The following is a 57,671-nucleotide window of genomic DNA, read 5'->3' as shown; positions in this document are numbered from 1 at the left end:
AGGCGTCGACAGCTTATGCGTCGGCGCTCACCTACCTCACTGCCGGCTCGGAACTCCTCACGGGCGATCGCTGGGCGCAAAGGCATGAGCTGATTTTCGCGCTGGAGTTGAACCGGTCCGAATGCGAGTTTCTCACCGGGCGCTTGTCGGACGCGCAAGAGCGGCTGGCCATGCTGTCAAGCCACGCGAAGACCACCTTCGAACAGGCGCAGGTCACGTGTCTGCGAATGGATGTCTACCTGACGCTCGATCGGAGTGATCGCGCAGTCGAGGCCTGTCTCGGCCACCTCCGGCAAGTCGGTATCGACTGGGTAGCCCACCCGCACGAAGACGACGTACATCGGGAGTACCAAAACATCCGGTCACTGCTCGCGGGCAGGAGTATTGAAGCACTCATCGATGTGCCATTGATGACGGACCGCGAGTCCCTTGCAGTCGCCGATGTGCTGAGCAAGCTCCTGAGGCCGGCCTGGTTTTTTGATGCGAATCTGGCATCCCTGGCCATATGCAAAGTGATCAGCCTTAGCCTGGAGCATGGCAACTGCGACGCGGCGTGTTTTGCGTATGCCATGTTCCCCCGGATTGCAGGACCACGCTTTGGCGATTACCACGCCGGAATCCAGTTCGGCCGGCTTGGCATTGATCTGGTCGAGCGCCGCGGACTCAAACGCTTCGAGGCTGTGACGCATCTCTGCTTTGCGCTGTACGTCGTGCGCTGGACGAAACACGTGCGCGAGAGCAGCAAGGTGCTGCGACACGCGTTCGAAACAGCGAACCGGATCGGGGACGTGCCGTCCGGCGCCTATACACGCTGCCATATCGTGTCGGACCTGCTTTTCGCCGGTGAACCGTTGATCGAACTCGAGCGCGAAGCCGAACAGGGCCTCGCGTTTTCCAGCAAGGCGCGTTTTGGCCTTGTAGTCGATAACATCACTACGCAACTCGCGTTGATCCGGATGCTCCGCGGCTCGACGCTGAAATTCGGTCGCTTCGATTACGATGAGTTCGACGAACTACGTACGGAGCGGCATTTGTCCAGCAACCCCGCGCTCGCGACGGCCGCGTGCTGGTACTGGATCCGGAAACTGCAGGGACGATTCCTTTCAGGCGACCACGTGGCCGCCATTCACGCGGCATCGATGGCGCAGCAGCTACTGTGGAGTTCCTCATCGCACCTGGAGGAAAGCGAATACCACTTCTACGGTGCACTGGCACGGTCCGCACACTGCGACCGCGCACCGGCCGGGGAGCGACAGCAGCATCACGACGCCATCGCTGCACACCAGCGGCAACTGGAGATCTGGGCGAAGAACTGTCCGGAGAATTTCGCAGACCGTGTGGCACTGGTGAGCGCCGAGATGGCTCGCCTGAATGGCCGCGATGTCGACGCGATGCGTCTCTATGATGAGGCCATCCGCTCGGCGCGCGCAAACGGCTTCGCACACAACGAAGCGCTTGCCAATGAACTCGCGTCAGGCTTCTACGCGGCGCGCGGTTTCGACAGGATCGCCCGTGCCTATCTGCGGGACGCCCGCCGGGGCTATCGGCGTTGGGGCGCCGAAGGCAAGGTGCGCCAACTCGAGGAACTGTACCCGCACATCAGGGACGAAGAACGAACGCACGGGCCAGGCAGCACGATCGGGGCACCTGTCGAACACCTCGATCTTGCCACCGTCATCAAGGTGTCGCAGGCGGTCTCCGGAGAGATCGACCTGGACAAGCTGATCGATATCGTCATGCGGACCGCAATCGAACAGGCGGGCGCCGAGCGAGGCTTGCTGGTTCTTCCGGACGCGAGAGGACAACGGATAGCCGCGGAAGCAAGGACGGAGGGTGACACGCTTTGCGTGCGGCTGCGCGATAGACCTGTGAGCGTCACCGCGATGCCCGAGTCGGTCCTCTATCATGTGCTGCGAACGGGGCAGAGCGTCATTCTGGACGATGCCGCAGGCTCGCCCACCTTCGCCGCGGATGCCTACATCAGGCAGCACCGGACCCGCTCAATTCTCTGTCTGCCCCTAACGAATCAGGCCAAGCTCATCGGCGCCCTGTACCTCGAAAACAATCTGCTCACCCGCGCGTTCTCGCCCGCCCGGATTGCCGTGCTGCGGCTGCTCGCGTCGCAGGCGGCGACCTCGATCGAGAATACCCGCCTGTACCGTGACCTGAAGGAACGGGAGGCCAGGATCCGGCGACTCGTCGACGCCAATATCATCGGTATTATCGTGTGGAACAACGAGGGTGACATCCTCGAAGCCAATGACGCGTTTTTGTGCATGGTGGGATATGAGCGCCAGGATCTCGCCGCGGCCTGTCTACGATGGCAAGATCTGACGCCGGTGGAATGGCGAGAAAGCGCCGAACAGGCCCTGGTACAGATCGGGCAGGACGGACGCATTCCACCCGCGGAGAAAGAGTACGTCCGGAAGGACGGCAGTCGTGTGCCCGTCATGGTCGGCCGGGCTGCGTTGGACGCCAGCGGGAAGGAAGGCGTCGCCTTCGTGATCGATCTGAGCGCACTCAAGGAGGCGGAGCGCCGGTTGCGCGAGTCCTACGAGATGCTGCGCGAGCTCACGTCACATCGCGAAATGGCTCGTGAGGAAGAGCGCAAGCACATCGCGCGTGAAATGCACGACGAACTTGGACAGCACCTCACCGCGCTTCGCCTGCAGGCGTCGGCCTTACGGATGCAGCTGGGCAACGATCGCCCGGAACTGGTCGGGCAGACCCAGGCGCTGATTGCGCTGGTGGACAAAACCATGCAGGTCGTAAGGGGCGTCATCGCGGCGCTGCGCCCGGCAGCGCTGGACACCGGCATTGCGGCTGGGCTTGAGTGGCTTGCAGCCGGGTTCAACCGCAATGGCCGCACCGTATGTCGCCTCCACTTGCAGGACGAGAATATCGTCGTGAGCGAGGACTGCGCTGTCGTGCTGTTTCGCCTCGTCCAGGAAGCGCTGACCAATGTAGCTCGTCACGCGGCCGCCCACCATGTGGTCATCATGCTCGAACGTGCGTCCGACTGCTGTCTCCTGGAAGTGCGCGACGATGGTCGAGGGTTCGATGTTCAGGCGGCGAGAAAACGATCATTCGGACTCGCAGGTATGGAAGAACGCGTTCTGATGCTGGGCGGTCGCATCGACGTTATCAGTTCGCCGGGAGCCGGTACCACAATTAAGGTGAGACTTCCTGACCAGCCGGCTCCATCGCCATAGCCGGCCTGGCCTGTGCCAGATGGTTCTCAACGAACACCGCTTCGCGAGCGCAGCAGCGCATCAGGGATCAGAATGTCTCCCAGCCTTCGCCAGACGAGCTTGCCACAGTTGCCGGGACGGGCGCGGCAGCCCGAATGCCCGGCTTCGCGACTGGCTTTGGCACCCGGGTTGTCGCCCGAACCGCTGGACTGGCAGCGGGCGGGCGCAGCTTGCTCTGCGGCGCAAGCACGCGCGAAATTGAAGGGCCTGCGTCGGCAAGCCTGAACACCGCAACCGCGGCGGTCAGATTCATTGCCTGCTCTTCGAGCGAATGGGCGGCCGCCGCAGCCTCCTCGACGAGCGCGGCGTTTTGCTGGGTCACGTCATCCATCTGCATGACGGCCTGATTGACCTGCTCGATGCCGCGGCTCTGCTCGCCGGACGCCGCCGCAATTTCGCCCACGACGTCGGACACCTGCTTGATCGCCTGCTTGACCTCGCCCATCGTCGCTCCCACGTCACCCGCCTGCTGCGCACCATGCCTGATCATCTCCACCGACGAACCGATCAGCTCCTTGATCTCCTTTGCTGCCGCCGCGGAACGCTGTGCCAAGCTGCGCACTTCACTGGCGACCACCGCGAAGCCCCGACCCTGCTCACCGGCCCGCGCTGCCTCCACTGCGGCATTGAGCGCGAGGATGTTGGTCTGGAACGCGATGCCCTCGATCACGCCGGTGATCTCCGAAATCTTCGTCGAGCTGCCGCTGATCCTCTCGATCGTGCCGACCATGCCTTGCACGGCCTCGTTGCCCGAATCGGCCATATCGGTGGCCCGGGTCGCCAGCGTGTTGGCCTGGCGGGCGTTGTCGGCGTTCTGCTTAACGGTTTCGGTCAACTCGGTCATGCTCGATGCGGTTTCTTCGAGCGACGCTGCCTGCTCTTCGGTGCGGGCCGACAGGTCCGTGTTGCCGGCTGCGATTTCCCGGGCCGCCACGGTAACCGACTCAGCGCTCGACTTGATGCCCCGCACGGTATGGCTCAACTGCAGGTCCATCTTGTTCAGCGCTTCGAGCAGTTGGCCGAATTCGTCGCGCGTGCGCGCCGTAATCCGGTTTTCCAGCTGCCCGGCGGCGATCTGGTTTGCGATGCCCACCGCTTCGCCAAGCGGCTTCGTAATTGCACGCGACAGATAGAGCATGGCGCCCATGGCACCGACGAGACCCAGGCCAATGAGCGCAACCGAGACCCAGCGAATCGTGCCGAAGGTGGCTTCACTGTCGTCGACAGACTCCTTTGCCTGGCGCCGATTTTCGGCCACGTCGTCGTCGAGCGCCTTGCTGGTCGCATTGGCCACTTCGCTATACTGATCAACGAGCATCGAGACGGCGTCATAGTTGCCCGCTTCCAGCGCCGTTACCTCGACGTCTACACCTGTCTCGAACTTCGGCAACAAATTCTTGATGGTGTCAGCGATTTCGCGCTCCTTGTCACTGGAAACGCGACCAGGGTAGTAGTCGCTCCAGCTTTTGGTGAGGTGGTCTTGAGCCGCGTGAATCCTGTCGATGCTGGCTTTCGTCTGGGCCGCGTCGTGAAGGGACTGCGCGCGGCGAACCTGTAGGCGCATTTCCAGCAGTGCAGCTCGCATGTCGCCGAGATCAAGTACCGGCAGCAGGTTCCCCTCGTAGGAATCGTTGACGTTCGAATTCAGCCTCGAAAGCCCGAACTGCCCAAAGAGGCCATTTGCGGCGATGAGCGCCACACATACGCTGAATGCAAGTACGATCTTTAGTTTGATGCTTTGTGTGAGGCTGTTCATGCTGTCTACCTGATGGTTCGCGTGGCCAGCGCTCACCGGAGTCCAGTATCGCTGTCTTCGTGGCCGACGAATACCATCATGTTTACGGTATCTCCCCACGAGATCTGAATCGGCACCACCCGTCAGACTTTCCTGAATCTAAGGTAGGGAAATTTCGCTTGCCGGCGTAGCGTCATGCGAAGATGTGCCGGTCATCGCATATTCGACCTCTCTTCCCGGCGAGTCAGTCCCGTCACATTGCAAACACTCTGTTACGAGAATACCGGGTAACGATCGGAGGCCGGTGCTATGCTTCGCCGCAAGCTCGCTGAAGAAACCACGGCGAACCCAGGCCTGTATAGCCTGTTAAAACCAGAGCGAGACCACCGAAACTGTCTGAGAACAAGGAACAATACGGGTATGTATATGAAGATTGCCCCTACGATCGTTATCGCGGCGCTGGCCAGCGCGATCGCGCTGCCGGCGGCGGCTAACGATTTGAACAATGCACTTGGCGGCGCGCTCGGCGGTGCGGCTGGCGCGGCGGTTGGCGGTGCCGTCGGAGGCCAGACCGGCTCGGTGATCGGAGGTGCACTCGGTGGTGGCGCAGGTGGCGCTGTGACCGCGAACCGTCAGGAGCGCACCGGCGCAATCATTGGCGGTGCGTTGGGCGGTGGCGCCGGAACGGCGGCGGGCAACGCAATGGGTGGCCGCACCGGCGGCGTTCTCGGTGCCGCAGTCGGCGGCGGCGCAGGCGCAGCGCTGGGCGGAAACCTGCAGCGCAGCTCGTACAATAACAACGACGCCTATGGTCGCGACTATCATCATCCCCGCAAGCACCGCCATCACCGTCACGATGACTGACGGCGCTGGCTTGTGAATCGCAGTATCCGGCACGCTATACGCGTGCCGGATACGTTTACGGGACTCGCAGGTTCCCTGTTCATGCAGCGCAAGCGTCCTTGAAACCCGTTTGAGAAGTCCGGGCAACGATGCAGGGAAGGAACAGGCAATCAGCCACGAATCGTTGCTTCGGGCGAAGGGGCGTAGCATCGGCCCCAGATCAGCATAGGTGCCGGTGCTCACCCATAAAAAAAGAATCTATGGTCACCCCGTTTTTGCAACCTTGATCGTTGACGTTGTGGTTGGCTTGCCTAAATCTATCCGGCGTCGTTGTGGGGATCACTCCCCGCGCCACGATGAGAGTCGCGCCTGATGGTCCTTAAAACCGCCGCGGCTTCGAGAGCCGATTTTTTTAACAGGTTGTCCGTCAGGCCGGTGTGCCGTTCACGTCATCAAAGTTCAGCGGTCGCAAAACCAGGTGGGGGACTGCGGTAAAGCGTGGTTGGGGATCGGGCGCTCAGGCCGGCGCGTTGAGGCCCGGTCGCGCATCGAACGTGCCGTGGCGAGTCGCCAGTGCCCAGGCGGTGCGCGCCAGCTTGTTCGCCAGCGCGCAGGCCACGACGTTCGAGTGTCGGCGCGTGAGCATGGCGCGCACCCACTCGGCGAGTCGGCCACTCTGCCGATGGAGCTGCTGCATGTAGACGCGGGCGCACTGCACCAACAGGCGCCGGATGTTCTTGTCACCCCTCTGATATGACTCCCGGTGTCAATCGGGATTGGTTTTGAACTTCGCATTAACTATCGTTCCCGGTACCTTCGGAATTCCCTGAGGGCGGCGTAGCAGTAACTCTCGACGGTGGATCAGGCTGATATTCGCGGGCTGGGTACCGCATTACAGTGGTCCGTCTCATGAGCCTGCCGCTGACTTGCTTCGCAAGCCGACCTGATGTCGTTGCTAAAAGAGGACGCGGGTTGCTCGAATACCGGGCTGCGCCGCCCTCAGGAAACTCTCATATCGTTACATAAGTTCCATTCTTCGCAGAAGTCAGATTGGATGACCGCACTGCGGGCTTGCCATGGCCATTCCTAGTCGGCCAATGTCCCGGATAAAAGCGGCCAGTTCGCGGGCGACTGCGACGATGGCAACGTGGGCAATCTTTCCTTTGGCCACCAGCTTCCGGTATCGCCGGCAAAGCCGTAGTTGGGCGTCCCAGGCGCGATCGATGATCGCCTTTGAAATGCCTTCATGACGGCGCTGGATATCGATGCTCACGCGTGCCGGATGTCGGTAGCTCCACGCGGATTCGACCAGCAGCTTTCTCGCGTAACTGTTTCCGGTCTTTGTGATGCTGCCCTGTCGCCGTCTGCCTCCTGACGAATGTTCTGACGGCGTCACACCTAGCCACGCCATCAACTGGCGCGGGTGCTCGAAGCGCGACAGATCGCCCAGTTCAGACACGAGGCCCACAGCCGACGTGAAGTTGATTCCCCGCATCGCCTGCAGGGCGAGCACGGCAGGATAGAAACGCCAGTCTGCAACCGCTTCACGCAATGCGGTTTCCAGTCGTTCGCATTGCGCGAGGCGATCCTCGATCGTGCGGCGGTGTTCATTGAACGCCAGTTGTTGCCAGCCGCTGTCGAACGTGAATGTGCTCAACCAGCGTCGGTGTGTCGGCCCCCAGTCCGCACGTCCAATGTAATTCATACCATGCTGGAGCAGGAACGATTTCAGCCGGCATCGCGCCTGTTTAAGATCTTCTCTCGCCGATGACCAGGCACGGGCCAGATCGCGAAACGCTTCGTCTTCCACCGTTGGCACATGCACCGCGGACAGATCGCCGGCTCGCAGCGAGCGCACCAGCTTGATGGCGTCGCGCCGGTCGGTCTTGACGCGCTCGCCGGGCTTGCGCGGGATGAGCGACGGTGCGCATACCATACAGTCGAAGCCCTTCTGCATCAGTTGCCGGTAAAGACCATAGCCGCATGGACCTGCTTCGTAGACGATGCGGATGCGCGTCGCTTTGGACTGCAGTCGTTTGCATAAGCGATCAACTTCGATCTGTGTCGTGCCGATCTTGCCGAGCAGCTCCACGTCGCTCATACCGACCGCATAGGCAACCATGATCGAATCCTTATGAACGTCGAGCCCTACATACAACGTGCTATCGTCTTGCATGCTAGCCTCCGTGCAGGAAACAGACCGTTGAGCGGCGGTTCCGGCCCCACTCAATGCGGCTCTGGCAGCAATGCTAACCCGCGCTTACATCCGCACGGCGGCTAGCCCCCGCCTCACGGGGAGTCATACTGACTTGCTGATGCCCAGCAGGTTCGCCCTGCCGCCCGTGCTGTATTGGCGCGGCACCAGTCCGATCGACGCGGCAAAGTCGCGGCTGCAGCCGTATTGCTTGCCGTCCCCCATTTCGGCGGAGAGCGCGCTCGCCGTGATCGGACCCACGCCGGGGATCGTCAGCAAGCGCTGGCCGAGATCGTCGTCGGCGAGCTGGCGCGCCATCTCCTTGTCGATCTCGGCGATCTCCTCACTGAGGTACTTGAAGTGCGCAAGTGCGCATGCAGGCGCTCGAGGATCTCGATCAGGCGCGGCGGCAGCGTATGCTCGGCCAGCACGGCCGGCAGTCGCTTGATGACGGATTGCCCGACCGGCAGGCTGATGCCGAACTCAAGTAGAAAGCCGTGGATTTGGTTAACGGCCTTCGTGCGGTCACGAATCAACGAATCGCGCACCCGGTGAAGTGCCGAGAGCATTTGCTGCGATTCAGTCTTCGGAGTAACGAACCGCATGGCCGGGCGCGACGCGGCCTCGCAGATCGCTTCGGCGTCCACGAAGTCATTCTTGTTACCCTTGACGAACGGCCGCACGAACTGCGGCGAGATCAGTTTGACCTGATGCCCGAAGCCCGCTAGCTTGCGGGCCAGGTGATGGGCGCCAGCGCACGCCTCCATGACCACCGTGCAGGCGTGAAACGCGGCGAAAAACTCAATCAGCTGCTTGCGCCCCACCTTCTTGCGAAACACGGCCTGGCCGTGCCGGTTTTGGCCGTGAAGGTGAAAGGAGTGCTTGCCCAGATCGATTCCAACCAGCGTCACATCCTACATGATGGCCTCTCCAGAAAAGAAAACACCCTACAGCGTAACCCGCGTGTAGGGTGGGGGTGACCATCTCATTACCGCCTCAAAGTGAGACGGTTCGAAGGTTCTGGACACCCGGGGAAGGTGCCAAAACATGAGAGATTGAATGGCAGTCCTCACGAGCCACATGGCTCCGAAGGCCAATGATTGTCACACGCAGCCCGAACGCGTCGTTTAACGACATGAAACGTATCTGGGCTTCCATGCATCGTCAACTTCCTCTGCGCTTGCGTGCCAACGGACCACACTGGCAATAGCAGGTCGTGCCAGAAAAACCAGTGAGCCGACCGTCGGTCGTCAATCCATCGGCGAATCATTAAGACGTTCGGCCTTTGATGGGTCAAGAAGAAGGGGACCGTATATGAGGCTCATCGCGACGGCATGCTTGTGTCACCAGTTCGTCCACGCGCGCAGTTCCACCACCGCTTGCGACGGTACATCGTCAGTGACGAACGCGTTCATGCGCAAGCCTTCCGTCCCTCGTCCCGTATCTCAAGCTACACATTCATGCGGCCTGCCGTTCGACGCCCATCATGGGGCGCACGCGGTCCGGGGGAAAACATGCCAACCGTGCCCCGCATGATGGAAGAAAAACAGCGTGCAAGGACCGTTCACCCGGCGCCTCGACACACACGCTGAAGATCCGGCCCGACCGGGAGCGACGCACCGCCAGTACCCGAACGGACTGTTTTTGCCCCGCGCCAAGCCACTTGCCGACTGCCATCCGTAACGACTGCTCTTGCGCCATCGCCGCGCTCCCACCACCTGTTGAACCCATCGTAGGCGGCTCTCGCAGTCGCCTCAATCGGGACTGGCCGATACTTCCCTAAGGGATCGCTGGTTGCCATGTCAGGATTTTCTTCATGTCGCGAAGAGCCGGTGAGCTGCGCGTCTCACCCGGTAATCAGGCCCTGGCGGATCGCGTAGCGGATTACCTCGGCATTATTGGAAAGCCCGAGCTTCTGCATCAGCCGCATTTTGTGGGTGCTGATCGTTTTGGCGCTGAGGGCGCACGTCCCGGCGATGTCGTTGATGCTCTTGCCAGACGCGAGCATCTGCAGCACCTGGAATTCACGATTCGAGAGAATCTCGTGCGGCGGCACATCGCCCGTGTGCTTTTCAAACACCATGGCGTCGACGAGCTTCGGGTCAATAAAGCGCCCGCCGTCAGCGAGCTTGCGGATCGCCGCGAGCAGCACTTCGGGATCGCTGTCCTTGGTGACATAGCCCGTGGCGCCAGCACGCAGCGCCCGCGACGCGACTTGCGCCTCGTTGTGGATGCTGAGCACGAGCACAGGTAGCGCAGGCCGGTCCGAGCGCACGCGGCGTATGAGATCGATGCCGCTGAGGCCCGGCATGTTCAAGTCCAGCAGTAGCAGATCGATTTCGCTGGTTCTCAGCTTTTCGATGACCTCCGGGCCCTGCCCGGCCTCTGCCGTCACGACGATGTCGGCCGTCGTCGCGAGAATCTGCCTGAGTCCGCCGCGCACGATGGCATGGTCATCGGCGATAAGTATCCTGATCATAAACTCGAACCACCCTCATACGGAACATGTATCGTCACTGTAGTACCCTTGCCTCGATCGCTGTCAATTTCCAGGGTCCCGCCGATCGATCGCGCGCGCTCCGCCATGCCTAGCAGACCATACGCGCGGTGTGAATATGCTGCCGCCAGATCGAACCCGCAACCGTCGTCGCGAATTCCCAGGTCGAGCACGCCGTTGCCCGTCACGAGCGTGACGTCGACGCGGCGCGCTGCGGCGTGGCGCGCAACGTTCGTCAGCGCAGCTTCCACGATCCTGAACAATACCGTCACCTGCATGTCCGACAATACCGGCTCGCCTCCTTCGATGTGCAGTCCGTGCTGGATCGCGTCGTGCTGGCGCAACCGGGCTAAAAGCCACTCGAGGGCCGACACCAGACCGAAGTCCAGCGCGGCGGGTCGCAGCTGGCTTGCAACGTTGCGGACCATCCAGATCGTGCCCTCGACAAGCTCGCGCATGTCATCTGCCCGCCCGATCGCCTCGGGATCGTCCGTGAGCCGCATCCTCAGCAACGACATGTCCATTTTCAGCGCGGTCAGCAACTGACCCAGATCCTCCTGAATCTCGAGCGCGCTTCGTTTTCGCTCATCTTCGCGCACGCCATCGAGGTACGCCGACAGCTCACGTTGTTGGTCGCGCGAGCGCAGAAGATCCTCCTCGGTACGTTTGCGTCCGGAAATGTCGTGCAGGCCAACATAGATGGCTGACCTCCCTTCATGGATCGCCACGCATGCGCTCGCCATCGCCCAAAACTGCGTCCCGTCCGCGCGACGCATCCTGACCTCGGCATCGCGGAAGCCGCCTTCAGAAGCGAGACAGCGAACCAGTCGTTCGCGCGCCGCCGGGTCCACATAGCAATCAGCCAGGTTGATGGTACCGCACGCCTCGTCGAGATGGAGCAACTCGCGCAGTCGGGCGTTAGCATAGAGCAGATAGCCGTCGGGCATCGAGGTAATGCACATCGGGACAGGGCCAGATTCGACGCTCACGCGAAACTGCGCTTCGCTGGCCTGCAGGCGCGCATCGCTCTCGCACCGCGCATCGATCTGCGCTGCAAGCTCCGATTGCACACGGGCCAGTTCGTCAGCACCCCGCGCGACGCGCTGCTCGAGTTCCGCCTGTACGCGCGAGTGCCCGGCCTGCACAAGACGTTGCCTCCGGGCGTCGTCGACCAACTGATGCTGCTGCAACAAGCACCGCTGGCGAGTCAGGTGCAACTCGATGTGCGTCCATACCCGGACCATCAACTCGTCGATGCGCAGCGGCTTCGGCACGTAGTCGGCCGCACCCGCGCTGATGCACTCCGCGAGTTCGTGTCCGTTGCGCGCCAGGGTCATGACGATCACGGGTATATTGCGCGTGCGTTCGTCCCGCTTCAGGCGGCGGCAGGTTGCGAGGCCGTCAAGGCCAGGCACGTCCAGATCGAGCAGGATCAGGTCGGGCTGCGAGCTACGCGCGGCTGCCAGCACCTCAAGGTTGTCGTGTGCAGCCAGCAGGCGGAACCCCTCCTTTGCAAGATGGTCCGCGAACCCGCTGGTATCGGAGGGCGCGCTATCGGCAACCAGGACCGTGCGGGGAGCGTCTGGCCCAATTACCTCGCCTGGGTAGTCGCTCATGGGAACGTGCCCCCCGTTGCGTGGGGAACTGCGCGCACCCCGACGACGACACCATCACGCGCGCAAAAGCGTGATCTGCGCCATGCCCCAACCCTGCTGGAAGTCAGCATGTCCATGAGTGCTCCCGTTCAGGATTTCTTGTTTTGCACTCTTGCCGAACGCACAGGCATTTTGCAGCCCGTCCAACCAATCAACCGTTGATCCCTCTTGCGCACAGAACCGGCGCAGTATCTGGCCGTCGCGCGCAAAGCGGCATCATTAGACGCTGCCTGCGTTCATCCCCGACCCGCGCGCGACCTGCAATTCTGGCAAGCTGCCAAGCGAACGTCCTCGCTGGCATTGCCGCCCGGTCGACCAGTTCATTGAAGCTGTGAACGAGTGCGCCAGGCGTCGACAAAGTTTGGGAGTCAAATGCGTTCGCATACAAGCAGCGCAACGCTATCGTCGTCTGCCGCGGGCGGCAAGATCGCCCCGTGTGCTTTTTCCCGCAGCGCGTCGGCCAGCCCGGCTGCAACCCCGCGCGATTCACGCCAGTGCATCGACAAGTCCCTGGCAGACGATGTTCAATTCCCTAGCGCGTCCCTTGTCAAGCGATCTGCAATTCATCGCTTGCGGCCGCTTGAGCTCTGATCACTGACTTTCCCATGATGAATCAGCCGTCGCTACCCTGCAGTCATCTTCGGCGGCAAACATGAACGGAAAATCCTGATTTTTACGTCAGGGAATCCTTATCATCCTGTCGCGCGGCGTCCCGAATTCGCTCAATCATGTGCCCGGTCTGGAGTTGAGTAAGGGCACCAAAATCGACGGCACCTGTCGCGCACCGTCCTTCGAAAGCATTGAAATGGGGGTAGCGAATCGGATGCGCGGCCGCCAAAGGCTTGAGGCTCCGGCCTTTCCCGTCTCATCGTCGCGTCAGGGTTCGACTGCAAGGACGGGCAGCGCAAGTGCGCTGTCGACAGGTCGGCGACGTCTCCCACTCCTTGCTCTTGTGGAGCAAGTCCCGCCCGTTACCGCAAGGGCATGTCGCTCACGATGAGCGCTTCCGGCGACACGCCCCCGGGATGTCCGCCCGGAGAAACCCTTTTTTCCCGCCAGCGATCCGGGACCTCCGTGGGCAGAATACGTCGACTGTTAGCCGCCTGTACATGACTTTTGAACTGGGCAGATTTCGCCCGCCCCGCTCGACGACAGTCGGGTCGGCTACTTGGTTGCCGATGACGTCCGGGGCGCTTTCGCCAATCGAATGCGCTTCATTTCGACGATAACCTGAACGCTCACGACCAATATCGCGAAACCGGCAGCGAGGTTGGGCGTCACGAGACCGACCGTCCACCAGTACACTGCAAACAGGAGATGCTGGAGCGGAAACGGAATCTCGCAGATGCGCGACCAGTCCCTGCCAGCAAGGGGGCAAACAAGGTAAGCACTTACGAGCTGCAGCGCATAAGTGCTTACCTTGCCGCTACCCCGTTTGGCTTTCGATCACGTCATCCGTCATGACAGAAACCTGCGGGTCGATGATGACGGCTAACACCACAGTTGCAAAGCCATTAATGACCGAAGAAAGATTCGCGCACGTCACCTGCAAATCTGGCTTCAGATATCCGGCGTAGAGGGACGCGAAAACACTGACAGTCCAGATGGCCATCGCGAAGACGTTGAGAGCGATTACCGTCTAGGAGACACCGGCACCGCTCGCTAGCTGAGATATGTTCTGGCGCGACGGAACTTGCGTGCCGTCCCGCATATAGTTGATGCCGCCACGGCTGAAGACGTGAAGCAAAAGGTGCGGCAACAAACGATTAGCCTGGAAGTGATCGACAGCGCGACTGAAGTAGCGCTGGAACGAAACGCATGCGGGAGAATCGGCGAGTTACGGTTGTCGTTGAGTGATCCAGCTGCGGGCCAAACCTGAGGACGTCGACTGGGACAGCAAGCCTTCGCATCTCAAAACGAAGAGAAGTTCAGCGCTCGGCTGCCGGCGCGGTGTCCGCGGCGGTGCCCCACACACGGGGCGACAGCTACGACAGCTCGGATCCGTTTCAGTATTACGACAAGGAACCACGCCATAGAAGGATCAACAGGCGGAAGTGACGCGTGCATAGCTGAGCGTTTCCGACCGCGCCCGGGGCATGGCTGCGAGCGAGCTAGACGTAGCGAACTGGAGCGAAGTCGTACCGTCTGATCTGCTCGTCATGGGTCAGAAGGACGATACCTTCGGCGATCGCCTGGCCGATGAGCAGTCGGTCAAACGGGTCACGATGCAGCGCAGAGAGCGTGGACACCTCGAATGCGTGCTGCGATTCGATAGAGAGTTCCTCATAGCCGGCATCAAGAAGGTTGCGGCGAAGCACGCGTGCGTCGACCTGAAAGTCGTCGCGGCCAAGGCCGCTCTTGATGACAATCTCCCACATGCTGGCCACACTGAAGTACAGCGTGTTGTCTTCGTCTTCGATGACCGCGCGTGCTTCGTCGGGCAGCGACGGATGGTCCGCCGCAACCCAGATCAGCAAATGCGTGTCGAGTAAGAGCTTCATTCGCCTTTTCCTTCGAACAGATCCGCCACGGCTTCGCCACCCATCGTGTCGAAGTCATCGGGAACCTTGATCAGGCCCTTCATGAAGCCGATGCGCTGTACGGGCTTGGCGGTCTCCGCCTCAAGGCGGACGACTTTGACCAGTGGCTTGCCGGCTTTCGCAATCACGAAGGGCTCCCCACCGTTGACAATCTCTTCGATCAGCCGCGACAGATTCGTCTTGGCGTCGTGGATGTTGTAGATATGCATGATCATCCTATGAACTTAGTTCAATGGACTTAGTTTACTCCGACTATGCCGAGACCGCCAGATCTACGGAATTTGGATGCCTATCGCTTGACGCTCTCGGGCGAGTCGATGCGCAAGCGCCGAAATGGTTTGACCACCGACGGCGAGGACGAGTAGAAGAGCTCACCCCGCGTCGCCGCGTCCGCAGCGCTCGCTTTGCAGTGGAATCGCTGCTCGACTTCGCGTGGAATGCCCGCTCGCCTTGCCGTGGAACGGCTGCTCGATTTGCGCGGAATACGCAGTTTCAGGCAGGCGCTCGTAGTTTCTTGCCAGTCGGCGGAAACGGTTGAGCCAGCCGAAGCTGCGCTCGACCACCCAGCTGCGTGGCAGCAACACGAACCCCTTTTTTGCCTCCGACAGCTTGATTACCTGAAGCTCAATGCCTTCATCGAGTGCCGCCTGCGCGGGCTCCTTTCCGGTATAGCCCTGATCGGCGAACGCCACTTTGATTGTGTGGCCCGTGGCCTGCTGAACCTGACGCGCCAGTTCCCCGACCTGCGCGCGCTCCTGTTCGTTGGCCGGCGTCACGTGCACCGCGAGCAGTTGACCCAGCGTGTCCACGGCCATATGCACCTTGCTGCCTTTTTTGCGCTTGTACCCGTCATAGCCCGCGCGTGGACCACTTTCGCACGTCGACTGCAGCGTACGGCCATCGAGAATGACGGCGCTGGGCTGACCGCGACGCTCCTCCTGCGCAACCCGGATAATCGAACGCAGGTCGCTCACCATGGCCTCGAAACAGCCTGCCTGAATCCAGCGTTGTGTCTGCTGATAGACCAACTCCCACGGTGGAAAGTCATTGGCAACAAACGCCACGGTGCGCCAGCGCGAACGATCCAGCGCAGCGCGTTAACCATGTCGCGCAATTCGTAGCGGCGCTGCGTCCTGGCTCATCAAGCTCAGATACGGAGCAGCGAAATACCACTCTTCATCCGATACATCCGTTGGGTAGGGTCTGCGTTTTGTCATCCCGCCAGGATACCAAGTCTGGCCCGTAGTTCCTAACACGCTAGCAGAAATGCAATCCACTTTCTACTGGATAGTGTGGTTGAAATCACCTACGTCTTCTTGCGGTCATCTTCGTCTATCAGTTGCTCGATACTTGTGCGAACTTCCTCGAGTTTAGCTCTGTATGCGTAGTGCTTCGAATCATCCCGCCACCGCTTCATCACGTCAGCAATGTCCGATGCGGTGCAAAGCCTTTCCGGTCTTCCCGCCGAACTTGTAGATCGGAGCTCCTTGATATCGCTCAGCATCTGATCGAAGTCACGCAACGGCTCCTGTTTGAGATCTGGATTGTGGGAGTAAAAGTCCCTAGCCATTGGTTCCAGAACTGCAAGAATCCGCGCGAGCTGACGACCGTATGAAAACTTCTGGGTAATGGCTATTTCAGTTTGCGGGTTGCCGGCACCTAGTAATTTCATGGTTTGATCTACCGCACCGCTTAAAGGATAGTTGTATTGGGGACACCAAAGCCACGTCAGTGGGTACATGTCGATCTCCTGTCTATCGGTGGCCCACGTCTGGAGACTGCTCAAGCTTCGGCGAGCGAGTGCGAAATCCGGGGAATAGCTCTAGTCCAGGCTTGGGCGGTGGCACGGGTCTGCGGCAAAAGTCTGCCTCTGGGACGCGAACGTTTGCGCGCCTCCTCCTGAGGAAGGAAAAATGAACTTCGTCGCTCATGTGATGGGTTTGATGGTACCCCGTAACGGACGGGTGTGCGGGAAACCCGTCCGCGAAGGCCTTTATGGAGGTGGTACGCTAGAAGTCGACAGATTTTCTATAAGAGACCGTTTCCAAAAGACTGCTCGGCACGTCTGAAGATGTTCCAGCAGACGAGCGAGCAACCAAGTTTAAGGAATGCCTCGTGAATGTCGGCTCGACGCTCAAAGCGAATGCGAAGACGACGAAAATTGTGCAGCCATGCGTGAGTCCGCTCGACCACCCAGCGGAATTTGCCGAGTCCGCTACCGTGTTCCGTACGGCGCCTGGCGATCACCGGTTCGATACCGCGCGCACGAAGCCGCTCACGATGCGGCTCGGAGTCGTAGCCGCGATCTGCGTAGATGACCTTGGGCTTGCGAAGCGGTCGGCCGCGTACGCCGCGAATGGGCGGGATCGCGTCAATGAGCGGCAGCAACTGGGTAACGTCGTTACGATTCGCGCCAGTCAGGATTGCACTGATGGGCACGCCGTTGGCGTCGACGAGGATGTGATGCTTCGAACCTGGTCGCGAGCGATCGGTGGGGTTCGGGCCAGTTTTTCGCCCGCCCCAACGGCTCGCACCGAGGATGAATCGACCGCTGCCCGTGAGAAATCGAGTTCGCCGGCCTCGCGTAACTTGGCGAGCAGCAACTCGTGCAACGCGCTCCACACGCCGGCCTTTTGCCAGTCGCGCAAACGCCTCCAGCAGGTCGGCCCCGATCCGAATCCCAGCTTGGTTGAAAGGTCGCACCAGCGTATTCCGGTCTTGAATACGAACAGGATGCCGTTCAGCGCAGCCCGGTCTGAAATCGGAAGCCGCCCCGGGGTTCTTGCGACGCGGCTTCGGCGGCGGTAGCAAAGGTTCGATCAATGCCCACAGTTCGTCATCAATGATCGGTGCGCCCATCCCCTTGGTTCCAGTTGTTCAGACGACCAAGGTTAACAGCTTGCCGAAAAGGTTAACAGCCCCCTTGGGGTCTTTTTGAAATGGTCTCTAAGAATCTTAAAACGGCCGAAAAATTATCGTTTGACTTATGTCATCCCTTCGTTCCGGGCGTGGGCCGCGCGAAAGTCTGCCTCGCTTTCGCGTTGAACGTCACCCCACGAAAGGAGCACGGTGGGTCAGGAAGAATTCTATTCTCTCGTGATGTAAGCAATCCTCTTCACCTTAGGCGCCTGATCGTCGCATCGTCCTTAACGCGACACAACCTGAAATGCGCCGTCCAGTGGCGCGTACACCCAATGGCCGAGATCGCGCGGCTCACCCATCCTTCGGGCGAAACCATGCACCCGCTCAGCAACTCGAGGAAACTGGCTTGCGAGCGAAGCGGCCCGGCGGTAAGCAGAACGTTGATCCATTCACTCAGGTAAAACTCAGAAACTCAGTGCGTTCCGACAAGGACATGGGCAATCGCAAGAGAACCGAAAACGATTCCCATTGGCCGCCGCGCTGCTTGCGCTAAAACCTCGCGCAAGCAGCGCGGCGGACTCACGATTGCCCTTCTATGTCAAGTTTTTCCGAATTGCGAATCATTTGTCAGGGCCCTTCATCGGGGTGCTGAATGTCTAAACTCGAGTAAGACTAATCGATCTTCATCAAAACACGCGTCGCGTCGATGCCCCATTTCAATACCTAATCGGAGTGTTGTCTATGTACCTGGTACTCGTGTTGCCACATCTTCGAACACGGTTCTCGAGCTTTGTCGTTCTGACCGCGGTCATGCTTACGCCTCAACCGTCGGCAGCCTGTCCGCCAGTTGAGGAAAGGATGGCCAGCTTGTTTAATCCAATACCGGAGCCTACCGTCACAGTGCTCGCGCATCGCGGACTCTGGGGCAAGGAGGCGCCGAACCCGCGCACGCCTGAGAATTCGCTCGCGTCCCTGCAGGCAGCAGATGATGCATGCACTGACGCCGTGGAGTTCGACGTGAAGCTAACGAGCGAAGGCATACCGGTCCTCATGCACGATTTCAACTTGGGGCGTACGACCGACGTCTATAACTCAGTGAGGTAAGCCACCGGCTCTGCCGGTGGACTCACCAAGGTTTGACCTTTACGACGGTCGGCGTGAATTTCCTATCTCCGCCAAGAGAAGGAGGTTCACGATGAAAGAGTATCAGAGCCTGAGCCACACGAGATGGGACTGCAAGTATCACGTAGTGTTCATTCCGAAGCGGCGCAAGAAACGGATTTTCGGGGCGTTGCGTCGGCAGCTGGGACAGATATTTCATGAACTAGCATCCTAAAAGGAGTCGAAAATCGTCGAGGGACACCTGATGGAGGATCACGTTCACATGTGCCTGAGCATTCCGTCGAAATATGCGGTATCGAACGTGGTCGGGTACATCAAGGGCAAGAGCGCAATTCAGATAGCCCGGAAGTACGGCGGCCGACAACGCAATTTTACCGGCGAGCACTTTTGGGCCCGAGGCTACTTCGTTTCCACGGTGGGGTTGGACGAGCACATGGTACGAGCGTACATCCGCAATCAGGAGGAGGAAGATGAGCGGTACGACCAGATGAAGCTGGACATGGAGTAAGAGACGGTTTCAAAAAAGAGTTCATAAGGGCTGTTAACCCGTAACGCAACCTGTTAACCTCGAACGTCGTATCAACAGGATCGAGGAGATGGGCAAACCAATCATCGACAACGAACTGTGGGCACTGATCGAGCCACTGCTACCACCAGCGAAGCCACGGCGCTTCAAGCATCCGGGCCGCAAACCGGTACCGGATCGGGCTGCGCTGACCGGCATCTTGTTCGTGCTGAAGACCGGTATCCGCTGGCGAGATTTGCCAGCGGAGATGGGGTGCGGCTCGGGCGTCAGTTGTTGGCGCAGGCTACGCGATTGGCAGCAAGCCGGTGTATGGGATCGATTGCACCTAGTGCTCCTGGCGAAATTGAGGGCGGTCGACAAGATCGATTTCTCACGCGTGGTCGTCGACTCATCGTCGATTCGCGCAGTTGGGGCGGGCGAAAAACTGGCCCGAATCCCACTGATCGAGCGCGACCAGGATCCAAGCACCACCTCGCCACCGACGCCCACGGAACACCAATCGCGGCAATCCTGACTGGCGCCAATCGTAACGACGTCACCCAACTTGTTCCGCTGATTGAGGCCATCGTACCGATTGGCGGCGTGCGTGGGCGGCCTTTGAGCCGTCCCGGCCGCGTCTACGCTGACCGGGGTTACGACCACGACAAATACCGACGCATTCTTCACGAGCGCAGTATTCCCACCAGCATCGCGCGACGCGGCCACCCCCACGGCAGTGGCCTTGGAAAGATCCGTTGGGTCGTCGAACGTACACATGCCTGGTTGCACAATTTCCGCCGTCTACGTATTCGCTTCGAACGTCGCGCCGACATTCACGAAGCGTTTCTCAAACTCGGCTGTTGCCTGATCTGCTGGAACACCCTTCAGCGAGCTCAACAGTCTTTATGAAACCGTCTCTAAGCCGCCACCGGAGGCTCACGGTTTTATGGGCGCCTTTGAGGCGCTCACAATTTCAAGCCACCGGCTTTGCCGGTGGTATCTGACTTCATCGGCAATAAGACGCAATATGACCGATGCTTAATATGAGCTGCGCAGATCGAATCAGGCTCATGATCGCTGCGGCGCGTTGTCCGGCGCGCAGCGAACCGGCAAACAGCCAGTTCCGCCTGTTATGCTGACGTCAGCATAACCGCCGCAATTATCTGTTCGCAGGCTCCGACGGCGGTGGCGAAAGCGCGGCGGTGATCTATAGGCTGATCGGTACGGCGCGCCTGAACGGCATGGAGCCGGTTGCCTACCTGCGCACGGTGTTTGAACGCATCGCCGATCATCCCATCAACCGCATCGACGAGTTACTGCCGTGGCGCCTGATGCCAGCCGAACACGTCGAGCAGCAAGCCGCGTAATAATTCGATGGCCCAAGCCCGCAAGCCCTCCCTCCGCCTGGTCAAGGCGCCAGTGCCCGATTACGTGCTGCGTGTTGAACTGCAATACATCAAGCCGGCGATCTGGCGACGAATCATCGTTCCCGACTGGATCCGGCTGGGCAAGCTGCATGTCGTGCTGCAACAGGCCATGGGCCGGGAAGGCGGGCACCTGCACGAGTCGGAACTTCAAATCTCGAGGTTATCAATAAGGCGTGTGCTGCCGAGACGCGCTGCTGCTAGCACAACGAGCTTTTGCTCGACGACTTCCGGCTCCGTTGGAGAGCGTAAGTCGGCCTGTTTTCGGACCGAGATGTAATCGGGCTTCCAGCCCCGATCGACGAGCGTTGAGAATGCGCGCCGCTCGATTCGCCGAATATCTTGTCGCCCGCCCAGGATATCCTCGCGCACGCTGTTGAGGAGCCGATGCAGCGTGGGCGCCTCCACCCGTTGCTCGGGCGTCAGAAAGCGATTGCGCGATGACAGCGCCAGTCCATCGATGTCGCGGCTGGTTTCGCCGGCTATGACATCCGTGAGCATGGCGAACTGCTTACACATTTCTCGAACTATCATCAGTTGTTGGTAGTCCTTTTTTCCAAACACCGTCACGCGCGGCTGCGCGCATAACAGCAGCTTCATTACGACCGTGCAAACGCCTTGAAAGAAACCAGGCCGGAATTCACCCTCCAGCATGTCGCCAAGGCCGCCAGGAGGCTGGACACGATACTCTTGCACCTGCGGAAAGAGGTCCCGCTCCGTCGGGGCAAAGACAACGTACACATTCTCCTTCTGAAGTTTCTCCAGGTCCGCCTCGAGGGTTCTCGGATAGCGCTCGAAATCTTCGCCTAGTCCAAACTGCAGCGGATTCACGAAAATGCTGGTGACGACCGGATCGCCATGCTGCCGTGCGAGCCTGATAAGCGAAAGATGCCCTGCATGCAGATTGCCCATGGTCGGCACGAAGGCCGTGCGGTTTTGTCCGCGCAACTGAGCTCTCAACTCCTCGATAGACCGAATCAGTTTCATACTAGAACTTGCCCCTGAGATTCACCTGGCACTGCTCACATGTTCGGATAATTCGGACGCCACCGCCTTCGGGCGTCACCCACACGATGTTCTGCGTCGGGTCCTTGATGTCACAGGTCTTGCAGTGCACGCAGTTCTGCGCGTTGATCTGCAGACGGTCGCTGTCATCGTCGTTCTTCACGAACTCGTACACCGCGGCCGGGCAGAAGCGCGCTTCCGGGCCCGCGTAGGTGCGCAGGTTCACGTTCACGGGTACGCTCGCATCCTTGAGCGTCAAGTGCGCGGGCTGGTTCTCTTCGTGGTTCGTGTTCGAAATGAACACCGACGAGAGCCGGTCGAACGTGAGCTTGCCGTCGGGTTTCGGGTACTCGATCGGCTTGCACTGCGACGCAGGCTTGAGCATTTCATGGTTGCGATGCTGGTGATGCAGCGTCCACGGCACGTTGCCGCCCAGCAGCTTCTGCTCGATGCCCACCATCAGCGTGCCCAGGTACAGGCCCTTGCTCATCCACTGCTTGAAGTTGCGCGCCTTGTACAGCTCCGTGTAGAGCCACGACTGCCTGAACGCTTCCGGTTCAACGTCGAGTGCAGACGAGCATGATTGTAGAAGCTCAGCCAATCAAGCACCTCGTCCATCGCCTCGCGACGCGTCGCAAAGCGCCGGCCGTGAATGCGCGCCTGCTTGAGCGATCCCCACAGGCTCTCGGTCGGCGAAGTGTCCCAGCAATTGGCCTTTCTGCTCATCGAGCAACGCATGCCGTAGCCCTTGAGCAGCGCCTGGAATTCGTCGCTGCAATATTGGGCTCCCACGGTCGCTGTGCAGGATCAGGCCGGCTTCGGGGCGACGGCGGAACCACGCCTGTTACCCATTGCTCAATCCCCCGTCACTGAAGTTTTACACACTCTCAGTAACGGATACGTTTTTCGAGGGCAAGGTCAAACGTGTCCGCACGTTCGCAATGGTCAATGCAGTTTACGTACCAGCTACGAAAAACCCGACACAACATATTAAATCGTTGAGTGACTGTCCTGAATGTGCGGTTTACGACATCGCGTGTTGGCAAACGGACGGGTGCACGCGCATTGCCGAAAGCGAAACACTTCGCCGGGGGGCTGTTCTCAGCATTGACGGGCGTGGTTCAAAAAGCGCGATTTTTGCGTTACACAGACGAGCGGAAGCAGCCTGCGTAAGAAAGCAGGAATAATAAGGAGTGCGGTTCAAATGGAGGTCGGCGACGACCTGCCGATGTCAGGTTCGCTGAGGCTGGAGTGGGCCGAATCCGAGCAGCGTCAGCCAGTGATCGTGAGATTGCCGCTCATCTGTTCCCTTGGGCTCTTTCCAGTTCGCTCAGGGCATCGGCTGCGGGCAAAGCGGCGATGGTTGAAGACAAACTGCAGCAGACCAAGCCAGGCCCGCCCGCCCTTCAGATGACGCCGGTTGGTCAGGTAGACGCGCAGTCGCGAGTTGAGATTTTCGACCAGAGCTGCTGCGTGTGCTATGCAGCGCCCCGGATACGGGCGGCGTAGACGCCGTGAAACGGGCGTCCGATGCGGGCTAGCAGGCGATTCCACCCTTGCCAGAACGCACTCGACGTTTCGGACTTGCGATGCAGCATGCAGACCTCGCGCACGAGATGGCGCGCCACGTTGTGCGTTCGTGCAATGGCGTCGAGTTTTGTGTCGAGCAGGCCCGCGAAAGCGAGCAGGCCGTCGCGCTGGTTCTGCAGGGCACGCCGGTATGCGCCTGTACGTGACAGATCCCGTGCTTCACGTTGCTGCAGTTCGGCAACCACGAAATCGAACAGCCGTTGACGCGTCGCGAGGTCCGGCCCAGCCAGTGACAGGATGTCACGTTCGAGCCACTGAACCAGGGTGCGCAGGTCGGCAGCCAGCTCGTGCGCATGGGCTTCATTGCGCCGAAGCGTTTCCAGCGCGGCTTCGAGGAGGCTATCCTCACCACGTCGACAGGGATTGGCCAGACGCGCTTCGAGCTGCTCGCGCCCGGTGCGAGCGCCACTGGCGACACGATGCCAGAGCGTCGCCAGTGATTTACCCTGCTGGATGATGTGGAACACGTCGCCGTGACACGGCGTATCGGGCTAGGCCATTTTTTGCCCGGCACGCAGACCGGTTCCCGCATCGGCGATCGTGTGCTCAGGATCGAGGCCCTGTGCCTGCAGGTCCAGCAGATGGATGGCCCAGGTGTCGCCGTCGCGATGGGCTTCGGGGGCGAGCAGATAGCAATAGGTCGAGGCGACATCGATACCGGCGACCACGGGTCGGGAACCCTGAAAGAGTTCGTCGTGCAGACCGACCCGGATGGGAGAGAGATCGATACCGGCGTTGACGGCGATGGCCTGCTTTGCGGCCCGCTGAAGAACGGTGTGAATCGTGCCTAGGCTGGTCGAGACGCCGAGCAGGTCGTGCATGAGTTCAAGGGTACTGCGAAACGAAACGTGGCCCACCATCGTGAGCGCCACGATGACCTGATCGAGCCATTGGCGGGTGACCGGCAGCATGAAAAGCACCTGATCTGCGTCGGCTGCCCGCGTGGTATCAAAGGCTTCATCGAGCGCTACACTGGCCGTGCCGATCTGTCGGTAGACCGTCGGGCGGCTCGGGGTCCCCGTGATTTTGATGCCGTTTACCGGGTTAGCGGGCTCCAGACCTGACAAGGCTTTGCGGTCTAGCCCTTTATAAAGTCTCCGTAAAATCAAGAGCTTGCTGTTTGCCTTCCCCGGTGGCCCGCAGTGCCTCGCCCCCAATTGTCAAGGCGATATTGTTGGCATAGCCTGAGCGGTTCCTCTTGCGGCTGCGGAGCGGACGGCGATGGAACACTGGCGGCAGGGCCTATCTCGGGATGCGGTCCATCCCGCACACGCTCAACGAGTTCGAGCTCGCCACGTTCTTCACGTTTTCCGCGAGGGAATGCGCGTTGATCAATGCGCGTCGCCGACACGTCTACCGCTTCGCGCTGGCGCTTCACATCGGTTTCGTGCGCATGACCGGTCGCACGCTCGATGCTTGCCGGTACGTGCCACACAATCTCTGGCAGCACCTGGGGCAACAGCTCCGCATCGAACCGCCCGATCTCGGGACGATGACGTCGCTGTACGACGGCCATACCGACACGCTGGTCGAACATCAGGCCTGCGCATACCAGGCGCTCGGCTTCGGCTCCATGACCGAACACCAACGCCGCTACGTGATGCGCTGGCTCAAAGCCGCGCTCTCGGGCCGGCAGGATCGTAATGGTCTGCTGCACGAACTCAAACGCTGGCTCTACGAACACCGGATCCTGTTGCCGCGCGATCGCACCTTGCGGGAACTGATCGTGCAGGCCATCCGGGACGTCGAAGCCACGCTCACGGGCGAGCTTACGCAGGCCTTTGGCGAAGCCACACTGGATCGTTGGGGCAAGCTGCTGCCGAAGCCCCATGGCGAGGCATCGAGCCTGCAGCAATGGCTGTGGTCGGTGCCGCTGCGCAATTCGACGCGACAGATGAGCGAACTCTTGCGCAAGCTCGACTGTCTGGTCGAGCTCGGCGTACAGGTGCAGTGGCCCGACACATGCAACGAAGCTATCGTCCGGCATTATGCGCGGCGCTGCGCGGACCGCAAACCCTCGGTGAGCCACCGCATCCAGCCGGCCATACGGCGGCTCGAGGCCGCCTGCTTCATGCGCTACGCGTTGTGCTCGGCAACCGACCAGCTCCTGTCGATGCTCGGCGACTGGGTCCGCAAGGCGATCAGGACAGCCAATGATCGGGTGGCCGCCTCGCGCCCGGATCTGAAGGCGCAGCTGCGCGAATTTGCCACGGCAGTCAAGGTGCTCGCAGGCAACAAGGATCTGACACGCGATGCGCTTGCCAGGCAATTGTGCGAACTGGCGGACGCAGTCCTCAAACAGGATGCACCCAGTCGGACCAGCCTGATGCGGGCACAGCTCGTCTCGAAGCGGCGCGTCGCGCGTGCACTGCTTGCAAAGCTGCTGGACCTACCTTTCCAGGCCCAGAGCGCCCATCCGGTCATGGATGCGCTCACCTTGCTGCGCGAGCGCTACTCGAACAAGGCGGTCGATCTGCCAACGGACACGCAGATCCCGCTTGGACGGGCCTGGCAGCGGATGATCGCCAGCGAGAACCGCACCGACGCGCTGATCGCCTTCGAATGGGCGACGCTCTTTGCCTTGCGGGTGGCCCTGCGCAATGGATCGGTCTATGTCGAGCACAGCTTCTCGTTTCGCAGCCTCGGCATGCTGTTGATCCCCGCTGACGACTGGCAACGTCAGCGCAACCATTTCTACGGGCAGTTGGGGTTGCCGCAGGATCCGAGGGTGTTTCTCGAACCCGTCATCAGGCACCTTGACGAAGGCCTCGAGCGTCTGAGCGAAGCGGTCGAACGCGGCGAAGTCCACGTCGACGACGCGGTTCATCTCGATGCCCTGAGGGCCGAGCCGGGACAGAAGGCGGTCGAGGACCTGCGCCGAGCCCTGTTCGCGTCACGCCCGGACGGGCAGCTGCCCGAGATCATCCTGCAGGTGGACAGCGAGGTGCGCTTCAGCTGGATCCTGCTGGGGCGCGAGCCGCGCTCGCGCAGTGAACTGCTGATGCTCTACGCCGCCATCCTCGCGCATGGCACCTCGATGTCCGCCGCCGACATCGCGCGCATGGTACCCGAGCTGTCGGCCGAGGCGATCCGCCAGATGATGCGCCGCATTGCCGATGAACGGCTGCTGCGTCAGGCAGCCGACGCCGTGCTGCAGTTTATGCACAGCCATCCGGTCACCCAGTACTGGGGGCGAGCGGATCTCGCATCATCGGACATGACGTCGCTCGAGACTGCCCGAACGGTCTGGCAGGCCCGCGCCGACCCACGCCGGCGCACGCGCTCGATCGGCATGTACACGCACGTGCACGACCGCTGGGGCGTCTTCTACGATCAGCCCATCCTGCTAAACCAGCGGCAGGCAGGGGCTGCGATCGAGGGCGTCATTCTCCAGGACAGCATTGACGACGTCGCGCAAATTGCGGTGGATACTCACGGCTATACTGATTTCGCGATGGCGCTCGCACGTGGGGCCGGCTTCGATCTGTGCCCCCGGCTGGCGCATCTGCGCGACCGGCGACTGCATGTGCCCGCCGGACACGCGGTGCCCGAACTGCTGAGGGATGTCACCGACGGCGACGTCGCGTCAAGGCCATCGAGGCCATCTGGGATGAGTTCGTGCGCGTGGTCGCTTCTGTCTGCAGCGGGCGCTGCACGGCCGTCCAGGCCCTGTCGCGCTTCGGTTCCGATGCGCGCGGCCAGCCCCTCTATGACGGCGGCATGTATCTCGGCCGGCTGTTTCGCTCGATCTTCCTGATCGACTACTTCACCACCCCGGCGTTTCGGCGCGAACTGCACCATGCGCTCAATCGCGGCGAAGCGGTGCATAGCGTGCAGCGCGCCATCCATCAGGGCAAGATTGCGCTTGAACTCGCGCGGCAGCCGCATTCGCTGGTCGCAGTTTCTTCCGCGCTAACGCTGCTTACCAACGCCGTCATGGCCTGGAACACGATGCACATGCAGCACGCACTCGAAACCATCGAACGGCTTGGCCAGGCCCCTGTCATCGCCGAACACATGCGACGCATTGCGCCCACCGCGCTGGAAGGCATCAACCTGCGCGGCACGTTCGATTTCCCGGTCGCCCAGTACGTCAGTCGCCTCATGCCCAGCACCATCGCCGTTCCGGTATCGGCCCTCGCCGGGGCAAGGTAACATGCGGCTGTCGTGACCATGGTAACCCACCACCATGACCCATCGCCCCGGCCGCAACGATCCCTGTCCCTGCGGCAGCGGCAGCGGCAGGAAGTACAAGCACTGCTGCCTCAATGCCGACCTTCCCCGCGACGAGGATCCGTCCAGCGCCGTTCCCCGTGCGCTGACCTGGCTCGAGAACCGGCACGGACGTGCCGTGCGCGAGGCGATCGACGATGCCTTGTTCGAAGACCTCGACGATGACGATCTCGAGGATTTCGGCGACCTGGATGAAGATATCCGCGAGTTCATCATCGGTCAGACCTACGAGTGGTTGCTGGCCGAAGGCGAGATTCAGGTGCGCGGCGAGCCGCGTCGTGTCGCCGACCTGCTGCTCGGCACGGGTGGCCCGACATTCAGTGACACCCAGCGCGCCTGGCTCACGCAGCTGGCCACAACGCCGCTGCGGCTCTACACCGTGACCGACGTCAAGCCTCAACGATCGATGACCGTGTGCGATGTGCTCGATCCGGACGTCGAGCCCGCTATCGTCTCCGAAAGCGTGGGCAGCAAGGCCGACCTGCTCGGCGCGACCATCGGCTTGCGCGTGATCCGGGAGAACGGGGCATTCGTCCTGTCGGGCACGATGCATGTTTTCGTCCCGATGCAGGCCGCCCATCTGCTTCGGTGGATTCGCGAGACCAGCGAACCCGGACAGGAGCCGACCGCTTCGGAGCTCAGTTTCATGATCCGTCGCGCGTGGCTCGCGCAGTTTTTCGAGGACCTTGAGCCGCCCACGCTGATCGACGCCGCGAGCAACGAGCCGTTGCTGCTCGTGACCGACCGCTATCGCGTGCGCGATTGGGAGAAGGTGGCTGCGGTGCTCGCCGCGCAGCCCGATGTCGAGGGCAATCCCGGGCAGGGCTGGGAACGGCGCATCGACTGCGATAATGGTCAGGTCCGCAGCGCCATCAGCCGCACGCGCGACGGTGAACATCTCATCGTGTTCTGCCGCACGCAGCACGATGCCGATGACAGCCGCAACTGGTTCGACGCGATCATGAGAGACGCCGTCGAATTTCGCATTCGCGACATCCAGGATCCCGTCGGCGCACTCGGCCGCATGGGCGACGATCCATCCCCCACATCCGGGGCCGCCGATCTGCCGCCCGAGCTCGCGACATCGGCCATCCGGCAGGCGCTGATGCGTATCTACGCGGACTGGCCCGATGAACCGATGCCGATCCTGGACGGGCGATCGCCTCGCGAGGCGATAGTCACGCCCGCTGGGCTGGAGCGCGTCAAGGGCCTGCTGCGCACCTACCAGCGGGATGAGAACCGGCAGGCGCAATTGCAGCAGCGCGAGCCCGTGTCGCTTCAGTTTCTCTGGGACGCCCTGGGCCTCGCGCCCGAATGAGGTGCGTCGTGCGACGCGAACGTCCCCTCGACGAACGCGCGCAACTGCGAGAGATCCGTTTTCGCGTACGCAGCGGTTGTCTGCACCGACGCATGGCCGAGCAGCGCCTGCGCCACCGGCAGCGGGACCTGGTGGTCGACGATCATCTGTCGCGCGTAGGCATGCCGCAGCCAGTGCGGCGACGCCTGCCGCAGGCGGGCGGCCCCCTCGGGGTCCGCGTTTGCAAGACGTTCCGCGGCCGCCACGAAGATCGCCTTGACTTCGTCGTACAGGCCCGAACCCTTCAGCGAGCCGCCCTTGAGTCCATGGACCAACGCGGCGTGTTCAAGGAGCGGTGGTTGCGACGGCAGGCCGCGCAACTCACGGTAGGTCCGCAACACGGACACGCAGACCGCCGGCAGGGGAATCGCGCGCGTCCTGCGGCCCTTGCCGAGCACCGTGAGCGTCCAGCTGCCATGCCCGTCGACCTCGACCTTCGGCAACTGCGCCTCGTCGGACCACACGAGTTCGATCAGCCGCACGCCGGCATAGCGGTACAGCGCCCAGATCGCACGGCGCCGCGCGGTGATCAGGGGATCGTCGCCCGCAGCGGCTTCGGTCACCCACGCATCGCATGCGGCGAGCAACGCCGGCGGCAGCATGCGCTGGGGCGCGAAGCTCGCGCGCGAACGGCCGCCGCGCACGACGCCGGCAGCGGGGTTGGCACTCAGATACCCGGTTTCCGTCCAGTAACGGAACAGGCTCGCGATGACGGCGAGCGCCCGGGACTGCAATGCCTCCGACATCCTGCGCGGCGTATCACCCACGGTCTCCGGCGCTGGCTGGCGCAGGGCCTGCCGGTACGCGAGCAGGTCATGGCGCGTCAGGTCGGACAGCGGCCCGAGCTGTCGCGTCTCGCACCAGGTGACGAGGCGGCGCAGCTCGGTGCGGTACGCGCGCAGTGTGTGCGGCGAACGGCTCGCCCGGTCGCGCAGGAACAGCGCCGCCGCCTGGGCGTCGTCACCGACGCCGAGCGTATTCGTTGCGCTCGCCACCGCCGCGAAACGCCCGGCGCGCGCGAGCCACTCGACCAGCGGCCGGGGCAAGGTCATCAGGGCCGTGGCCTCCCGTTTCGGCTCACCGGTCGCAACAAGCTCCCCGCCTTCGGGTACCGGCTTGAAGCGCCGGCGATGCGTATGCAGCACGCGGGCCAGCACGGCGTCGGGAGCGGGCGCCGCGTCGACAGTGACCGTACGCACACGACCGCGGTCCCAGTATTCGACAGCGGCCTCATGATCCAGCAGCACACGCATGACGGCCGGCCGTGCCGCCTTCGCGTCGGCCAGTGAGGCATGACGCTACCTGATCATGCGTCCAGCGCGTATAAACGACGTGACCGAGCACATCGGCCAGATACGCGATGGCATCTCCGGCGCCGGCCGGCAGGCGCTGCGGGGGCAGCGTGCCGTGATCGATCCAGTCCGACGGGTTCATCGGGGCGCTCATGCTTTCTTCGCGCGCGTGGTGGCACTCCCTTTCGCTGCGGTCTTTGTGCGCCGAGCGCTCGCCAGCCCCGCGGAGGCGCCCGGCGGCCGACGCGGCACATTGAGCCCGGACACCACGCGCATCAGTTCGTCGATGCTGCGCATGCTGGCTCGAGTTGACGGCCTTCAGCGCGAGCGCCTCGCCGACCGCCTGCTGGCGTGTCGCCCGCTCACCGGCAAGCTCCGCTTCGAGCCGCTCGCGCTCGCCCTCGAGCGCGGCGATACGACGCTCGGCGAACTTCAGCTGCGAGGCGAACTGCCCGTGTTCCTTCTTCAGCGCCTCGCGCTGGTGCGCCGTTTCCTGGAGCAGCTGTTTCGACAGCGCCTCGTACCGCTGCTGCGCCTGGGCAAGTCCTTGCGCGTGCGCGTGCGCGTGCTCGAGCGTCGCCCGTCCGGTTGTGGGGGCATCGAGCTGGCTCTGCAGCTCAGCCAGCTCCGCGTCGCGGCTGGTGAGGGCCGCGCGCAGTTCGGTCACTTCCTGGCGCAGCAGCTCGACACGCAGCCCGGCGTCGGTACGCGCCGCCTCGGCCGCAGCGACCGCCTGCTGCGCCTCGGCCTTCAGGCGTACGACGTCGTCGAGCTGGACGGTAACGGCGGCCTGCCAGAGCGCGTGCATCTGCTCGGCGATATCCGGCGGAATGCCGGGGATCGCGATTTCGGCCAGCCCGGCGCGCACGACCTCGGCCTCGATCACGTTGAGGGCACGCGCGAGCGTGGCCGGGTCGCCGGCACCGAGCCGTGCGCGCAGTTTGCGCACCGACACGAGCTGCCGGAAGCGCGCCCCGCTCACGGGCGTCGCGTCACCCGCTTCGGCGAGCATCGCCAGCACGGTGGCGCGGATCTGTTCAGGGGTGGCGGCGGCCGGACGGGACATGGCGAGCTCCAAGCGGAAAACGGGTGATTTTTCAGGCCATTGTTCCATACATTTCTAACGTTAGAAAATCAGTTTTACTACGGGAATATATAGCTACCAAGAATAATACTTATCGCCGCCATGCAGGCCCGACTGACCCGCTCGAGAGCCCAACAGGCTGGATAAGCCCCTCCGGCTTGGTTCTTCACGCAATACAAAAAGACCAGACAGCAACCATTTGATTTATTTTGAAATTAATGTAGGGGCAGACCGGAAAACCTTGTCGCCAGCTAACCCGGTAAACGGCACGAAAAGCACGGGGACCCCTGCATGCGCCAGAAGTCGAATGTTTGGCGAAAGGCAAGGCTCGCTCGCCCTACGAATTCGGTGTGAAAGTGTCGATCACGACGACACACAAGGAAGGGCTTGTGGTCGGCGCCCGCTCGATGCCAAGCAACCCATACGACGGTCACACGCTGGCAGAAGCGTTGGAGCAGGCCGCGATCCTGACCGATGTGAAGCCCGAAGTCGCCATCGTGGATCGCGGTTATAAGGGTGTCGCTGTCGAGGGAGTGAAGGTCTACCACCAAGGATTGCGGCGCGGTATCACGAGGGGCCTGCGTGCGATGATCCAAAGGCGAAACGCGATCGAGCCTGCCATTGGTCACATGAAGGCCGACGGCAAACTCGATCGAAACTGGCTCAAAGGCGCGCTCGGTGATGCGATTCACGCTGTGCTTTGTGGCGCCGGCCACAACCTACGCATGATCCTCAGGAAGCTGCGGTTTTTTTGCGCCCTTGTTCTGTTCGCTTTGCTCAACAGCTCGACCACTGTCGTCTTCAAGGCATGAGGGCTAGCGCCGCACAAAACGATTTATTCAGGCCGGACTACTGATTCTTGATCTGGCCGCGACGCCATGGATATGGCGTGCGCAACCAGATGTCCAGGTGGTGTTAGCGAATCTTAAGCCATCAGGCGATCGGCAGCAGCAACCAAGACGGTACGCCGTCAACGCTTACCTCCGACTGCTCTCGACATGGAAGCATCCCCGATAGCGTTTAGATCTGCTAGCGTCCTGATGCTACTTTCTTGCTGCCGCGAAGTGGTGCTCGTCTATTTCATCGTTATTGTGCACAACGCCGAGTTTTGGACTCCCTGACAGGTGCACGCCACTGCGTTGAAGTACATTCAGCGTCGGTACAGGCAGAGAACTCCACTCCTGGTTCTTCCCGCCATTGTACGGCCAGATCAGAACCGGATTTCCGGGGACTGTGATGCCGCCGGAATTGTCGAGAACCATGGTCGGATATTCGACGTTCGAAATGTACGGCGGGCGTCCCACCCAGTTCCACAGTTGGCTGTTTCGTCCCAGCACGAGGTCCGCAACAATTACCTGACCCTTCTGCCCATCGAATCCCTGAATATCAAGACATTTCGTCGGATCGGCGGCCAATGTGATGTAGCCGCTATTGGGATCCATGTTCCACTGGGATAGTTTCCCGCCAATACCGGCCAATTCTTGCAACGTGACGAGCGAGCCGGCAGCCGCGCTGGTTGCACCAATGCACAAGTTGGAATTTTGCAAACTCTGGATTACATATGCTGTCATATTTGCCTCCGGTTTTGAAAAGCCGACACATCCGGTAAAAGCCCGCCTTCTACCTCGGTCGGCAGATCGCACCAACCAGCATCCATATGTGTGCCCGAATTTGGCACTGGCAAATGCATATTGAGCAACACGAATCGAAAAGTCAGAGCAAGGCACACGCTGCTTGGCAAATGAAGTCTACTGAGAAGCGCACTTTTTCATGTTGACCGGAGTCAATGACACTGCTGAGCGCTGCATCGAGCCCTCCTACGTCAGGATCAAGGCTGCGAATTTCGTGAAACTTCCTCGTTGCGAGTATTTTTTGCATCAGTCGGCGGCTTAAGACTCGCTGACACAACTTGGACATCTAGTGTTCCGTTCCGCTGATTCGCGTACATAGTCTTTGTAGCTTGGCGAGGATGGAGTCAGCGGTAGCGGTTCACATGAATGGCTCGCAGTTCTGGTTGTAGTGGGAGACAAATTGATCGATACGTTTAACCAGTTGCTTGACCGAACCAAACGAACCACGGCGGATGGCCTTGCCGGTGATCAGAACGAAGAAGCGTTCGACCTGGTTAAGCCACGAACTGTAAGTCGGGATGAAATGCATATGCCACCGAGGACGTGCTGCCAACCACGCTTTGACCTTCGGATGCTTGTGGGCACTGTAGTTGTCCACGATGCAGTGGACGTCAAGGGCGGCCGGCACCGCCTTGTCGATTTCGCGCAGAAACGACAGGAATTCCTGATGCCGGTGACGCGGTTTGCAGGTGGCGAGCACTGCACCGTTGAGCACGTTCAGCGCCGCGAACAGCGTCGTTGTGCCATGGCGCTTGTAGTCATGAGTGACTCCTTCAACGTAGCCGAATCCCATCGGCAGCATGGGTTGCGTACGCTCGAGCGCCTGACACTGGCTCTTCTCGTCCACGCACAAGACCAGAGCATTCTCCGGCGGACTCAGGTAAAGGCCGACCACGTCGCGCAATTTCTCGATGAAGAACGGTCGAGAGCTTGAAGCTTTCGCTGCGATGCGGTTGCAGACCCAACAGCTTGAAGTAACGGTGCACACTGGTCGGCGAGATCGCTGTTTCGGCAGCAATCGTACGTACGCTCCAGTGCGTGGAGCCATCGGCGGGTTTGGTGTGCAGGGTCTTGTGAATCAGCTGAGCCACCCGCTCATCGTCGATCGTGCGCGGCTTGCCGCGGCGCACTTCGTCATAAAGTCCGTTGATGCGCTGATCCAGAAACCGAAGACGCCACTTCCCCACCGTGGCGCGCGTGAGTTGCAGGCGCTGCGCGATCGCACTGTTGGGCTCTCCGTCCACCGCCGCCAGCACGATGCGCGCCCGCGTGACCAGCGCAGCCGAAATCGAGCGAGAACGTGTGATCGATATCAGTTGCAAGCGCTCGTCTTCGTTCAGCACCAGTTCCGCCTTAGGTCGCCCCATCGACATGCTGATGTCTCCCGTTCCACTGACGTCAACATGCTACGCGAACATAGATTAATTAACAACGGAACGGAACACTAGACCTCCAGTATCTGTCGATCGTCATGGAAGTCGACCGTCTCGGCAGAGTGACGGCCGCTGCCGAACGCCTGAATGTCACGCAGTCCGCGCTGTCACACATGGTCCGGAAGTTCGAGGAGCGGCACGGCGTCAAGCTGTGGACGAAGAACGGCCGCGGATTGCGTTTCAGGCACGCAGGGGAATATTTGCTAAGTCTCGCGGGACGCGTGATCCCGCAGATGGAACACGCCGAACGCACGCTGACCAATTTCGCCGAAGGTCGCCGCGGAGCGTTGCGCGTGGGAATGGAGTGTCATCCGTGCCAGAAGTGGTTGACGCGCCTGACGCCTCATTATCTCGCCGCGTGGCCTGACGTCGATTTCGACGTGCGCACCGCTTTCCGCTTCGAAGGCGTCGTTGCGCTGCTCGGCTACGAGATCGACATGCTGATCACGCCGGACCCCATCGACCTGCCTGACATCGCTTTCGCACCTGTTATAGACTACGAACTGATGCTCGTCGTGCAGGACGCGCATCCGCTTGCCGCGCGCGAGTTTGTGCTGAAGCAGGATCTGATGAACGAGGAGCTCATCACCGTTCCCGTCAGCAAGGAGCGTCTGGACATCTTCACGCGGTTTCTCGTGCCCGCGCATTGCAAGCCGAGGTATCACCGGACGGCGGAGGAGACAGAACTGATGCTGCAACTCGTCGCGGCCGGACGCGGCGTCGCGGTGTTGCCGGACTGGCTTGTAGCGGAAGAGGGCGAAGGGTTGGCTGTACGGGCCATTCGTCTGGGCGAGCCGGGTATCAGCAAATGCATCAATGTAGGTGTGCGGAACGGAGAAGAGGAAATCGCTTACATCGCGGGGTTTCTCGACCTTGCGCGAGAGCTCGGCGCGACGTGTAGTCGTCACGCTTAAAGCGAAGTACGTTGAGGCTTTGGAACCTCGTGGTTCGATCCGATGCACATACTTCTTTACTCAAGCTGCTTGTTGCGGTGTGGGTAACTCGAAGACGTTGTACAGGCCCCTACCACTCGGCCATGGGGAGATCGCTCGCTGCTGTTCGGGATCCGGACGGCAATCTGGTTGACTTCTTCGCGCCGGTCAGCGCGGAGGCACTCGCAAGTACATGAAAGGGATGCGGCAGCGGGTTCCGCTGCCGCATCCCACTCGGTGTCCGACCGCTGTCCCTCCTTCCCCCAAACAGCGCAGTGCGCCTCCGGCCGCACAAGTGAGTCCCTACTCGCCTCTCCCGCAGACGCGGTGACGTCATTACCAGGTTCATCTTGGGGGGCGAACAAGGTAAGCACAATTTCCTATCATAGGCGTTCAAGTTATTATGACTTGGTCAAGTCGCCAAAAATTGGCATATATGCTGGGCCAACTGGGCTCAGAGTTCATCCGAGATTTGCGGAAATGATTCAGCGGGCCAGGGAGGCTAAGACTTGGGTTGCCACAAATATCCCGCTTTTTGCAACCGGGCAAGCCAGGCTCCCCGCTTGCCATGACTCGACATCAATTGCGCCAGACGACGCCGGAATACGGCATCCCGCCTGGCGTTTTCATACGCTTCGGCGAGATCCTGCAACTTCTGGAATGCCTGATCGTAGGCGCTGCCCGTTGTGCGTCGCAGTTGTGCATCGATGCTTGACCACGCCGTGTCTTCCTGCTCGAGAAGTGATGTGAGGTACCGTGTGCGCTCCTCACGACGACGGACCGCGGCCGCCTGGCGTGCTTCCTGCTCCTTTTTTTCACGGATGGCACGATGAGAGGCAACCCTTGATTCGATTTCGGATATTCGACGGCGCCTGGGCAAATTCAATTGCTTTGCATTCCTACCCTTCTCCCATTTGAGAAAAGCGTTTCGAAGGGTTCGCTCCGCTTCACGGCTGCGCCCCTGTAGCAGCATGCGCAGTTTCGCCCGCATTTCCTCAACCGGCAACTTACGTAACCAGGGATCAAAGCGACTGTCTTCGCTCCCACTGGATTCTGGGGCCAATAGTGACGGGCTGGCCTCGGCTGCGGCGGCGAGCCAATCCGCATCCAGCATCAGAAACTCGGCCAGTGCTACCTGTGCGGGCGTCAACGCCTGTAATCCCGCAGGCACCGGCGGTTCGATTTCATCATCGTGTAGCTCATCATTCCCGAGGCGGGCAAGCCACCCAAGATAAAGCGGGCGAGCATCGCCGCCGAGCAGCTCGTCGCGTACAGGCAGCAGGCGCGTCATCCACCCCGCACCATCCATCTCCTCCGAGAAGCGGGCGTGTTCGCCCGAGTCATCGTTGAACGACCAGTCGAGGAGGCACCAGTCATCGACGTCCATGGCCTCGAATGCCTTCTCGAAACGGGAGCGCCTCTTTCGTCCAGTCTTGACGTAATCGCGGATGGTCGCCGCGTCAAACGTCCCGTGCGGCAGGCGAAGAAGCAGGCGGCAGCTCCCCCAGTTGGAGGAGTAGACGTGGGCATCGAAATATTGCTGTACCCACTCGAGCGGGTCGCCCTTGAGGTTTCCCCAGTGATATTCGTTGACGAAGCTTGAGGCGGTGATCGTGGCCCGCGTGGAGAAAGTGCGCAACTCTGCCTGCTGGGTCGCCGTAAGCAGCTGGTCGACGCATGCAAACTCGTAGTATTGGTATTCGCTCATGCCAGATTCCCGTCGCGAAGCGCATGGAAGAGAAGAAGGTGAATGTGCTGGTGCGCAACCCGCCGGAGCCATGAAACTCCGGGCCGACGCGAAAGCCGGAATGCTTCATGGCAAGCGCCGAAAGGCGTGCGCGTTGCCATTCTGACTTCCTTTCGGCACGCGATGCGGCGCTTTCAGCCAGCCGCGTCCGCGCCGCCCAACCGCATCCGGTAGTCCACCAGGAGCTGCTGCTGTGCTTCGAGCTGCGCGGCCAGCTTCGTGAGGTCCGCGCGGAGCGAGTCGCGAGCCTCGCGTACCTGGAGCAGCTCGGCTGCCCGCGCATCGGCTGCCGACTGCGCTGCGTCGCGCTCGGCCTCGGCGCGCGCCCGATCGGTGAGCGCACGATTGAGGGCGGACTGCAGCGCCTCGCCATGTGCCTGCTGATCGCGTGCGAGCCGGGTCGTGGCCGTCGCTTCTGCGACGAGCCGCGCGTTGTCCCGGTTCAGCTGTGTGATCTCGTTCTGCCGGACGATGGCCGTCTGGTTCGCCTGGCGTAGCTCAGCCTGCACCTGCTGGACCTGCTGCTCATGTCGGTGCGCTTCCTGTTCGCGCTGCTCGCGCGCGGCCGTACGGAAGTGCTCAAGGGCATCGCGCGCATGCACGAGCTTGGCCTCAAGCGACAGGCGGAAGCCTTCCTGCTCGGCAAGGCGCTCGGTCTGGTCGCCAACCTGCTGGGTGAGCCGCTCGACGTCCAGGTCGCGCTGATGCAACGCCACGCGAGTCCCGGCGTGCGCCTCCTGCTCCGCGCAAAGGGCGGCGGTCGCGCCAGTGAGTTGCTCCCGCACCGTGGCCAGCTCAGCGCCGAGCCTTGCGATTTCGGACTGCGCCTGCTGCTGTTGCGCGGCCGCAGCGGCGGCCTGCTGGTCGACGAGGGCTTGTGCTTCCTCGTGCAGGCGGGCTGCGAGCCGGGCTACCAGATCCTGGATCGCGTCCGAGAGCGACCCGGCGCGTGTCAGTGACGCGCCCTCATCTTCCTCCAGTTCCTTCAGGTACCGGTGGATCGTGGTTTTCGAGCCCGTGTTGCCGAGCGCGATACGTATCGCGTCGATCGATGTGTGCTGCCCCTGTGCGAGCAACGCGTCGCGGGCGCGCTTAACGTCCATGCGCGTAAGACCGGTGCGGGCCATCTGCTTCCTCGCTCGAATATCGTACTGTATTACGTACCATGTATATACGTATCACTGCACGCGGTCAAGGGCGGCCGGATGTGGGTGTGGCTGGCCTGCGATAAAGGCGGATTATTCAGTGTGATGGTCCGAATCCGGCTTGTTCCGCCGGACAACGGTACGAAATATGGAAATTGATGATCTCCGGGGGATTGCTGGTCGAATCGGGATGTCGCAACCCGGAGCGTGGACCACAAGCGTTTGATGTGTATAATTCAATTGTTTTATACACATTTACGAGGCGCGCCATGCGTACCAATATCGAGATCGACGACCGGTTGATGGCCGAAGCGCTTGCCGCAACGGGCATCCGGACCAAACGTGAAGCGGTCGAGCTCGGCCTGAAAACGATCATTCGGCTCAAGCAGCAGGAGCAGATTCGCCAGTTCCGCGGCAAATTACCGTGGGAAGGCGACCTGGATGCCATGAGGCGCGACCAGTGATACTCGTCGATTCAAGCGTGTGGATCGACTACTTCCGGGGGCTGGCTTCACCCCAAGCCAGCCGACTGGATGCCCTGCTGGGCCGGGAGGTGCTGGTCACCGGCGACCTGATCGTCGCCGAGGTGCTACAGGGATTTGCCGCCGAGTCGGCGTTCAATACTGCCCGGCAGCTGATGACGACGCGATTCGATGTCGTCTCGCTGGTGGGTCCGGATAACGCCATTCAGGCGGCCCGGAATTACCGCATCTTGCGAGCGCAGGGCGTAACGATCCGCAAAACCATCGATACGCTGATCGCGACGTGGTGCATTGAAAACGGTGCGCCGCTGCTCTTCAGCGACCGGGATTTCGATCCGTTCGTCGAGCACCTCGGTCTTCAGTCTGCAATGCGCGACGACTAACGTGCCGGTGACAGCAAACAGCAAGAAACGAAACGGAATACGAATTCACCACCGGTTTCAGGCCAGCTGCAGCTGGAGATCTTCTCCGGGCGTGCGGACCTGATAGCCCATTGCCCGGTAGCCGCGCTGGCGTTTCTCCCACATGCGCTGCAGCACCGGGTGGCCGCCATCCACATAATCGATCACCCGTACGCCGGTCTTGCCCGCATGCTCGCGGTGCAGCCGACCAGCGTATTGCTGCAGCGTGCCCCTCCACGCAACCGGCATAGCCAGTACCAGCGTGTCCAGTGCCGGGTGGTCGAAGCCTTCGCCTACGAGCCTGCCAGTCGCCAGCACCACGCGGGGCGTATCCCCGGCCAGCGCGTCAAGGGCCGCCAACTGGGTGGCGCGCGCTTTTCTGCCGAGCCGTCCGTGAAGCACGAACAGCGACTGCACCGTGTCTTGCAGCATCTGCTGGAGGCTTTCGAGATGGTCCGTCCGCTCGGTGAGTACCAGCACGTTCCGCGCCTGCCCGTACTGTTCACGTACAGCCGCCGCGATCATCTGCGTGCGCGGGGTGTCCTGCGCGAGCTGAGCGAACACCGCCTGGATTGGCGCGTCGGCCGCGACGTCCACTGCGGCGGTGAGCCTGTGCGGGAATACCTCGAGCATCTGGGGCGCGCTGGCCGGGGATTTCGCCGCATGCCGGATCGGCCCGCACAGCATGAACATCACCGGTTGCTGGCTGTCGCGCCGCACGGGCGTGGCAGTCAGACCCAGCACGTAACGGGCATGGACGGCCTTGAGCACCGCCTCGAAGGAATCCGCCGAGACGTGGTGACATTCGTCGACAATGACATGGCCGTAACGCCGCAACAGCTCGCCGCGGGCACCATCGGGCGCCACCGACTGCAGCATCGCGACGTCGATCCGGCCGGTCGCTTTCGACTTGCCGCCGCCAATCGTGCCGATCGCGCGCGCGTCGAGTGCGAGAAACGACTGCAGGCGTTCACGCCACTGGTCAAGCAGCTCCCGGCGGTGCACAAGCACGAGCGTGTTGACGCCACGCTGCGCGATCATCGCGGCCGCCGTCACGGTCTTGCCGAACGCCGTCGGCGCATGCAGGATGCCGGTGTCGTGTCGCAGCAGGTCGGTAACGGCCGCCTGCTGGTCATCGCGCAACGTGCCGGCAAACGGAACTGCAAGCGGCTCGCCGGTGCAGCGCTCGTCGCGGACGTCGCAGGCGATGTCGTTATCGCGCAGTAGCGTCATGACGTCGTCAAGGCATCCGCGCGGCAATGCAATGTGGCGCGGGCAGTTCTCGGCGCGCCCAATGATGCGTGGCTTGTCCCATACGCTGAAGCCGCGCGCCTGGGCCCGGTAGAACTCCGGATTCTGGAAGGCGGCCAGCCGGATGAGCCGGTTGAGCAGTGCCTGCGGAAGCTGCGCCTTTTCAAGATAAAGCTGGTTCGCGAGCGTCAGTGTGAGCGACGCCGGCATCGTTCCGGCCAGCCGCTTCGGCTGCGCGGGCGCTGGCTTCCACGGTTCGGCCTGGTCCTCCTCGGCGATGAACGCGACGTCGAGCGGGTGCGCACCGCCCGTGGCGCGAAAGATCACCCCCTCGATGTCGCGGCTGTCCATGGTTTGCACGGACGCGAGATACGACCACTGATCAGCGTACGGCTGAAAGCCGTCATCGACAAACACGCTCCAACCATGCTCGCGCGGGTGCTTCTGCAGCGGCAGGGCAATGAGGTTACCGAAGCCGCCTTTGGGCAGCACATCCTGGTTCGGGAAGAGCCGGTCATAGGACGTCAGTTCGAGCTGACGGGTCCGGGTACAGGTGTGGCTGATGATGGCTGAGCCCATCCGTCGCGCGTCACGTGCAGCAACGGCCGACGAGAAGAAGATCCACGCGTGAGCGCCGTTGCCTGAACGCGAGATTTCGAGCGATACGGGCACATCCATCTCGAGGCAGGATTGCCGGAATGCCTGTGCATCTTCACGCCAGCCTTCCTCGTCGAAGTCGACAGCGAGCAGGTAGCAGGTGCCGTCCGGCATCAGTGGATAGAGGCCCACTGTGCGATCGCCGGCCAGGTGCGTATAGACGACCTGGTCGTCCAGCGTCAGCAGTACACGATGCCCGCAGTCGGCGCACCGGATGCGGGGCTTTTCGCAGATTCCGGCGCGCCATTCGTTGGCGCACGCCGGCGCGTAGCCGGATTTTCCGGAATTGCGGCTTTCCCAGCGTAGCGGATAGACATCCGTGCGGCCGCGAAACAGCCGCCGGAAGAGCTGTACCTTCTGCTCGGGCGAAAGTACGCGGGCGCCCGTATTTCGCACTGCTGGCGATGGTTCGTTCCGGGCCACCCGCACGGGCTTTGCCTGTGCCTGCAGCGTTGCCGGCAGCAAGGCGGTGAGCCGCGCGATTTCGGCCTGCAGGCGGGTGAGCTCCGCGAGCAGTTCCTCGCGTGTGAAATTTTCCCAGTCTGCCTGTAGCAGCTTGCCTTCGTTCATCGCTTCACCGGCCGAAACCCTGGCTTCCATCGAGCACGCCGGCTGGCGCACACGTTCGTTGTTGCATATCATCGTCTCCGATACAGATCACCTGATTTTACCCACGAGCCATGTCTGCCATCGATCGCTACGTCCAAGCCGCGACGCGCGAAAACACCCGGCGCAGTTACCAGTCGGCGCTCCGGCATTTCGAGGTTGAATGGGGCGGCTTTCTGCCCGCGAGCGCTGACATGATTGCGCGGTACCTTGCCGATCATGCAGAAACCCTGTCGGTCAATACCCTGCGCTCGCGGCTTGCAGCGCTCGCGCAATGGCATCAGACGCAGGGTTTTCCGGATCCGACGAAGGCGCCGCATGTACGCAAGGTCCTCAGAGGCATCGTCGCGCTACATCCCGCAACCGAGAAGCGGGCGAAACCCATGCAGCTCGCGCAGCTCGAAAAGCTCACGGCCTGGCTCGATCAGCAGATCGCCAGGGAAGCCGACGGGCGCGAGCGCCTCGCGTGCATTCGCAACCGGGCGCTGGTGCTGCTGGGTTTCTGGCGCGGCTTTCGCTCGGACGAACTCAGCCGGCTGCGAATCGAGCACATAGCCGTTGAGGCGGGCCGCGGCATGACGTTGTACCTGCCGCGCACGAAAGGCGACCGCGCGCAGCAGGGCACGACCTTCAAGGCCCCGGCGCTTTCACGCCTGTGTCCGGTGACGGCCTGCGAGGCGTGGATTGCGGCGTCCGGCCTGACGGAAGGGCCCGTGTTCAGGAGCATAGACCGCTGGGGAAACATCAGCGACGAGGGACTGCATGCGGGCAGCTTCGTGCCGCTGTTGCGTGCGCTTTTCCATGCAGCACGCCTGGCCGCGCCGGACAGCTACAGCAGCCATTCGCTACGGCGGGGCTTCGCAACGTGGGCCAACTCGAACGGCTGGGATCTGAAGATGCTGATGCAGTACGTTGGCTGGAAAGACGTGCGCTCTGCGATGCGCTACATCGACGCCGCCGATCCGTTCGCGCAACACCGCATCGAATCGGCACTCGCAACACCAGGCATGGCCGTGCAGGAGCTACCGGTCATCGCATTGCCTGCGCCATAACCGCTGGATCGAGGCGTTACTCCACATCCCGTGACGGATGCGTACCGGGGGAGATTCGCTGCACGCTCAATCGCGATCCGGGTCTGCCAGATCTTCATGGCGGAGCGCTTCGAGTGGGCGCAGCACATCACGGATCGATAAAAGTCCGGCGACATAGTGATCGATCTGGTCAAGCACGTCCTCGATCTGCTCGACAATCGACACGTCCCGGGTTGTTGCCGCGAAGTTCGCGCCGTTGACGAGTGCATGCACGATGCCATGCAGGCGCAACAGATCGTCCCGCAGGCCTTCCGGATCGTTAAGGCCTGTGCGCAGTTCGTCGAGCGTATCGACCGCATCGAGCACCCGCGTCGTGTCATAGCGCGACTGCAATCCCTCCAGTGCGGCGGCATCAACTTCACCGTACGGGGTGGTGGTCACCGCGGCTCTCGCACTCATCCAGCGTTACCTCATTTCGTCGTGAGGCCGGGCCGCCCGGCCAAACAGGGCATCGTTGATCCAGCTTTCGGGCGGACGTTCCAGATGCAGCCGGTAGCGCCCGAAGCGGCGAATGTTGTGCGTCGCATATGGGCTCACGAATTCAATGTCCTCGTTGCGGACCTTCTCGCCCTCGGCCACCATGTCGCGCAGGGCCCGCATCATGTCCACCGTGTTCTGCAGGATCACGGCCGATGCGATGAGGTCATTGTAGCGTAGCCGTTTTTGCTGCTCTTCCGGCTCATTCTCGGCGATCACATCGCCGCCGAACGACAGCCATTTCGCAAAGCCGTTGTACGACTCTATCTTGTTGGTGCTCGCAGTCACGTTCTGACGCCGTTGCGATTCGAGCTGGGCGAAGCGTTTCAGTTTGACTGGTCCGAGGAAGGACTGGTTGTCGGCGGCATTTACCGCAAGCTGCAGGTTTCCCACATGAAGCTGTGCGCGTCGCGGGCGTTCTGGCTCGTGGCCTACCCGAGCCAGGGTCACGAGATGCTGTTCGATGCGCATACGCGCTCGTTCACGGCCTTCGGCGGGGTGGCCCGCCGTGGCATCTACGACAATATGAAGACGGCGGTCGACAAGGTCCACAAAGGCAAGGGCCGCACCGTCAATTCGCGCTTTGCGGTGATGTGCGCGCACTACCTGTTTGACGCCGACTTCTGCAACGTGGCCAGCGGCTGGGAGAAAGGCGTCGTCGAGAAGAACGTGCAGGACAGCCGCCGGCGTATCTGGATTGAAGCGCGCGAGCGGCGATTCGGCAGTTTCGCCGATCTGAATGCATGGCTGGCGAGCCGCTGCCGGTCGTTGTGGGAGCAGGTGAAGCATCCGGACTATCGGGAGCTGGGCATTGCCGACGTCTTCGAGCAGGAGCGCGCCCATCTGATGCCGATGCCGACACCGTTTGACGGTTACGTTGAACGCGCGGCCCGGGTGTCGTCGACGTGCCAGGTGGTGGTCGGACGCAACCGCTACTCGGTACCATGCGAATATGCGGGCCAGATGCTCAGCACGCGGCTCTATCCGGGCCGCGTGCGTATTCCACGCCAAACCGAACGCTGATTCCACGGCAAGCCGAGCACGGATTCCACGGCAAGCCGAGCACGGATTCCACAGCAAAGCGAGCGCCGATTCCACGGCAAACCGAGCAGGGATTCCACGACTGCCCGAGCGCGAATTCCACGCGTAACCGAGCAGTAAGCTGGAGGGACGGCGACGCGGGATAACCATGGCACTCTCGACGATTTTGTCGGGCGTGCGAATGTCGAATAAAAGGTTATCCATGCGTCAAATCAAGGAAGTGCTGCGCCTGCGCTTTGTGTGCGAGCGCAGCCAGCGCGAGATCGCGACGACGATTGGCTTGTCGAGCGCAACGGTCTGGGACTACCTGGATCGTGCCCGGCGCGCGCAACTGGACTTCGAGAAGGCGATCGCGTTGGACGAGGCGGCGCTTGAGGCGCTGCTGTTTCCGCCGCCACCGTCGTTAAGCCGTACACGCCCGATGCCCAACTGGCCGTTGGTGCACCGTGAGCTCGGCAGGAAAGGCGTAACGCTCGACCTGCTCTGGAACGAGTACAGGGGCCAGGAACCCGAAGGCTACGGCTATAGCTGGTTCTGCAAGCATTACGAGCGATGGGCGGCAGCCCTGCCGGTCACGCTGCGCCAGACACATACGCCCGGCGAGAAGCTGTTCATCGACTACTCGGGCAACAGACTGGGGATCGTTGATCCGCACACTGGCGAAATCCGCGAGGCGGAGTTGTTCGTCGCGACGCTCGGTGCGTCCAACTACACGTATGCCGAAGCCACCTGGACCCAGCAGCTCGAAGACTGGATCGGCTCGCATGTGCGCGCATTCAACTTCATCGGCGGCTGTGTCGAGATCCTGGTCCCCGACAACCTGAAGTCTGGCGTGCATAAGGCCGACTTCTACGATCCGGTTCTCAACCGCACCTATGGCGAGATGGGCGCCCATTACTCCATGGCGATCATCCCGGCCCGCAAACGTCGGCCCCGCGACAAGGCGAAGGTCGAGCAGTCGGTACTCCTGGCGCAGCGCTGGATTCTGGCGCGGCTGCGCAATCAGCGGCTGTTCAGCCTCGACGAAGCCAATCGCGCTATCGCGGCACTGCTCGTCGACCTGAACAACAGGCCGTTCAAGAAGCTGCCCGGCTGCCGCCGCAGTGCCTTCGAGGAGCTTGATCGCCCGGCACTTCGCCCGCTGCCAGAAAGGCCTTACCAGTACGCGCAGTGGAAGGTTGCCCGCGTCGGCATTGATTACCATGTCGAGCTTGACGAGCACTTTTACTCCGTCTCGTACTGTCACGCCCGCGAACAGGTCGACGTGCGCCATACGAAGACGACTGTCGAGATCTTCCTGCGCGGCCACCGGAGAACGTATACGACGCGTGCGGCGTGGACCTTCGAGGTCGAGTCCGCGTGGTCGCGATTCGCAAAATTCCAGTTGCTCAACCGCCTGAACTGGGCACAACTCGGCGAAGCCCTCGCAATCCGGCCAGCAATCAGCACGAGCGACGGTATTGACCTCCGGGCGGCAGATGCCTTCGATCTCGTCAGGCTGGCCGATACCCTGCAGATTGCCCGGCACGATCTTGAGAATTCATTCTGTACTGCGAATCGCTTCGATGCGCTGCTCGACGCGGCGAGCCGGTCCCTTCGCTTCTGCCAGATCTGCGCTTCGGCAGGCTTTCATGCAACACTCTTCCAGTTCACGGCGTTCAGGTGTTGCCCCATTCACGGATGTCCGCTGCGAGACACCTGCACCGGCTGTGGTCAACCACTCTCGTACCGCCTCCAGACGGGGTTCGTGCGCCGGCCATACGCCTGCCACTCCTGTGGCCTCTCCCTGCTCGCCGCCATGTCGCTTCGTCGCCTGCACGCGAAGACAGGGATCGACACAGCGGGGCTGGATCGCCTTCGTGCATGGCATCATTACTTCATCCGCTATGCGCAACTGCTCAGCCCCGGAAGGCGCTATAGGCGCGACGCCGCAGGGCAGTATCTCCCCAGCGACGAAATCCAGTCGCATTCGAGCATTCCCCATCGCCTCGCGTTTATCGGCGAGCTGCAGCAAGTTCTTTCGCTGCCGCCGCTCATGCCCCGCGTATCTCCCGTGCCTGACACTACCCTGCGAGCCAGGGGCGGCCCGCGCGCGTCGGCGTTTCGGCCGTCACGCTGCGCGTGGGCGGCCAGATGGCCACATGTTGACCGCATATGCATCATGCTGCATACAGGCGGATACGCAGAAGCCGCAGCCGCCGCCTGGCACGTTTCATCCGCCCCGTCCGGCCGGGAATCGCTTCCGCACATCATCTGCCTGACCGCAGGCTGCTGCTATTCGACGGTACAGTGCCGGCACGGTCGATCGCCCTGCTGGGTTGGCGCCTGTCCTGGGAGCAGCGCTTCAGCATCCAGACGCTCATGCGCTGTCAGGCAGAGTATCCGCCTTTCGGGCTGCTTGAGTGGCTGGCGTTCATGCCTGCGCATTTGCCACCACCCAGGGCACGTGACCGGGAGGACTGGCTGCTTCGCCATTTTATTCATGCACTGGATGAAACCTGGCGAGCATGGCGCGCAATCGCATCCGGCATGCAGGAAGGTGGCGGCTACGTCATCTCTCCACTGCTTTTCCCCACGCGCCTGCTCTGGACGGACTACCCCGACGACAGGGATGCCCTGGGCCTCGCGCGTTTGGGCGGGGCATGTCGTCCCGCGTCGCAGGCGTCCGGTGGACCCTGACAGGTCTGGATGAACACTGTTCCTGTGCGCGATCGCACTGGCCCCGCGGTAAGCGGCGTAGCGCTTATCCTGCTGTCGACACCATTGTCACGCCAGTGTCACAATCCGTTCATTGACCGGTGGTGCCGGCTTCGTGAACTCCTGCTGGGTCGAAAAAATGATTGGCAATTTTGAGCTTCTGTCTCGCCTGCTGATGGCTGCGCTGCTCGGCAGCGTGATCGGCTTCGAGCGCGAGCGGCTGAACTGGGCGGCCGGTCTGCGCACACACATGCTCGTCTGCGTCGGGGCCGCACTGATGATGCTGGTCTCGGCGTTCGGTTTTGCCGACGTGCTGGGCGAGAAGAACGTCGTGCTCGATCCGTCCCGGGTCGCCGCCCAGGTGGTTTCCGGTATTGGCTTTCTTGGCGCGGGGTCGATACCTCTGCGTGGTGAGGTAGTGCGCGGTCTGACGACAGCGGCGAGTCTCTGGTCTGTCGCGGGCATCGGGCTGGCAGTGGTTGGTGGCATGTACACGGCCGCGATCGGAGCCACGGCCATCATCATGATCATCCTGGTGGGCGTAAAGCCTCTGGAGCGGTGCTTTATTTCCGTGCGCCAGCAGCGCAGCATACAGTTGCTGGCCGAGCACGGTAGTGTCTCGCTGGATAGCGTTCACCAGGCAGATGACGCCGATCTCGACGATGTGCAGATCGCACTGTCGCGCATGAGCGCGACCGAATATTCGGCGATCTCCGCGCGGCTGGAAGCCATGTCGGGTGTGCGCGAGTGTCGACGCGAGAAATAAGGCGACAAGGCGGGGAGACAGTCGTGACACAAAGCTACGACTACGAAGGCCTCAGGCTCGAAATCGCCGTCAAGCCCGACATCACCAGACCGAGCGGCCTCGAGCCTGCAAGGCCAGGGTACGTCGCCGTCGTCAGGATATTTCAGAAGGCCAACACCGTCGCGGTGTTTTCCCCCTTGCGCTTTGGGGAAGCGGGTGGCCGGCCCTTCGCTACGGAGGCGGATGCGCTCGCGGGCGGATACAGCGCGGCGTGCAGGATCGTCGACGACCTGTTCTGTCATGACCGTCATTGAGCGCGGATGGTCAGGCGAGCGGCTCGCGCGCTGGTCACTCGATGCAGCCTGCGCGTCACCGTGGTGAACCCGCACATGGAAAAAGGCCAGCACGGAGAGCCCGCCATTATCAGCGTCACTCCTGTTCAACTGCAGGTCAACGTCACTGACCGTGTGGTCGGGCACGTGAGCAGGCGTCAGATCCGGGAACGCGGCGCCCACCTGGGCACGCGTCTCGCGCGATCGCTCATGTCGAAGCTCATGACGTTCCCGTTTCCGACATGGGCTCGCCGCCTGTCCTGCATCGATAGCGAAGTTGCCCGCGCGTATCGATCCCGTTATCCACGATCCCGGTCGTCCGGATCAGTTCGTTCTGCGAAGAAGGCAATTCGTCGTTCCCGGATGTCACCTCTTCGCCTTCATGCCCATTGGCACATACAAAGTACCTGCGTTTCATCGCCGTCGCCTCGTGGGTCTTTTCGGTCAAATGTGTGAAGAAAGCCCTCATCCGCCGGCTGCGACCAGTCGCAGGACTTCTTCTACCGGCACAGGCTTGACCAGATGATGGGCGAACCCTGCATGACGTGTGCGCTCCCTCTCCTCCGGCTGGCCGTAACCTGTAAGCGCCACGAGTATGGGGCGTTCGACGGATACCCGTTCCGCAAGCTGCCGCGCAACGTCGTAGCCGCTCATGTCCGGCAACCCGAGATCAAGGAGGATGATCTCCGGGCGGAAACCGGCGGAAACAATCTCAAGTGCCTGCCTGCCGGTGGTAGCGATGCGGACATCGTGACTGTCGAGGACCTGCGCAAGTGAGAGCGCGGCGTCGGAGTTATCGTCGACGATCAGCACGCGTCGAGGCGGCGATGCCGGTTCAACGTCGGCCGGTTCGCTTTTTTCGCACCGGGCGGGCGGCTCATTGCACAAGGGAAGGCTGACCGTAAAGCGACTGCCGCGTCCCGGCCCCTCACTCGTGGCGTCAATCGTTCCGCCGTGCATGACCATCACCGAGCGCGCCACGGACAGCCCGATGCCCAGTCCTGCCTTGGCCGCCGCGCCGCCATCAGGCGCCTGTCCGAACATTTCAAACATCGAGGGAATGAGCGACGGCTCCATGCCGATCCCGTCATCCTCAACGGCGATCGAGACGCGGCCTGCCGTGCTACTTACGCTGACACGGATGTGGCCGCCATCGCCTGCGTACTTCACGGCATTGTCGACCAGGTTTGAAAGCACCTGGGTGATGCGGATCGGGTCGCCCCGCACGAACAGCGGCGCCCCCTGAATGCCGAGGACTTCCAGCTGGTGCCGGTGTGCGGCCGCAGCCGGCGCGTGGATCTCGACCGCACTCTCGATACAGGTTCGAACGTCGAAAGTCTCCTCGCTCAGGCGGAGCTTTCCTGCAGAGATCCGTGACAGGTCAAGCAGGTCGTCGATCAGGTGGGCCATATGCCTTGCGTGCCGCTCGATCACATCCCGAATCCAGCGAAGCTGCCGGGGATCGGTTTCCGGGCGGCTCAGCAGATGCGCGGCATTGAGAATGGGCGCGAGCGGATTCCGGAGTTCATGGGCGAGCGTCGCGAGAAATGTGTCCTTGTGCCTGTCCGCATCTCTGAGTGTCTGCTCGGCGCTGACGCGACCGGTGACGTCGGCCAGCGTCCCGACGAGAACCTGTCTGGACCCCGACGCATCGTTCATGAACCGCGCCGAAATTTCGACCATGCAGTGAGCACCCGTCTGGATTTTCCGGATGCCGACCACGACGTGAAATTCTCCTGACGATTCCTGCGCCGTCTTGAGCATGTCCCGCAGACGCGTAACGTCCTCAACGCGGGTAACGGTTGCAACAAATTCTTCCTTCCCGAGCGGCCCTTTCGCTGCGGGCTGACCGGTGATCTCGTACATTCGCGCGTTTTCCCAGACAGCAGCGTCGGTTACGGGATCCCATTCGAAGATTCCCAGACCTGCTGCCTCGGCGGCGATGCGCAGGCGTGCCTCGCTCCTGCGCTCCGCAGCAAAGGCACGATCCCGTTCGCCCAGCGCCTCGTCAACGCGCCGATCCAGCTGCGCCTGGTACTGCCTGACGGCTCCGCGGATGGTGTCGCTGAAGAACTGCTCGACGGCTTCGTGGAGGGCGGCCTGGCCAGCCCGGGTTGGGGCTTGCGCGAAGTAATCGCGCACGAACGCCTGAACGCACCGCTGCAGCAGATCGAGTTCGAGATAGAGTTCGTCGAGCGCAAAGCCCTGGCGCCAGCGCTCACCAGCGTGGAGGCGCGCCCCGTGAAGGGCACGCATGACAACGTCGTCCGGTGCGGGTTTATGGCTTAGCAGCGCGCACAGCTCATCGAACAGGAGGGGAAGCTGGTTCATCAGGCCGACCACTCCCTCGCGGGTAAGCGGGCGGATATGCATCTGCTGGCTCACCATCCGCAGCCAGCGCCGCGTCAGTTGTGCCCGCCGTTGCATCAGGTAATCGGCTAGCCGTGCGCCGACAGGATGGTTCCCATCAGTCATGGTGCGGTGCTCTCGTGTGGTTATTTGATGTTTTCAGCGTCCAGCGCACATTGCTCCAGGCGGTAAGGCAGCGCCAGTGTTGCCAGTGTAATGGTAGACGCCCGGCCCTGCGGTCGCCCGTAAATTATGTGGAAAGCATGAAGTTCAACGCACGCGCGTTCCGCGCGGGAACGTGCGTGCGCGCAAGACACCATCAAAGGGCACGGGATAATGGATACACCGGAGGACGGCAGCCCTAACTTGTGTGGCACACCGAGCCGTTAGCTGCCGGGTGCAGTGTACTGGTGGAGCAATTCGAGAAGGCGTGCTGCGGGGAACGGCTTGCGCAGGAACGCAGCGACCGGCAGCCTGCCGGGCGCTGCGGCGACCGCCGAGCTCAGCACGACCGGCACGCCGGCAAGTCCCGGATCCCTTGCCAGCGCGCGAATGAGCGTTTCGCCGTCCATCACCGGCATCATGTAGTCGGTCACGACGATGGCCGGCCGCTCTGCGCGGGCACAGCGCAGCGCCTGCGCCCCGTTGAGCGCCTTGATCGCATGAAAGCCGTCGGACTCGACGAGCGCGGCCAATGCGTCCAGCAACCGTGGGTCGTCGTCCACCAGAAGTACGGTCGCCAATCCGTTCCCCCATTAATCTGAGCATAGGCAGCAATGCGCGTACCCAAGCCGTCGCTGAGGGAAACGCGGCGCCGCCAGTGAGCCAGAATGGAGTCCTGGTGTCTGCGCACAGGTCTTTCGTTTCGCTGTTGGCGATGAATGGTTGACGGTTTCTATCCGGCAAAGGGGAGCTTATCGCGCCCGGAAGATAAAATACGTGTGGCGCGAAGGCGCCGTACCGACAGGCTGAATACTTTCTGGAGGCCGCATCGCTGACGACGGAATCGATCAGCGGTCGTTGTGGAGACCAATGCCAAAGAACGAAAAACGCTCACGCTCCCTGCAATTGGCACAACGGCTCTCTCGCTGGCTATCGGTGCCATCCATCGTCATTGCTTCCGGGATGGTAACGGCCCTTTTTATGACTGCCCTGTGCGCCGCATCGCTCTACCAGAGCCGGCTGGACGCCATGGCGCGCACATCGGAAACTTCGCGCAACCTGGCCGTCATGGCTGAGCGTGACATCGAACGCAATTTCGAGCTGTACACCCTGTCACTGCAGGCGGTAATCGACGGTGTGAACGATCCCGAGATCATGCAGTCGGTGCCGCGATTGCGGCACGAAATGCTGTTCGATCGCGCCGCAACGGCCACCTATCTAGGATCGATCCTGGTACTCGATGCTGCGGGTAATATCGCGATCGATTCCGGGAGCGACGTGCCGCGCAAGGCCAACTTCGCCGACCGGCAATACTTCACGGTGCACCGGGACAACCCGAAGGCTGGCCTTTACGTCAGCGATCCCTATATGTCCCGGCTTCGTGGCGGTTCGCCAAGCATCGCGCTCAGTCGCCGGATTTCGCGGCCGGACGGTTCGTTCGCGGGCGTCGCCATGGTCGCGGTCGATCTCGAATATTTCCACCAGTTGTTCGCCGGACTGTCGCTGGGCCCGCACGGGTCCGTCGCGCTGATCGGTCGGGACGGCGCGATGATCATGCGACAGCCCTACGACCGTAAGGTCATTGGCCGGAATATCCGGGATGCCAGTACGTTCCGGCAGTTCATCGCAGCACCGGAAGGCAGCTTCTCCGACACCTCGACGATTGATGGCGAGCAGCGGCTGTATTACTTCAGGAACTTCCCGCATCTCCCGCTCATCATCATGGTGGCCGATGCTCATTCCGACATCTACGCTGCGTGGCGACATCGTGCACTGACCATCGGCTCGCTGATGGCGGCTTGCGCTCTTGGCTTCGTCGGTCTTTCCTGCGCGCTGGGCGCGCAACTGCGCCGCCGGATGCGCGCGGAGTCAGAACTGGCTATGCTGGCCCGCACGGATGGCCTGACCGGACTGAACAACCGCCGCACGCTCGGCGAGATCCTGGACAGGGAATGGCGTCGCGCCAGACGCACGCGCAACATGTTCTCGCTGCTGTTTGTCGATGTGGACCGGTTCAAGGCATACAACGACACCTACGGGCATCAGGCAGGCGACGATACGTTGGCCGCTGTGGCCAGATGCATCGGCGAGAACATTCGCCGGCCAACGGATAGCGCTGCCCGCTATGGCGGCGAAGAATTCGTGGTCGTGCTGCCAGACACCGACCCGGAGGGCGCCGCGTCGATCGGGGAAAAAATCCGCGCGGCGATCAGCGATCTCGCGATCGAACATGCCGGCAGCGAGTATGGTCGTGTCACTGCCAGTATCGGTGCGGCAGCCTGGATGCCAGACAAGGACGAAGACGTGACCGCAGTCATTCGCGCGGCCGACGAAGCACTGTACAACGCGAAGGCGACGGGTCGAAACAAGGTTGCGCTGTCCACTGCACCTGCGGCGTGATCTGCACCAGCAGGGACTTGCGATCTCCGGCAGCCCGACATAAGGCCGTATTGACTGCCGTTGCCCTGGCAAGAGCACAACCGGGTTTCCACCGCTCACAGGAGAACGTATACGACGCGAGCGGCCTGGACCTACGAGGTCGGATCTGCGTGGTCGCGGTTCGCAAGATTTCAGATGCTCAACCGCCTGAACTGGACACAACTCGGCGAGGCCCTGGCAATCCTGCCAGCAATCAATACGGGCGAGGGTATTGACCTCCGGGCGGCCGATGCCTTCAGGCTCACCGACCTGGCCGACACCTTGCATATCGGCCTGCACGATCTTGAAAATTCGTTTTGCACTGCGAATAGCGGCGATGCGTTGCTCGACGCGGCGAGCCCGTCGCTGCGATTCTGCCTGATCTGTGCTTCGGCAGGCTTTCATGCAACGATTTTTCAGTTCACCGCGTTCGGGCGCTGCCCCATTCACGGATGCGTGCTGTGCGAGGCCTGCACGGGTTGTGGGCGACCGCTCCCATACCGCCTCCACGCAGGGCTCGTACGCCCTCCGTATGCCTGCCCGGCCTGCGGCCACTCCCTGCTCGCCGCAGCCTCACTTCGTCGCCTGCACGCGCAAACCGGTATCGACGCTACGGGGCTGGATCGCCTGCGTGCTTGGCACGACTACTTCTACCGGTACGCACAGCTGCTCGGCCCAGGCAGGAGGCGTATCCGCGATGCGGCCGGACAGTACCTTCCCGGCGACGAAATCCAGGCGTACTCGGATATTCCCCGTCGCCTCGCGTTTATCGGCGAACTGGAGCGACACCTTCGCAGTCCGCCAGAGTTGCCCAGCGTCGATCCCGTACCTGGCGCCAGTGCACGAAGCGGGGGCGGCTCTCGTCCGGCAGTGCGGCAGCCGGCGCGCTGCGCCTGGGCAGCCGATTGGCCACACGTCAACCACACATGCGTCACGCTGTGCGCCATTTATAGAAAGATCCAGAAAAATCGTGTGTGCCGTCTGGCGCGTTCAATCCGGCCCGTACAGCCAGAGGACGGGTCCGTTCGCTATTCGCCCGAATTCGGGTTGTTGCTGTGCGACGGCAATACCTCTGCCCGATCGATTGCCCTGCTGGGATGGCGCCTGACCTGGGAGCGGCGCTTCAGACACTCACGCGCTGCCAGGGAAATTATCCGCCTTTTGGATTGCTTGAATGGCTGGCCTTCATGCCCGCCCATTTGCCGCCCTCAGTCGCCCGCAGGAGTGGCTGCATCGCCATTTCGTTCACGCACTGGGTCAAACCTGGAACGCGTGGTGTGCAATCGCATCCGGGATGCAGGAAAGCGGCTGCTACGTCCTCTCGCCGCTGCTTTTCCCCACGCGCCTGCTCTGGCTGGATTTTCCCGACGACATGCATGCGCCGGAGGTTGCGGATCCCCGCACGCGTGTTGCCCTGCATAGAGGAACTGCAAACGACACCTGACATGATTTCGAATGCGGCGCCAGTCACGCTTATTGTTGCCTCAGTCACGCAGCCAATGACTGTATAGCGATGCATTCCAGAATGCGTCTCGACGATGTTACGGGCGCGTTCAGCATGAGAAACATCGTCCGCGCACCGTCGGCGAAGGTGCGTCGCCAACTCGCGGTATCGGTAAATGCCGAAATGGCCGATCGTTGCGCTCGTGCTAGGATTTCCCCAACAGGGGAGGAAAAGCGATGGCAGTACACGCTATAACTGCGGTTCGGATGGACGGGAATTCGCAAAGGGTCACACACGTGCTTTGGGGCCAGGTGTCCGTGAGTGGAGAACAATTTGAGGTCGCTCCGCACCCATCACCTGTAATCGAAGTGGCGGATGCACTGGCTAAGGGCGACACCGTCGTAACGGTCTTTCCACTGGATGGACAGCGTGTCGCCGGCCCGGAGGTCCGACGCGTTATCGACGAGGCTGGACGCGAAGGCATTGAAATGGTGGTCGCTGATTCCGATGCGGGTCGAACGCTCGCGGACCTGCCACGGCTTGATCACGAATAGAACGCTAACCGGGTCGGCTCCATCGGGCGCAGTACCCCCGCCCATGTACTGACGCCGAGCACTTGCCTTGAGTGATTCGGTCCCCGTCGATGGGAATGCGGTTACCTGTTCGGATACGTCCTTTGATGCCTATCGCGGCTCGGAATTTGCGCATCGAAGGACATTCCGTTGGTAAATCTTCCCGCCGGCGGGAAAGGAGTTAAGTCATGAACGACCGAACCATTTGCATAGGCGCACAGGAATACAAGGTGACCGCTGTGTCGAGCGGTCTGGGGCGCTGGATTGCGCGCATCGTCCACACTGACCACGCGGCTTGCCCGGCCACCATGGAGGTTGCCGATATTCAAGGTGACTTCGGAACGGTTGAAGAGACCCTTGATTCCGGCGTCCGCCTCTGCAAGCACATGGCGAAGCGTTTCGCGGTGCAATAACTGCTCAAAGGCCCCACACGCTTGTCTCAGATGAACACGCTTCACCTCCCGCGCAGTCGATGCGCTCGATCTCCGCGATGATCAGAGCCTTGGCTCGCGCCTCGGTGTCGATGGCTTCCACCATAGCGCAGGCCACGGACACAGAAAGGTGTTGTGAGGCACTGAAAGGCTTCGAACGCGTAGCAGGCAGCGGCGAGTGCCATGTCGCCAGGTGCGAGTTCTGATCGTCTTGCGTGGCCGCCTTCCACCTGCCGCGCTCGTTCGGCTAGCACATCGCGCTCTGCGTCGCTCATCCTTTGCACAGGTTTGCCAATAATCTCTGAGGTCGACTGCGCGACCGCACCTGTGGGTAAGTTCGCGGGAGTTTCCAAACCTGCACGCTCGTAAGGCTGCCTGGGTGTAGACTGAACTGGCTCGACGGGTGCTGCTTCCACCAAGAGGGACGCATAGCCATTGTTGCCATCCCGGGCGTGCGTCGGCACCTCATAAGGAGGTGGCAACTCGTCGAGCCATGCCTACACTTCGCTGCCAGACTACATCTTGCCCAGCACAGTGGGAAGCTCAGTTCGAAGCGGTCCGCACCAGCTGCGGCAGCAGGAGCACCGGGAGCCGCGTAGAGCGGCGCCAGAATCGGAAGCAGCGCGCGCCAAGGGCACGTCTCGGATATGGGGCGTCCTTGTCAGCCCGGTGCGGGAAGTCGATTTCAGCACATGCATAGCATTACGCGGACACTTGCATTTTGTGCTGCGCATGTTATTTGCTCATCGCCTTTCGTCATGCGAAAACCTTCCGGAGCCAGCCATGCAATTCATTTTCCAGTCCTGCCTGATCAGCGCGAGCGCAAGCATCGATGACGGGAGAATCGTGGCGAGTGCGAGAATCTTCGTTCCGGCGTCAGATGGTTCACTCGAAGACGATGTTCACGACCTCTGCCTCGATGAAAATTTCATCGACGAGAATGAGGCTCTGGCTTTTGCGCTCGAGCGTGCAGTGGGCTGGGTTGAAGAGCACTGTGTGAGCGAAATGTAGTCCGCGCATATCTGCCCGTGCCCGCATGATCGAGGCACTCTTTGCAGCGTGGCCCGCGCTCAGTTGAACCGGCGTCGAAATGCGGTGGCTCATGGAACCAGCGCGGGAACGCGCATAGCAGACACCAAATTCGCGGTCGACGAAGGCTCGCAAGAGTTCGATCGCCGATCAAGTCAAAAATCGAATCACCGGCGCCCGAGAGCCCGGGCGCGCTAACACCGCACGATCCCGCTCTCGCCTTCCTCCAAGATGCCGACAGCCGCAGTGCAGGCACATCACATGCTCGACGTTGGATTCACAGGACGGCGAACATGCGATTGGCCCGCTCTATGCACCCCCGCAGCCCCACGCACCGGCAAAGCGTGACGGTATGGATCGCGCTCTTCGCCGTTCCGCGAACAGCCGCTGCGCCGAATCCCGGAGGTGCGCCGCCGATATTGTCGGTGCAGCGCCAAGTCGACGGGCCTGGTCCACCCAGTCAGCAAGGAGCAGGTCAATGTTCGCATCAATGAAATCGGCAAGAGTCATACGGCATCTCCCGGAAGCGGACATTTGCTACAGCCCTCAGCGCGGGCTACACATCAGAGGGCAATTCCTTCGGGCACCAGAGCGCTGCTATTTGTTTCGATAACGGCAGCTGCAACGGCCGCGGCGCGGCTACCCGCCTCAATGCAGGGTCACGCTCTATTCAATCAGCCAGTGGCGTACGGCACGCAGCGAACAGCTTCGACCAACGTTTGCGTAGCATCGGCATTCTGTGAAGCGAGGAAGCATCGAAGGACGAACGGAAACGCAGCTGGACCGATAACTTCTCTTATCGGTCCAGCATCAAATCTGGACTAAACTGGCGGTCATGAAAACGCATGAGACTGAACCCGTCCGGTTCCCCGACGACGCCGAACTCGCTGCACTGCGCGCGTGGTATGCCGGACTCGACGCCCGTACGGCTGTCGCACGCTATCTGGGCGAGCGCAAGGCGCCGGGAATGTCTGCTCGCGGCGTGCTCGGACGCATCCGGCGCGCACTGGTCGCATTCGCGACGAGTCGGCACCGTCCCGACCTGGCACAAACATTCGATGCGCGACCGGCAGCGTCGGCTGATACCGTCGCGCACACGATCGAGGCGCTGCGCCGCCTGCCGGCACCGGAGCCGCACATCGCCGACGAGATCGACCGATGGTTGGCGCCGCGCGTCGTGGCCGCCCTGCGTGCGCATGGAATCCGGACCCTCGCGGACCTGACCGTGCGGATTCCGCGCCGGCGGCGCTGGTGGACAGCGATCGCCGGACTCGGCACGGCAGTAAGCGATGAATTCTCCACACCGAATGTAGAATCGTTCGCAACCAGCGGGCGAGCGTAGCTGCATCGCGACGGTCGCGATCGACCGGCGATGTCTGCGTCAGGATGGTGAGCCTGTGCGTCGGGCT

General features: G+C 61.7%; 38 protein-coding genes and 17 pseudogenes (1 of these 55 running past the window's edge). 23 read left to right on the top strand and 32 right to left on the bottom strand.

Annotated features, from left to right (window positions below; all coding sequences use genetic code 11):
* Nucleotides 1-3,212, top strand: partial view of an AAA family ATPase gene (locus AB4Y35_RS40200; RefSeq protein ID WP_368692183.1) — the 3' portion only. The gene continues 2,233 nt to the left of window position 1, outside the view; only the last 3,212 of its 5,445 coding nucleotides appear in the window; its start codon lies off the left edge, out of view; it ends in the stop codon at nt 3,210-3,212.
* Nucleotides 3,213-3,279: 67 nt separating this feature from the next.
* On the opposite strand, the gene AB4Y35_RS40195 is transcribed toward AB4Y35_RS40200, so the two are convergent.
* Complete coding sequence (locus tag AB4Y35_RS40195) at nt 3,280-5,007, bottom strand: methyl-accepting chemotaxis protein (protein ID WP_368692184.1); 1,728 nt, start codon at nt 5,005-5,007, stop codon at nt 3,280-3,282.
* Nucleotides 5,008-5,406: 399 nt separating this feature from the next.
* Between AB4Y35_RS40195 and AB4Y35_RS40190 the strand changes: the two genes are divergently transcribed.
* A complete protein-coding gene (locus tag AB4Y35_RS40190) occupies nt 5,407-5,850 on the top strand; it encodes a hypothetical protein (protein ID WP_368692202.1) in 444 nt (147 codons plus the stop codon).
* A gap of 496 nt (nt 5,851-6,346) precedes the next feature.
* Here AB4Y35_RS40190 and AB4Y35_RS40185 read toward each other — a convergent pair.
* The 12 genes and pseudogenes from AB4Y35_RS40185 to AB4Y35_RS40130 all read right to left on the bottom strand — a co-directional run.
* Nucleotides 6,347-6,580, bottom strand: a pseudogene (locus AB4Y35_RS40185) (IS110 family transposase); the annotation flags it as partial.
* A gap of 294 nt (nt 6,581-6,874) precedes the next feature.
* Complete coding sequence (locus tag AB4Y35_RS40180) at nt 6,875-8,005, bottom strand: IS110 family transposase (RefSeq protein WP_368692185.1); 1,131 nt, start codon at nt 8,003-8,005, stop codon at nt 6,875-6,877.
* A 132-nt stretch (nt 8,006-8,137) separates the two neighbouring features.
* Nucleotides 8,138-8,934: pseudogene (locus AB4Y35_RS40175) on the bottom strand (IS110 family transposase); the annotation flags it as partial.
* A gap of 935 nt (nt 8,935-9,869) precedes the next feature.
* Nucleotides 9,870-10,502, bottom strand: a complete 633-nt coding sequence (locus tag AB4Y35_RS40170; protein WP_368692186.1) for a response regulator — start codon at nt 10,500-10,502, stop codon at nt 9,870-9,872.
* The gene (locus tag AB4Y35_RS40165) at nt 10,499-12,136 is read right to left on the bottom strand and encodes a response regulator (RefSeq protein WP_368692187.1); all 1,638 of its coding nucleotides are present in this window, start codon (nt 12,134-12,136) and stop codon (nt 10,499-10,501) included. The genes AB4Y35_RS40170 and AB4Y35_RS40165 overlap by 4 nt, the downstream gene beginning before the upstream one ends.
* Before the next feature lie 1,480 nt (nt 12,137-13,616).
* A pseudogene (locus tag AB4Y35_RS40160) lies at nt 13,617-13,988 on the bottom strand (DUF2837 family protein); the annotation flags it as partial.
* Between the two features lie 298 nt (nt 13,989-14,286).
* A complete protein-coding gene (locus AB4Y35_RS40155; RefSeq protein WP_368692188.1) occupies nt 14,287-14,676 on the bottom strand; it encodes a type II toxin-antitoxin system VapC family toxin in 390 nt (129 codons plus the stop codon).
* Nucleotides 14,673-14,924 (bottom strand): type II toxin-antitoxin system Phd/YefM family antitoxin, encoded by a 252-nt coding sequence (locus tag AB4Y35_RS40150; RefSeq protein WP_368692189.1) that lies wholly within the window; start codon nt 14,922-14,924, stop codon nt 14,673-14,675. Before AB4Y35_RS40150 ends, AB4Y35_RS40155 begins: the two co-directional genes overlap by 4 nt.
* A gap of 162 nt (nt 14,925-15,086) precedes the next feature.
* On the bottom strand, nt 15,087-15,779 hold the full coding sequence (locus tag AB4Y35_RS40145; protein ID WP_368692190.1) for an IS5 family transposase: 693 nt from the start codon (nt 15,777-15,779) through the stop codon (nt 15,087-15,089).
* A 242-nt stretch (nt 15,780-16,021) separates the two neighbouring features.
* On the bottom strand, nt 16,022-16,456 hold the full coding sequence (locus AB4Y35_RS40140; protein WP_368692191.1) for a hypothetical protein: 435 nt from the start codon (nt 16,454-16,456) through the stop codon (nt 16,022-16,024).
* A 287-nt stretch (nt 16,457-16,743) separates the two neighbouring features.
* Complete coding sequence (locus AB4Y35_RS40135; RefSeq protein WP_368697218.1) at nt 16,744-17,337, bottom strand: IS5 family transposase; 594 nt, start codon at nt 17,335-17,337, stop codon at nt 16,744-16,746.
* 44 nt (nt 17,338-17,381) lie between these two features.
* A pseudogene (locus AB4Y35_RS40130) lies at nt 17,382-17,447 on the bottom strand (hypothetical protein); the annotation flags it as partial.
* Between the two features lie 871 nt (nt 17,448-18,318).
* On the opposite strand from AB4Y35_RS40130, the gene AB4Y35_RS40125 reads away from it, so the two are divergent.
* The 5 genes and pseudogenes from AB4Y35_RS40125 to AB4Y35_RS40105 all read left to right on the top strand — a co-directional run.
* Complete coding sequence (locus AB4Y35_RS40125; protein WP_368697214.1) at nt 18,319-18,681, top strand: glycerophosphodiester phosphodiesterase family protein; 363 nt, start codon at nt 18,319-18,321, stop codon at nt 18,679-18,681.
* A 91-nt stretch (nt 18,682-18,772) separates the two neighbouring features.
* Nucleotides 18,773-19,207 (top strand): annotated as a pseudogene (gene tnpA / locus AB4Y35_RS40120) (IS200/IS605 family transposase).
* Between the two features lie 88 nt (nt 19,208-19,295).
* Nucleotides 19,296-20,113 (top strand): IS5 family transposase gene (locus AB4Y35_RS40115; RefSeq protein ID WP_368692776.1). Its coding sequence is split into 2 segments (ribosomal slippage): nt 19,296-19,644 and nt 19,644-20,113, totalling 819 coding nucleotides; the frame shifts between segments, so codons are not numbered across the junction.
* A gap of 242 nt (nt 20,114-20,355) precedes the next feature.
* Nucleotides 20,356-20,571: pseudogene (locus AB4Y35_RS40110) on the top strand (transposase domain-containing protein); the annotation flags it as partial.
* Between the two features lie 7 nt (nt 20,572-20,578).
* Nucleotides 20,579-20,734, top strand: a pseudogene (locus AB4Y35_RS40105) (plasmid pRiA4b ORF-3 family protein); the annotation flags it as partial.
* 44 nt (nt 20,735-20,778) lie between these two features.
* Here the strand turns inward: AB4Y35_RS40105 and panC are convergent.
* The 5 genes and pseudogenes from panC to AB4Y35_RS40080 form a co-directional block, all read right to left on the bottom strand.
* Complete coding sequence (gene panC / locus AB4Y35_RS40100) at nt 20,779-21,615, bottom strand: pantoate--beta-alanine ligase (protein WP_368692777.1); 837 nt, start codon at nt 21,613-21,615, stop codon at nt 20,779-20,781.
* Between the two features lie 35 nt (nt 21,616-21,650).
* Nucleotides 21,651-22,189 (bottom strand): annotated as a pseudogene (locus AB4Y35_RS40095) (4Fe-4S dicluster domain-containing protein); the annotation flags it as partial.
* A pseudogene (locus tag AB4Y35_RS40090) lies at nt 22,120-22,474 on the bottom strand (integrase core domain-containing protein); the annotation flags it as partial. The pseudogenes AB4Y35_RS40095 and AB4Y35_RS40090, both read right to left, overlap by 70 nt.
* Before the next feature lie 637 nt (nt 22,475-23,111).
* Nucleotides 23,112-23,690 carry a hypothetical protein gene (locus AB4Y35_RS40085; RefSeq protein WP_368692778.1) on the bottom strand — a complete coding sequence of 193 codons (579 nt, stop codon included), beginning with the start codon at nt 23,688-23,690 and terminating at the stop codon, nt 23,112-23,114.
* A gap of 24 nt (nt 23,691-23,714) precedes the next feature.
* Nucleotides 23,715-24,290, bottom strand: a complete 576-nt coding sequence (locus tag AB4Y35_RS40080) for a hypothetical protein (protein WP_368692779.1) — start codon at nt 24,288-24,290, stop codon at nt 23,715-23,717.
* 154 nt (nt 24,291-24,444) lie between these two features.
* On the opposite strand from AB4Y35_RS40080, the pseudogene AB4Y35_RS40075 reads away from it, so the two are divergent.
* Together AB4Y35_RS40075 and AB4Y35_RS40070 are read left to right on the top strand one after the other, a co-directional pair.
* Nucleotides 24,445-27,378, top strand: a pseudogene (locus AB4Y35_RS40075) (Tn3 family transposase).
* A gap of 34 nt (nt 27,379-27,412) precedes the next feature.
* Entirely contained in the window at nt 27,413-28,774 is a 1,362-nt protein-coding gene (locus AB4Y35_RS40070) for a YecA family protein (RefSeq protein ID WP_368692780.1), read from the top strand.
* On the opposite strand, the gene AB4Y35_RS40065 is transcribed toward AB4Y35_RS40070, so the two are convergent.
* The 3 genes and pseudogenes from AB4Y35_RS40065 to AB4Y35_RS40055 form a co-directional block, all read right to left on the bottom strand.
* Nucleotides 28,735-30,066, bottom strand: coding sequence for a tyrosine-type recombinase/integrase (locus AB4Y35_RS40065; RefSeq protein WP_368692781.1), 1,332 nt, complete (start codon nt 30,064-30,066; stop codon nt 28,735-28,737). The genes AB4Y35_RS40070 and AB4Y35_RS40065 overlap by 40 nt on opposite strands.
* Nucleotides 30,044-30,259: a hypothetical protein gene (locus AB4Y35_RS40060; RefSeq protein WP_368692782.1), complete on the bottom strand. Its 216-nt coding sequence runs from the start codon at nt 30,257-30,259 to the stop codon at nt 30,044-30,046. Before AB4Y35_RS40060 ends, AB4Y35_RS40065 begins: the two co-directional genes overlap by 23 nt.
* Nucleotides 30,256-31,171: pseudogene (locus AB4Y35_RS40055) on the bottom strand (DNA-binding protein). Before AB4Y35_RS40055 ends, AB4Y35_RS40060 begins: the two are co-directional and overlap by 4 nt.
* Before the next feature lie 305 nt (nt 31,172-31,476).
* Between AB4Y35_RS40055 and AB4Y35_RS40050 the strand changes: the two are divergent.
* Nucleotides 31,477-32,001 (top strand): annotated as a pseudogene (locus AB4Y35_RS40050) (IS5/IS1182 family transposase); the annotation flags it as partial.
* Nucleotides 32,002-32,232: 231 nt separating this feature from the next.
* Here the strand turns inward: AB4Y35_RS40050 and AB4Y35_RS40045 are convergent.
* Entirely contained in the window at nt 32,233-32,760 is a 528-nt protein-coding gene (locus AB4Y35_RS40045; protein ID WP_368692783.1) for an RICIN domain-containing protein, read from the bottom strand.
* Between the two features lie 346 nt (nt 32,761-33,106).
* Nucleotides 33,107-34,193 (bottom strand): annotated as a pseudogene (locus tag AB4Y35_RS40040) (IS630 family transposase).
* 86 nt (nt 34,194-34,279) lie between these two features.
* On the opposite strand from AB4Y35_RS40040, the gene AB4Y35_RS40035 reads away from it, so the two are divergent.
* Nucleotides 34,280-35,167, top strand: coding sequence for a LysR family transcriptional regulator (locus AB4Y35_RS40035; protein ID WP_368708671.1), 888 nt, complete (start codon nt 34,280-34,282; stop codon nt 35,165-35,167).
* Between the two features lie 520 nt (nt 35,168-35,687).
* Here AB4Y35_RS40035 and AB4Y35_RS40030 read toward each other — a convergent pair.
* Entirely contained in the window at nt 35,688-36,893 is a 1,206-nt protein-coding gene (locus tag AB4Y35_RS40030; protein WP_368692784.1) for a hypothetical protein, read from the bottom strand.
* 173 nt (nt 36,894-37,066) lie between these two features.
* A complete protein-coding gene (locus tag AB4Y35_RS40025) occupies nt 37,067-38,059 on the bottom strand; it encodes a DNA-binding protein (protein ID WP_368692785.1) in 993 nt (330 codons plus the stop codon).
* 287 nt (nt 38,060-38,346) lie between these two features.
* On the opposite strand from AB4Y35_RS40025, the gene AB4Y35_RS40020 reads away from it, so the two are divergent.
* On the top strand, nt 38,347-38,541 hold the full coding sequence (locus AB4Y35_RS40020; RefSeq protein ID WP_028215418.1) for a type II toxin-antitoxin system VapB family antitoxin: 195 nt from the start codon (nt 38,347-38,349) through the stop codon (nt 38,539-38,541).
* Nucleotides 38,502-38,942 (top strand): PIN domain nuclease, encoded by a 441-nt coding sequence (locus AB4Y35_RS40015; RefSeq protein ID WP_321889247.1) that lies wholly within the window; start codon nt 38,502-38,504, stop codon nt 38,940-38,942. The genes AB4Y35_RS40020 and AB4Y35_RS40015 overlap by 40 nt, the downstream gene beginning before the upstream one ends.
* Nucleotides 38,943-38,999: 57 nt before the next feature.
* Here AB4Y35_RS40015 and AB4Y35_RS40010 read toward each other — a convergent pair whose 3' ends face one another.
* Nucleotides 39,000-41,468 (bottom strand): DEAD/DEAH box helicase family protein, encoded by a 2,469-nt coding sequence (locus AB4Y35_RS40010; protein ID WP_368692786.1) that lies wholly within the window; start codon nt 41,466-41,468, stop codon nt 39,000-39,002.
* An 80-nt stretch (nt 41,469-41,548) separates the two neighbouring features.
* Here AB4Y35_RS40010 and AB4Y35_RS40005 point away from each other — a divergent pair, with 80 nt between their 5' ends.
* Nucleotides 41,549-42,526 carry a site-specific integrase gene (locus AB4Y35_RS40005; protein ID WP_368708670.1) on the top strand — a complete coding sequence of 326 codons (978 nt, stop codon included), beginning with the start codon at nt 41,549-41,551 and terminating at the stop codon, nt 42,524-42,526.
* Between the two features lie 66 nt (nt 42,527-42,592).
* Here the strand turns inward: AB4Y35_RS40005 and tnpC are convergent, their stop codons facing one another.
* Both tnpC and AB4Y35_RS39995 read right to left on the bottom strand, forming a co-directional pair.
* Nucleotides 42,593-42,964, bottom strand: coding sequence for a Tn3 family transposase post-transcriptional regulator TnpC (gene tnpC, locus AB4Y35_RS40000; RefSeq protein WP_368692788.1), 372 nt, complete (start codon nt 42,962-42,964; stop codon nt 42,593-42,595).
* Between the two features lie 6 nt (nt 42,965-42,970).
* Nucleotides 42,971-43,339, bottom strand: a pseudogene (locus tag AB4Y35_RS39995) (Tn3 family transposase); the annotation flags it as partial.
* Here AB4Y35_RS39995 and istA (AB4Y35_RS39990) point away from each other — a divergent pair.
* The 4 genes and pseudogenes from istA (AB4Y35_RS39990) to AB4Y35_RS39975 form a co-directional block, all read left to right on the top strand.
* Nucleotides 43,340-44,044: pseudogene (gene istA / locus AB4Y35_RS39990) on the top strand (IS21 family transposase); the annotation flags it as partial.
* 220 nt (nt 44,045-44,264) lie between these two features.
* Nucleotides 44,265-45,395, top strand: a pseudogene (gene istA, locus AB4Y35_RS39985) (IS21 family transposase); the annotation flags it as partial.
* A 1,524-nt stretch (nt 45,396-46,919) separates the two neighbouring features.
* Entirely contained in the window at nt 46,920-47,546 is a 627-nt protein-coding gene (locus tag AB4Y35_RS39980) for an MgtC/SapB family protein (protein WP_368692799.1), read from the top strand.
* Between the two features lie 23 nt (nt 47,547-47,569).
* Entirely contained in the window at nt 47,570-47,839 is a 270-nt protein-coding gene (locus AB4Y35_RS39975) for a hypothetical protein (protein ID WP_368692789.1), read from the top strand.
* 483 nt (nt 47,840-48,322) lie between these two features.
* On the opposite strand, the gene AB4Y35_RS39970 is transcribed toward AB4Y35_RS39975, so the two are convergent.
* Both AB4Y35_RS39970 and AB4Y35_RS39965 read right to left on the bottom strand, forming a co-directional pair.
* Entirely contained in the window at nt 48,323-50,332 is a 2,010-nt protein-coding gene (locus AB4Y35_RS39970) for an ATP-binding protein (protein ID WP_368692790.1), read from the bottom strand.
* A gap of 260 nt (nt 50,333-50,592) precedes the next feature.
* Entirely contained in the window at nt 50,593-50,949 is a 357-nt protein-coding gene (locus AB4Y35_RS39965) for a response regulator (RefSeq protein WP_368692791.1), read from the bottom strand.
* A 382-nt stretch (nt 50,950-51,331) separates the two neighbouring features.
* Here AB4Y35_RS39965 and AB4Y35_RS39960 point away from each other — a divergent pair, with 382 nt between their 5' ends.
* Nucleotides 51,332-52,768 (top strand): diguanylate cyclase, encoded by a 1,437-nt coding sequence (locus tag AB4Y35_RS39960; protein ID WP_368692800.1) that lies wholly within the window; start codon nt 51,332-51,334, stop codon nt 52,766-52,768.
* Between the two features lie 591 nt (nt 52,769-53,359).
* On the opposite strand, the gene AB4Y35_RS39955 is transcribed toward AB4Y35_RS39960, so the two are convergent.
* Entirely contained in the window at nt 53,360-53,575 is a 216-nt protein-coding gene (locus AB4Y35_RS39955; protein ID WP_368692792.1) for a hypothetical protein, read from the bottom strand.
* 385 nt (nt 53,576-53,960) lie between these two features.
* Here AB4Y35_RS39955 and AB4Y35_RS39950 point away from each other — a divergent pair, with 385 nt between their 5' ends.
* The gene (locus tag AB4Y35_RS39950) at nt 53,961-54,230 is read left to right on the top strand and encodes a hypothetical protein (protein WP_368692793.1); all 270 of its coding nucleotides are present in this window, start codon (nt 53,961-53,963) and stop codon (nt 54,228-54,230) included.
* Between the two features lie 353 nt (nt 54,231-54,583).
* Here the strand turns inward: AB4Y35_RS39950 and AB4Y35_RS39945 are convergent, their stop codons facing one another.
* The gene (locus AB4Y35_RS39945; protein ID WP_368692794.1) at nt 54,584-54,778 is read right to left on the bottom strand and encodes a hypothetical protein; all 195 of its coding nucleotides are present in this window, start codon (nt 54,776-54,778) and stop codon (nt 54,584-54,586) included.
* A gap of 212 nt (nt 54,779-54,990) precedes the next feature.
* Between AB4Y35_RS39945 and AB4Y35_RS39940 the strand changes: the two genes are divergently transcribed.
* From AB4Y35_RS39940 to AB4Y35_RS39930, 3 genes and pseudogenes are all read left to right on the top strand, one after another.
* Nucleotides 54,991-55,215: a hypothetical protein gene (locus AB4Y35_RS39940; RefSeq protein ID WP_368692795.1), complete on the top strand. Its 225-nt coding sequence runs from the start codon at nt 54,991-54,993 to the stop codon at nt 55,213-55,215.
* Nucleotides 55,216-56,016: 801 nt separating this feature from the next.
* Nucleotides 56,017-56,244, top strand: coding sequence for a hypothetical protein (locus AB4Y35_RS39935; RefSeq protein ID WP_368692796.1), 228 nt, complete (start codon nt 56,017-56,019; stop codon nt 56,242-56,244).
* Nucleotides 56,245-57,097: 853 nt separating this feature from the next.
* A pseudogene (locus AB4Y35_RS39930) lies at nt 57,098-57,538 on the top strand (phage integrase family protein); the annotation flags it as partial.
* Nucleotides 57,539-57,671 lie beyond the last annotated feature (133 nt).

This window comes from Paraburkholderia sp. EG286A (assembly GCF_040965375.1).
Lineage (GTDB): Bacteria > Pseudomonadota > Gammaproteobacteria > Burkholderiales > Burkholderiaceae > Paraburkholderia.
This window is presented reverse-complemented; position numbering and strand designations above follow the sequence as displayed.

Excerpts from the sequence above, each read along its gene's own strand:
- AB4Y35_RS40195 (WP_368692184.1), bottom strand. The coding sequence starts at position 5,007 with ATGAACAGCCTCACACAAAGCATCAAACTAAAGATCGTACTTGCATTC.
- AB4Y35_RS40190 (WP_368692202.1), top strand. The coding sequence starts at position 5,407 with ATGTATATGAAGATTGCCCCTACGATCGTTATCGCGGCGCTGGCCAGC.
- AB4Y35_RS40180 (WP_368692185.1), bottom strand. The coding sequence starts at position 8,005 with ATGCAAGACGATAGCACGTTGTATGTAGGGCTCGACGTTCATAAGGAT.
- AB4Y35_RS40170 (WP_368692186.1), bottom strand. The coding sequence starts at position 10,502 with ATGATCAGGATACTTATCGCCGATGACCATGCCATCGTGCGCGGCGGA.
- AB4Y35_RS40165 (WP_368692187.1), bottom strand. The coding sequence starts at position 12,136 with ATGAGCGACTACCCAGGCGAGGTAATTGGGCCAGACGCTCCCCGCACG.
- AB4Y35_RS40155 (WP_368692188.1), bottom strand. The coding sequence starts at position 14,676 with ATGAAGCTCTTACTCGACACGCATTTGCTGATCTGGGTTGCGGCGGAC.
- AB4Y35_RS40150 (WP_368692189.1), bottom strand. The coding sequence starts at position 14,924 with ATGCATATCTACAACATCCACGACGCCAAGACGAATCTGTCGCGGCTG.
- AB4Y35_RS40140 (WP_368692191.1), bottom strand. The coding sequence starts at position 16,456 with ATGTACCCACTGACGTGGCTTTGGTGTCCCCAATACAACTATCCTTTA.
- AB4Y35_RS40125 (WP_368697214.1), top strand. The coding sequence starts at position 18,319 with ATGTACCTGGTACTCGTGTTGCCACATCTTCGAACACGGTTCTCGAGC.
- panC (WP_368692777.1), bottom strand. The coding sequence starts at position 21,615 with ATGAAACTGATTCGGTCTATCGAGGAGTTGAGAGCTCAGTTGCGCGGA.
- AB4Y35_RS40070 (WP_368692780.1), top strand. The coding sequence starts at position 27,413 with ATGACCCATCGCCCCGGCCGCAACGATCCCTGTCCCTGCGGCAGCGGC.
- AB4Y35_RS40065 (WP_368692781.1), bottom strand. The coding sequence starts at position 30,066 with ATGCGTGTGCTGCTGGATCATGAGGCCGCTGTCGAATACTGGGACCGC.
- AB4Y35_RS40060 (WP_368692782.1), bottom strand. The coding sequence starts at position 30,259 with ATGAGCGCCCCGATGAACCCGTCGGACTGGATCGATCACGGCACGCTG.
- AB4Y35_RS40045 (WP_368692783.1), bottom strand. The coding sequence starts at position 32,760 with ATGACAGCATATGTAATCCAGAGTTTGCAAAATTCCAACTTGTGCATT.
- AB4Y35_RS40030 (WP_368692784.1), bottom strand. The coding sequence starts at position 36,893 with ATGAGCGAATACCAATACTACGAGTTTGCATGCGTCGACCAGCTGCTT.
- AB4Y35_RS40025 (WP_368692785.1), bottom strand. The coding sequence starts at position 38,059 with ATGGCCCGCACCGGTCTTACGCGCATGGACGTTAAGCGCGCCCGCGAC.
- AB4Y35_RS40020 (WP_028215418.1), top strand. The coding sequence starts at position 38,347 with ATGCGTACCAATATCGAGATCGACGACCGGTTGATGGCCGAAGCGCTT.
- AB4Y35_RS40010 (WP_368692786.1), bottom strand. The coding sequence starts at position 41,468 with ATGGAAGCCAGGGTTTCGGCCGGTGAAGCGATGAACGAAGGCAAGCTG.
- AB4Y35_RS40005 (WP_368708670.1), top strand. The coding sequence starts at position 41,549 with ATGTCTGCCATCGATCGCTACGTCCAAGCCGCGACGCGCGAAAACACC.
- tnpC (WP_368692788.1), bottom strand. The coding sequence starts at position 42,964 with ATGAGTGCGAGAGCCGCGGTGACCACCACCCCGTACGGTGAAGTTGAT.
- AB4Y35_RS39980 (WP_368692799.1), top strand. The coding sequence starts at position 46,920 with ATGATTGGCAATTTTGAGCTTCTGTCTCGCCTGCTGATGGCTGCGCTG.
- AB4Y35_RS39970 (WP_368692790.1), bottom strand. The coding sequence starts at position 50,332 with ATGACTGATGGGAACCATCCTGTCGGCGCACGGCTAGCCGATTACCTG.
- AB4Y35_RS39960 (WP_368692800.1), top strand. The coding sequence starts at position 51,332 with ATGGTAACGGCCCTTTTTATGACTGCCCTGTGCGCCGCATCGCTCTAC.
- AB4Y35_RS39950 (WP_368692793.1), top strand. The coding sequence starts at position 53,961 with ATGGCTGGCCTTCATGCCCGCCCATTTGCCGCCCTCAGTCGCCCGCAG.
- AB4Y35_RS39940 (WP_368692795.1), top strand. The coding sequence starts at position 54,991 with ATGAACGACCGAACCATTTGCATAGGCGCACAGGAATACAAGGTGACC.
- AB4Y35_RS39935 (WP_368692796.1), top strand. The coding sequence starts at position 56,017 with ATGCAATTCATTTTCCAGTCCTGCCTGATCAGCGCGAGCGCAAGCATC.